The 57,671-nt window shown below is 58.5% G+C and carries 47 protein-coding genes (1 of these 47 running past the window's edge); 27 read left to right on the top strand and 20 right to left on the bottom strand.

The annotated features are described in order from the left end of the window. Both GFB49_RS21030 and GFB49_RS13865 read left to right on the top strand, forming a co-directional pair. Positions 1-3,272: beta strand repeat-containing protein (locus GFB49_RS21030; protein WP_425505224.1), on the top strand; the 3,272-nt coding region annotated here is incomplete at its 5' end. A 202-nt stretch (positions 3,273-3,474) separates the two neighbouring features. Beyond that, positions 3,475-3,696 (top strand): hypothetical protein, encoded by a 222-nt coding sequence (locus GFB49_RS13865; protein ID WP_153216494.1) that lies wholly within the window; start codon positions 3,475-3,477, stop codon positions 3,694-3,696. A 139-nt stretch (positions 3,697-3,835) separates the two neighbouring features. Here GFB49_RS13865 and GFB49_RS13870 read toward each other — a convergent pair whose 3' ends face one another. Next, a complete protein-coding gene (locus GFB49_RS13870) occupies positions 3,836-4,624 on the bottom strand; it encodes a sugar transferase (protein WP_246149730.1) in 789 nt (262 codons plus the stop codon). Between the two features lie 328 nt (positions 4,625-4,952). Between GFB49_RS13870 and rfbC the strand changes: the two genes are divergently transcribed. The 6 genes from rfbC (at position 4,953) to GFB49_RS13900 (ending at position 10,133) form a co-directional block, all read left to right on the top strand. After that, complete coding sequence (gene rfbC, locus GFB49_RS13875) at positions 4,953-5,525, top strand: dTDP-4-dehydrorhamnose 3,5-epimerase (RefSeq protein ID WP_153216495.1); 573 nt, start codon at positions 4,953-4,955, stop codon at positions 5,523-5,525. Next, complete coding sequence (locus tag GFB49_RS13880) at positions 5,522-6,010, top strand: serine O-acetyltransferase (RefSeq protein ID WP_153216500.1); 489 nt, start codon at positions 5,522-5,524, stop codon at positions 6,008-6,010. Before rfbC ends, GFB49_RS13880 begins: the two co-directional genes overlap by 4 nt. After that, positions 6,007-7,059 (top strand): dTDP-glucose 4,6-dehydratase, encoded by a 1,053-nt coding sequence (gene rfbB / locus GFB49_RS13885; RefSeq protein ID WP_153216501.1) that lies wholly within the window; start codon positions 6,007-6,009, stop codon positions 7,057-7,059. The genes GFB49_RS13880 and rfbB overlap by 4 nt, the downstream gene beginning before the upstream one ends. 90 nt (positions 7,060-7,149) lie before the next feature. Beyond that, on the top strand, positions 7,150-8,001 hold the full coding sequence (gene rfbD / locus GFB49_RS13890) for a dTDP-4-dehydrorhamnose reductase (RefSeq protein ID WP_153216503.1): 852 nt from the start codon (positions 7,150-7,152) through the stop codon (positions 7,999-8,001). Further along, positions 7,998-8,873 (top strand): glucose-1-phosphate thymidylyltransferase RfbA, encoded by an 876-nt coding sequence (gene rfbA / locus GFB49_RS13895; RefSeq protein WP_153216505.1) that lies wholly within the window; start codon positions 7,998-8,000, stop codon positions 8,871-8,873. The genes rfbD and rfbA overlap by 4 nt, the downstream gene beginning before the upstream one ends. A gap of 9 nt (positions 8,874-8,882) precedes the next feature. Next, on the top strand, positions 8,883-10,133 hold the full coding sequence (locus GFB49_RS13900; protein WP_153216506.1) for a glycosyltransferase family 4 protein: 1,251 nt from the start codon (positions 8,883-8,885) through the stop codon (positions 10,131-10,133). 52 nt (positions 10,134-10,185) lie between these two features. Here GFB49_RS13900 and GFB49_RS13905 read toward each other — a convergent pair whose 3' ends face one another. Continuing rightward, positions 10,186-11,307, bottom strand: a complete 1,122-nt coding sequence (locus GFB49_RS13905; protein ID WP_153216508.1) for a polysaccharide biosynthesis/export family protein — start codon at positions 11,305-11,307, stop codon at positions 10,186-10,188. Positions 11,308-11,407: 100 nt separating this feature from the next. Between GFB49_RS13905 and GFB49_RS13910 the strand changes: the two genes are divergently transcribed. The 6 genes from GFB49_RS13910 to GFB49_RS13935 all read left to right on the top strand — a co-directional run bounded on the left by GFB49_RS13910 (position 11,408) and on the right by GFB49_RS13935 (position 18,476). Continuing rightward, positions 11,408-12,259, top strand: coding sequence for an NAD-dependent epimerase/dehydratase family protein (locus GFB49_RS13910; RefSeq protein WP_153216510.1), 852 nt, complete (start codon positions 11,408-11,410; stop codon positions 12,257-12,259). 27 nt (positions 12,260-12,286) lie between these two features. After that, positions 12,287-12,898: a sugar transferase gene (locus GFB49_RS13915; RefSeq protein ID WP_153216512.1), complete on the top strand. Its 612-nt coding sequence runs from the start codon at positions 12,287-12,289 to the stop codon at positions 12,896-12,898. Positions 12,899-13,252: 354 nt separating this feature from the next. Next, positions 13,253-15,130 (top strand): nucleoside-diphosphate sugar epimerase/dehydratase, encoded by a 1,878-nt coding sequence (locus tag GFB49_RS13920; RefSeq protein WP_153216514.1) that lies wholly within the window; start codon positions 13,253-13,255, stop codon positions 15,128-15,130. 97 nt (positions 15,131-15,227) lie between these two features. Then, positions 15,228-17,411 (top strand): YjbH domain-containing protein, encoded by a 2,184-nt coding sequence (locus GFB49_RS13925; RefSeq protein ID WP_343032584.1) that lies wholly within the window; start codon positions 15,228-15,230, stop codon positions 17,409-17,411. After that, positions 17,408-18,094, top strand: a complete 687-nt coding sequence (locus GFB49_RS13930; protein WP_153216515.1) for a YjbF family lipoprotein — start codon at positions 17,408-17,410, stop codon at positions 18,092-18,094. Before GFB49_RS13925 ends, GFB49_RS13930 begins: the two co-directional genes overlap by 4 nt. 166 nt (positions 18,095-18,260) lie before the next feature. Continuing rightward, positions 18,261-18,476 (top strand): hypothetical protein, encoded by a 216-nt coding sequence (locus GFB49_RS13935; RefSeq protein ID WP_153216517.1) that lies wholly within the window; start codon positions 18,261-18,263, stop codon positions 18,474-18,476. 114 nt (positions 18,477-18,590) lie between these two features. Here the strand turns inward: GFB49_RS13935 and GFB49_RS13940 are convergent, their stop codons facing one another. Together GFB49_RS13940 and GFB49_RS13945 are read right to left on the bottom strand one after the other, a co-directional pair. Continuing rightward, complete coding sequence (locus GFB49_RS13940) at positions 18,591-19,385, bottom strand: 3-deoxy-manno-octulosonate cytidylyltransferase (protein WP_153216519.1); 795 nt, start codon at positions 19,383-19,385, stop codon at positions 18,591-18,593. Positions 19,386-19,417: 32 nt separating this feature from the next. After that, the gene (locus GFB49_RS13945) at positions 19,418-20,395 is read right to left on the bottom strand and encodes a KpsF/GutQ family sugar-phosphate isomerase (RefSeq protein ID WP_153216521.1); all 978 of its coding nucleotides are present in this window, start codon (positions 20,393-20,395) and stop codon (positions 19,418-19,420) included. 116 nt (positions 20,396-20,511) lie between these two features. On the opposite strand from GFB49_RS13945, the gene GFB49_RS13950 reads away from it, so the two are divergent. The 6 genes from GFB49_RS13950 (at position 20,512) to GFB49_RS13975 (ending at position 25,872) form a co-directional block, all read left to right on the top strand. After that, complete coding sequence (locus tag GFB49_RS13950) at positions 20,512-21,885, top strand: phosphomannomutase (RefSeq protein ID WP_153216523.1); 1,374 nt, start codon at positions 20,512-20,514, stop codon at positions 21,883-21,885. Between the two features lie 87 nt (positions 21,886-21,972). Beyond that, a complete protein-coding gene (locus tag GFB49_RS13955) occupies positions 21,973-23,148 on the top strand; it encodes a nucleotide sugar dehydrogenase (protein ID WP_153216525.1) in 1,176 nt (391 codons plus the stop codon). A 21-nt stretch (positions 23,149-23,169) separates the two neighbouring features. After that, positions 23,170-23,883 (top strand): metallophosphoesterase, encoded by a 714-nt coding sequence (locus tag GFB49_RS13960; protein WP_246149731.1) that lies wholly within the window; start codon positions 23,170-23,172, stop codon positions 23,881-23,883. Positions 23,884-24,025: 142 nt separating this feature from the next. After that, positions 24,026-24,736 (top strand): rhomboid family intramembrane serine protease, encoded by a 711-nt coding sequence (locus GFB49_RS13965; RefSeq protein ID WP_153216527.1) that lies wholly within the window; start codon positions 24,026-24,028, stop codon positions 24,734-24,736. 153 nt (positions 24,737-24,889) lie between these two features. Then, complete coding sequence (locus tag GFB49_RS21420) at positions 24,890-25,366, top strand: UDP-N-acetylglucosamine--LPS N-acetylglucosamine transferase (RefSeq protein ID WP_214644965.1); 477 nt, start codon at positions 24,890-24,892, stop codon at positions 25,364-25,366. Then, entirely contained in the window at positions 25,363-25,872 is a 510-nt protein-coding gene (locus GFB49_RS13975; protein WP_153216529.1) for a glycosyltransferase, read from the top strand. The genes GFB49_RS21420 and GFB49_RS13975 overlap by 4 nt, the downstream gene beginning before the upstream one ends. Positions 25,873-25,931: 59 nt before the next feature. Here the strand turns inward: GFB49_RS13975 and GFB49_RS13980 are convergent, their stop codons facing one another. Genes GFB49_RS13980 through GFB49_RS13990 form a run of 3 tightly spaced genes read right to left on the bottom strand, consistent with a single transcriptional unit; the run spans position 25,932 to position 29,242 of the window. Beyond that, positions 25,932-26,762 (bottom strand): CpsD/CapB family tyrosine-protein kinase, encoded by an 831-nt coding sequence (locus tag GFB49_RS13980; protein WP_153216530.1) that lies wholly within the window; start codon positions 26,760-26,762, stop codon positions 25,932-25,934. 23 nt (positions 26,763-26,785) lie between these two features. Beyond that, positions 26,786-28,384 (bottom strand): GumC family protein, encoded by a 1,599-nt coding sequence (locus tag GFB49_RS13985; protein WP_153216531.1) that lies wholly within the window; start codon positions 28,382-28,384, stop codon positions 26,786-26,788. After that, complete coding sequence (locus GFB49_RS13990; protein WP_153216533.1) at positions 28,385-29,242, bottom strand: ExeA family protein; 858 nt, start codon at positions 29,240-29,242, stop codon at positions 28,385-28,387. It lies immediately after the preceding gene. 364 nt (positions 29,243-29,606) lie between these two features. Between GFB49_RS13990 and GFB49_RS13995 the strand changes: the two genes are divergently transcribed. Both GFB49_RS13995 and GFB49_RS14000 read left to right on the top strand, forming a co-directional pair. Beyond that, the gene (locus tag GFB49_RS13995) at positions 29,607-32,027 is read left to right on the top strand and encodes a tetratricopeptide repeat protein (protein ID WP_194269349.1); all 2,421 of its coding nucleotides are present in this window, start codon (positions 29,607-29,609) and stop codon (positions 32,025-32,027) included. A gap of 183 nt (positions 32,028-32,210) precedes the next feature. After that, positions 32,211-32,972, top strand: coding sequence for a VPLPA-CTERM sorting domain-containing protein (locus GFB49_RS14000; RefSeq protein ID WP_153216537.1), 762 nt, complete (start codon positions 32,211-32,213; stop codon positions 32,970-32,972). Between the two features lie 4 nt (positions 32,973-32,976). On the opposite strand, the gene xrtD is transcribed toward GFB49_RS14000, so the two are convergent. The 3 genes from xrtD to GFB49_RS14015 form a co-directional block, all read right to left on the bottom strand. Then, complete coding sequence (gene xrtD, locus GFB49_RS14005) at positions 32,977-34,572, bottom strand: VPLPA-CTERM-specific exosortase XrtD (protein WP_153216539.1); 1,596 nt, start codon at positions 34,570-34,572, stop codon at positions 32,977-32,979. Between the two features lie 94 nt (positions 34,573-34,666). Continuing rightward, positions 34,667-36,073 carry a porin family protein gene (locus tag GFB49_RS14010; protein WP_153216540.1) on the bottom strand — a complete coding sequence of 469 codons (1,407 nt, stop codon included), beginning with the start codon at positions 36,071-36,073 and terminating at the stop codon, positions 34,667-34,669. A gap of 9 nt (positions 36,074-36,082) precedes the next feature. Beyond that, positions 36,083-36,703, bottom strand: coding sequence for a polysaccharide biosynthesis/export family protein (locus GFB49_RS14015; RefSeq protein WP_153216542.1), 621 nt, complete (start codon positions 36,701-36,703; stop codon positions 36,083-36,085). A gap of 221 nt (positions 36,704-36,924) precedes the next feature. Between GFB49_RS14015 and GFB49_RS14020 the strand changes: the two genes are divergently transcribed. After that, positions 36,925-38,274 carry a right-handed parallel beta-helix repeat-containing protein gene (locus tag GFB49_RS14020; protein WP_194269350.1) on the top strand — a complete coding sequence of 450 codons (1,350 nt, stop codon included), beginning with the start codon at positions 36,925-36,927 and terminating at the stop codon, positions 38,272-38,274. 324 nt (positions 38,275-38,598) lie between these two features. Continuing rightward, positions 38,599-40,911, top strand: a complete 2,313-nt coding sequence (locus tag GFB49_RS14025) for a LamG-like jellyroll fold domain-containing protein (protein ID WP_153216546.1) — start codon at positions 38,599-38,601, stop codon at positions 40,909-40,911. A gap of 3 nt (positions 40,912-40,914) precedes the next feature. Here the strand turns inward: GFB49_RS14025 and GFB49_RS14030 are convergent, their stop codons facing one another. Further along, entirely contained in the window at positions 40,915-42,450 is a 1,536-nt protein-coding gene (locus GFB49_RS14030; RefSeq protein WP_194269351.1) for a lipopolysaccharide biosynthesis protein, read from the bottom strand. 217 nt (positions 42,451-42,667) lie between these two features. Here GFB49_RS14030 and GFB49_RS14035 point away from each other — a divergent pair, with 217 nt between their 5' ends. Continuing rightward, positions 42,668-43,873, top strand: a complete 1,206-nt coding sequence (locus GFB49_RS14035) for a glycosyltransferase family 4 protein (RefSeq protein WP_153216550.1) — start codon at positions 42,668-42,670, stop codon at positions 43,871-43,873. An 8-nt stretch (positions 43,874-43,881) separates the two neighbouring features. On the opposite strand, the gene GFB49_RS14040 is transcribed toward GFB49_RS14035, so the two are convergent. From GFB49_RS14040 to GFB49_RS14070, 7 genes are all read right to left on the bottom strand, one after another. After that, complete coding sequence (locus tag GFB49_RS14040; RefSeq protein WP_153216552.1) at positions 43,882-44,019, bottom strand: hypothetical protein; 138 nt, start codon at positions 44,017-44,019, stop codon at positions 43,882-43,884. 40 nt (positions 44,020-44,059) lie between these two features. Continuing rightward, complete coding sequence (locus GFB49_RS14045; RefSeq protein WP_194269352.1) at positions 44,060-44,953, bottom strand: glycosyltransferase family 2 protein; 894 nt, start codon at positions 44,951-44,953, stop codon at positions 44,060-44,062. After that, a complete protein-coding gene (locus tag GFB49_RS14050; RefSeq protein ID WP_153216556.1) occupies positions 44,943-46,448 on the bottom strand; it encodes a hypothetical protein in 1,506 nt (501 codons plus the stop codon). Before GFB49_RS14050 ends, GFB49_RS14045 begins: the two co-directional genes overlap by 11 nt. A 1-nt stretch (position 46,449) precedes the next feature. After that, positions 46,450-47,364 (bottom strand): glycosyltransferase family 2 protein, encoded by a 915-nt coding sequence (locus GFB49_RS14055; RefSeq protein ID WP_153216557.1) that lies wholly within the window; start codon positions 47,362-47,364, stop codon positions 46,450-46,452. Beyond that, on the bottom strand, positions 47,364-48,341 hold the full coding sequence (locus tag GFB49_RS14060) for a glycosyltransferase (RefSeq protein WP_194269353.1): 978 nt from the start codon (positions 48,339-48,341) through the stop codon (positions 47,364-47,366). Before GFB49_RS14060 ends, GFB49_RS14055 begins: the two co-directional genes overlap by 1 nt. A 207-nt stretch (positions 48,342-48,548) precedes the next feature. Further along, positions 48,549-49,583, bottom strand: coding sequence for an SDR family NAD(P)-dependent oxidoreductase (locus GFB49_RS14065; RefSeq protein ID WP_153216559.1), 1,035 nt, complete (start codon positions 49,581-49,583; stop codon positions 48,549-48,551). A gap of 145 nt (positions 49,584-49,728) precedes the next feature. Then, a complete protein-coding gene (locus tag GFB49_RS14070; protein ID WP_153216560.1) occupies positions 49,729-51,153 on the bottom strand; it encodes a mannose-1-phosphate guanylyltransferase/mannose-6-phosphate isomerase in 1,425 nt (474 codons plus the stop codon). A gap of 210 nt (positions 51,154-51,363) precedes the next feature. Between GFB49_RS14070 and GFB49_RS14075 the strand changes: the two genes are divergently transcribed. Further along, the gene (locus GFB49_RS14075) at positions 51,364-52,956 is read left to right on the top strand and encodes a M10 family metallopeptidase C-terminal domain-containing protein (protein ID WP_153216561.1); all 1,593 of its coding nucleotides are present in this window, start codon (positions 51,364-51,366) and stop codon (positions 52,954-52,956) included. Between the two features lie 20 nt (positions 52,957-52,976). On the opposite strand, the gene GFB49_RS21385 is transcribed toward GFB49_RS14075, so the two are convergent. Beyond that, positions 52,977-55,868, bottom strand: a complete 2,892-nt coding sequence (locus tag GFB49_RS21385; RefSeq protein WP_153216562.1) for a calcium-binding protein — start codon at positions 55,866-55,868, stop codon at positions 52,977-52,979. A 286-nt stretch (positions 55,869-56,154) separates the two neighbouring features. On the opposite strand from GFB49_RS21385, the gene GFB49_RS14085 reads away from it, so the two are divergent. Continuing rightward, positions 56,155-57,306: a peptidase G2 autoproteolytic cleavage domain-containing protein gene (locus GFB49_RS14085; protein WP_153216563.1), complete on the top strand. Its 1,152-nt coding sequence runs from the start codon at positions 56,155-56,157 to the stop codon at positions 57,304-57,306. Between the two features lie 4 nt (positions 57,307-57,310). On the opposite strand, the gene GFB49_RS14090 is transcribed toward GFB49_RS14085, so the two are convergent. Then, positions 57,311-57,671 carry the final stretch of a hypothetical protein gene (locus tag GFB49_RS14090; RefSeq protein ID WP_153216564.1) on the bottom strand. 395 nt of this gene lie beyond the right edge of the window, so the window shows 361 of its 756 coding nt (coding positions 396-756); the start codon falls outside the window, past its right edge; it ends in the stop codon at positions 57,311-57,313.

The raw sequence follows: 57,671 nt of genomic DNA on the forward strand, positions 1-57,671 counted from the left end.
ACACGCTCACCGGAAACATTACCAATACAGGCAGCGCGGATATCGATGCCGCGATCACTGGCAACGTCTCCAACGCCAGCACCCTTGATCTGGCCGGGGACATCACTGGCAGCTTGACACAGAGTGCAGGCACAACCACCGTGTCCGGGGCAAGCACGGTGAACGGCGGCTTGGATATCGACGGTGGTGATCTGATCCTCAACGCGGCCACCACCGGTGATGTCGATATCGCCTCGGCCGCAACCCTGGATCTCAACGACACCCTCACTGGAAATATTACCAATGCAGGTAATTCAGATCTGGCCGGGGACATCACCGGCAGCTTGACCCAGAGCGCGGGTACCACCACCGTATCCGGAACCAGCACGGTGACCGGTGGCTTGGACATCGACGGCGGCGCTTTGATCCTTAACGCGGCCGCCACCGGTGATGTCGATATCGCCTCGGCAGCAACCCTGGATCTCAATGACACGCTCACAGGCAATATTACCAATGCGGGTAGTACAGATCTGGCCGGAAATATCACCGGCGCCCTGACACAGAGTGCGGGCACAACCACCGTGTCCGGAGCAAGCACGGTGACCGGCGGTTTGGACATCGACGGTGGTGATCTGATCCTCAACGCGGCCACCACCGGCGATGTCGATATCGCCTCAAACGCCACCCTGGATCTCAACAACACGCTCACCGGCAATCTGACCAACGCGGGTGATGCGGATATCGCTGCCACAATCGACGGCAATGTCTCAAATACCAGCACCCTTGATCTGGCCGGAGACATCACTGGCAGCCTGACGCAGAGTGCGGGCACTACCACCGTGTCCGGGGCCAGCACGGTGACCGGTGGCTTGGATATCGACGGCGGTGATCTGATCCTCAACGCAGCCACCACCGGTGATGTCGATATCGCCTCAACCGCAACCCTGGATCTCAATGACACGCTCACCGGCAGCTTAATCAATGCGGGTGATGCGGACATCGATGCCACAATCGATGGGAACGTCTCCAACGCCAGCACCCTTGATCTGGCCGGGGACATCACCGGCGCCCTCACACAGAGTGCAGGCACTACCACAGTGTCCGGGGCAAGCACGCTGACCGGCGGCTTGGATATTAACGGTGGTGAACTGATCCTCAACGCGGCCACCACCGGTGATGTCGATATCGCCTCGGCAGCAACCCTGGATCTCAACGACACCCTCACCGGCAATATTACCAATGCGGGTAATACTGACCTGGTCGGCGACATCACCGGCAGCCTGACACAAAGTGCAGGCACCACCACCGTGTCCAGGGCAAGCACGGTGACCGGCGGCTTTGACATCGACGGTGGCAATCTGATCCTCAACGCAGCCACCACCGGCGATGTCGATATCGCCTCAAACGCCACCCTAGATCTCAACGATACGCTCACCGGCAATCTGACCAACGCGGGTGATGCGGATATCGATGCCACAATCGATGGCAACGTCTCCAACGCCAGCTCCCTTGATCTGGCCGGAGACATCACTGGCAGCCTGACACAGAGCGCGGGTACAACTATGGTTTCAGGCGATAATGTTCGCCTTGGATCGCTGCAAATTCAGGCGGGTGCATTTGACGTAACAGCAGATAGTATCGCAACGATCGGCGACCTGGATACGGAACAAAATGAAGCAACGTTTGGAGAGGGTTCTGTTGTAACACTGGGGGAAAATTCAACCCTCGCCCTCGCCCAAACAAATGACAGCGTTACGTTTGGCCAGGGATCTGCTTTGACCTTCGCATCAGGATCCACTGTCTCAGGCGCATCAATTTTGGATGGTTTGGTGATCGCTCAGGCTGACAACATTTCCTTCAATGGTGACGTTCGTCTGGGCTCGAATGCCACATTGCAGCTCAGCAATGGAGTAACCGGTAATGTGCTGACGATTGATGGCGCGCTTACTGGTGAGGGTGGCGTTGTCAGTTTGGATGTGGATCTGACCCAGGATGCTCAATCTGTCGATACACTTGTGGCCACAGGAAGCGGAACATCCAGCGGTACATTGCAAATTGAACTCAACGACCTGACCGAAGATGGCAACTATGGTGCAACGCCAGAAGAAGGGCTCATATTGGTCGACCTTGATGAAGGTAGCACAGTCAGTGCTTCTATCACTGGCGACATCCCTTTGGACAATCTCGGAACGTACACTTATGGGCTCGATACAAATAGCGATGGCGATATTGTTCTCTTCAGCCAGCTCAACAATGCGGCTGCGGGTCTCACCGGTGCGATTGCATCTGCGCAATCGCTGATCGCTTCGGTTATCAATAGGCCCACAAGCCCTTACGTTACAGTGCTCTCTCAATTGAATGAAGGTGAGACCTGCCGGCCAGGCGGCTGGGCAAGAGCAATCGGCGGGAGCGCCAATGCGCGGGGCACAGCCTCGACAGCTACCTCAAGCGTTGAGACAGTCACACAAACGAATTTTGGTGGTTTCCAGATTGGCTTTGACTCGACCTGCTTTAACAGCCTGATTGTTGAAAATGGATGGGACATATCCTACGGGGCTGTTGCCGGATATAACATCGCTAGCGCGACCCAACCTATTCCCGGCACAGGGCCATCTGCCGGAGAAATTGACAGCACCACTGAGTTGGACGTGAGGCAAACGTATCTTGGCGGCTACGTTGTTGCAGCGCGCGGCCGCTTCAGCTTTGATGTTCAGGCTCGTGTTGAACAGACAGACTTTACAGTGAACTCCTTCGGGAATAATGCGCTCCGCGTCGATGATACGACGTTCGATACGCGTGCCTACACACTGTCCACTGCAGCGAGCTATGCGTTCAGCATTCCAAACCACGAAGACCTTTTCTTTGTTCCAACCGGTGGGTTGTCCGTGACGCGGACCTCAGAAGCTTCCCTGACGTTTGAAGACAACAGCATCATTGATCTGGATTCAACCACAACGGCGGTAGGGTTTGTGGGTGGCACACTCGCACGTACTCGATTTAACGAATTAACAGGGGCGAGAAGCGCGTTGTTCGCAACGATGACCCACTACATCAACCTGTCTGATGATGCCACGTCTACATTCACCGACCCAGATGGGACTTCGACAGCGATTTCCTCGTCGGCGCTTCCAGACTACACCGAAATCAGTATTGGCTATACCTACGACAAGGAACTTAGCCGCGGCCGGGGTGGTAAACTTCGAAAACTCTCGGCAACAGTTCGGGCGGATGGGCGCTTTGGTTCAGGGTTTGATAGTTATGGTTTGACCGGGCAGATTAGATTGCAATTCTAACGGACGTTGCGAGACCGCATGAAACGTACCAGGATCGCAGCGCTGAAAGACACCTTAGTCCACCTAGCACTGGCCCGGGCACCAAAAACATCACTGTGTTCCAGGATGCAGCCGGGCTTCTTCCTTTCGCCCAATTCTAATCTTTTTGTCGTCAAATTAACCAAGTTTATTCAGACAAGAAGATTCAAGAGTGGAGGCGTTTATGGACCTTTGGACGATGTTGGCTGCCTGTTACGTTTGCACCGCTGGTTTTGCCGTGATTATGACCCGTCGCGAGCAGATCGCGCATGGGGGCATCTCCCCTTTGAAAGAAGCGGTTGGTCTTGGCTTGTCGGTGCTGTGGCCGCTTGCGGTTGGCCTCATCTTGGGGGCTATCTTGTGGCAAAAGCTGCGGGTTGGCTTAAGCGCAAGGAAGTTGGCCTAATACGCTAGCTTTAATCAATAAATTGTTATTTTTCAAAGCCCTCAGTTATTACGAGGGCTTTCTTGCTGCGTGCACTTTGAACAGTCAGACATTGGCCAGCCCTGCGCCGTCATTTGATCCGCCGGGTTTCTAAGGGCACTTAGTGCCCAGTCGCCTTTAAGATGACCCGCACCGTTGCAGCCAGAATCCAAATATCGACCAACAATGAAAGACCCTGCGCGTAACCGCTGTCGAACCGAGCTCGGTCTGAAAAAGAGCTGCTGTTGCGTGCAGAGACCTGCCATGACCCAGTAACCCCAGGACGCAAAGCGTAATAGTCCTGGCCGGGATAAAACCCTTGTTGGTTCGGCAACATTGGGCGCGGCCCAACCAAGCTCATCTCGCCGCGAAACACATTCCAAAATTGCGGCAGCTCGTCCAGCGATGTCTTGCGCAGCAAATGGCCAAATCGGGTGATGCGGGGATCCTTGCTGAGCTTCTGCTTCTCCTCCCACTCAGCCCGCGCGGCCGGGTTGCACGCCAGATAGGCTTCCAATTTCTTGTCTGCCTCATGCACCATAGTGCGCATTTTCCATATGGTAAAATGGCGTCCGTCCCGGCCTACGCGGGTTTGAGAATAAAAGGGCTTTCCGCCGTCACGTGCCACAATTGTGGCCAAGCCCAGGACCATTGGAACAACGATTGGCGCAGACAAGGTGACCAATGTCACGTCGAGCGCTCGTTTGCCGAAAGAATGGTACAAGGTTGGTGCGCGAAAATGTGCCTGCTCAGTAACCTTGTTTTCCACTGCGGGGTTCCGGCCATTTTTTACGCTTGTACCTTGTGTGAATCGACCCGAACCGATGCCCTTTCGAAACAGCTTTGGGAGTTTGTGAAACAGCGCGTTTGCCACCAGCCGCACTGGCATTTCCGCGAGAACATTAGTCATTCTATTCAACTCTCATACGTACCGTTGTATCCGTCGAAACGACGCAAGGTTTGCTTTTGTGTTAATTTAAAGTGAACGTTAATATTGATTTTTTAGTGTCAAATTTAGGCAAAACGCTGGGTAAATCTTAGCAATTCATTAACGAAGCGTGGCGAAATCGTGACGGAACGAAAGAGCGATAAACCGTATGGAGAGTTTTCTATGCGAAGATCTGGCTAAACGCCTGGGTCAGATCGAAGTCTGATGCCGCTTCCATTGAGACAAACCAGTGGAATCAAAGCAGTTGAGCCCCTAAGGAAGGTGACAAAGAGTGTGAAGGCTTAATGAGATGATTATTGAACAGACTAATTTGCCAGGCGTCGTTATCCTCACTCCGACAAGGTTTGGCGATGCGCGCGGGTTCTTCAGTGAAAGCTGGAACAAACAGCGTATGGCTGAACATGGGTTCGATCTGGACTTTGTGCAGGATAATCATTCCATGTCCGCCGAAGTGGGCACCATCCGGGGTCTGCATTTCCAGTCGCCACCCCATGCCCAAGACAAACTGGTGCGCTGCGGGCAGGGGGCCTTTTTTGATGTGGTTGTGGATATTCGCAAAGGCTCGCCGACCTATGGGAATTGGACAGGTTTGGAACTGAGCGCAGAGAATGGCAAACAGCTGCTGGTACCCAAAGGGTTTCTGCACGGCTTTATCACCCGCGCGCCGATGACCGAGATCATTTATAAATGCACCGATTACTATGCGCCCGACTGTGACGGCGCGGTGCACTGGGACAGCTGTGGCATCGACTGGCAATTTGACGGCACACCGATCCTGTCTGCAAAAGATGCCGCGGCCCAAAGCCTGGCAGAGTTTGACAGCCCCTTCGTTTTTGAGACGGCAGAAGGATCCGCGGGATGAGCATTTCGGCGGTTGAGCCAGATTGGAGCCGGGAGACGGTGACAGGCGGTTGGGAGCCGTCCCGTCGTCTGCTGTGCGCGATCCGGGATTATCAACGCCACCAAGGTCTGCGCCGTAAACTTGCGGTGCTGCGGTATCGGTATTGGTCCGTGGTCACCGGCGCGGATATTCCGCTGAATGCGCGGATTGGCGGCGGGTTGCTGCTGCCCCATCCCAATGGGGTGGTGATCCACCCCGAGGCGGAAATCGGTCCCAATTGCCTGTTGTTTCAGCAAGTCACCCTGGGGGCGGTTGCGGATCGCAAAGGCCTGCCGCGTCTGGGCGGACATGTGGATGTGGGGGCGGGGGCCAAAATCCTGGGCCCTGTGACCATTGGGGATCATGCTGTGATTGGTGCCAATGCCGTTGTGTTAAACGATGTGCCCGCAGGCGGGGTGGCCGTTGGCACGCCCGCGCGGGTGATCGAGCGAAAGGACAAGCAATGAAACTTCTGGTGACCGGCGGGGCCGGCTTTATCGGATCAGCCGTGGTACGTCAGGCCATCGGCCAGGGCCACAGTGTGGTCAATGTGGATGCCCTGACCTATGCCGCCTGTCTGGACAATGTGGCCAGCGTTGCAGACAATCCCAATTACGCCTTTGAACAGGCCGACATTCGCGACCGAGCGGCGCTGGACCGGGTCTTTGCCACCCACAAACCCGATGCGGTGATGCATCTGGCCGCCGAAAGCCATGTGGACCGGTCAATCGACGGCCCCGGCGATTTCATCGAAACCAATATCACCGGCACCTATAATATGCTGGAAGCGGCGCGCAAATACTGGACGGACGCCGGCAAGCCCGCGCGCTTCCGCTTCCATCATATCTCCACCGATGAGGTCTATGGCTCCCTGCCCAAAGACCCCAGCGTGATGTTCACCGAAGACACCGCCTATGATCCGCGCTCGCCCTATTCGGCCTCCAAAGCCTCCAGCGACCATCTGGTGCGCGCCTGGGGAGAGACCTATGGCCTGCCGGTGGTGCTGACCAATTGTTCCAACAACTATGGCCCCTTCCATTTCCCCGAAAAGCTGATCCCCGTGGTGATCCTGAATGCGCTGGCGGGCAAGGACCTGCCGATCTATGGCGATGGGTCCAACATCCGCGACTGGCTTTATGTGGAAGACCACGCCGACGCGCTTTTGCTGGTGGTGCAAAAAGGCGTGTTGGGCCGGGCCTATAATATTGGTGGCGAGAATGAGCGGACCAATCTGGAGCTGGTCAAAACCCTTTGTGCCATTCTGGATGAGAAATGCCCCAAACAGGACGGTGGCTCATATGCGGATCAGATCACCTTTGTGACCGACCGCCCGGGCCATGACGCACGTTACGCCATTGACCCCACCCGCATCCGCGATGAGCTGGGCTGGAGGCCGTCGGTGACCGTGGAAGAGGGGCTGGAGAAAACGGTGCAATGGTATCTGGACAATGAGACCTGGTGGAAACCCTTGCAGGCGCGCCAGGGCGTGGGCCAGCGTCTGGGTGTGAAAACGTAAAAAGGAAAAGGCCCTTTCAGGGCCTGCCTCCGGCGGAAGTATTTGGGAAAAGATGAAAGCAAAGCGCTTTTGATCGCACTGAGGTAAGAGATGGATATTCTGGTCTTTGGCAAAACCGGGCAAGTGGCGCAGGAATTGGCGGCGTTTGATGGGGTCACCTGCGTGGGGCGGGATCAGGCGGATCTGTCGGATCCTGGTGCCTGTGCCGCGCTGATCCGGGAGAAAAAGCCACAAGCTGTGATCAATGCCGCCGCCTATACCGCTGTCGACAAAGCCGAAGAGGAAGAGGATCTGGCCACGGTCATCAATGGCGTCGCGCCGGGGGCCATGGCTGAGGCCTGCGCCCAGCTTGGCATTCCCTTTGTCCATATCTCCACCGATTATGTGTTTGCCGGGGAAGGGGAGACCGCCTGGGGGCCCACAGATCCGGTGGCACCGCCCAATGCCTATGGGCGCTCAAAACTGGCCGGTGAAGATGCGGTGCGCGCCGCAGGTGGTACGTTTGCGATCCTGCGCACTTCTTGGGTGGTCTCGGCTCACGGGCATAATTTTGTTAAAACCATGCTGCGGCTGGGGGCGGACCGCGACAAGCTGACCATTGTGGCCGATCAAATCGGCGCGCCGACACCTGCGCGCGATATTGCGGCGGCCTGTGTGAGCATGGCCAGCCAGCTGCTGGAAGACCCCGCAAAAGCCGGAACCTATCACTTCCAGGGCGCGCCCTTTGCCAGCTGGGCGGATTTTGCCCGGGCGATTTTTGCGCAGAGCGGTACCACTTGCGCGGTGGAGGATATCCCCACCACAGCCTTTCCAACGCCTGCGGTTCGGCCCCTGAATTCGCGGCTGGATTGCAGCACATTAGAGACTGTTTTTGGGATAACCCCGCCTGATTGGCGGCAGGGGCTGAGTGAGATTTTGAAAGATTTGGGAGCAGCGTCATGACGACACAGCGCAAAGGTATCATTTTGGCGGGCGGCTCTGGTACCCGGCTTTATCCCATCACCATGGGGGTCTCCAAACAGCTTCTGCCGATCTATGACAAGCCGATGATCTATTACCCGATCTCGGTGCTGATGCTGGCTGGCATCCGCGAGATCTGCGTGATCACCACGCCGCAGGATCAGGCCCAGTTCAAACGCACGCTTGGTGATGGCAGCCAATGGGGTGTTGACTTTACCTATGTGGAACAGCCCAGCCCCGATGGTCTGGCGCAGGCCTTTATCCTGGCCGAAGAGTTTCTGGCGGGCAGCCCGTCGGCGCTGGTTCTGGGGGACAATATCTTCTTTGGCCACGGTCTGCCGAAACTGTTGGCGGCGGCCGATCAGAAGCCGTCAGGCGGCACCGTCTTTGGCTACCATGTTGCGGATCCGGAGCGGTACGGCGTCGTTGATTTTGACGACCAGGGCCAGGCGCGTGAGATCATTGAAAAGCCGCCGGTGCCGCCGTCCAACTATGCGGTCACCGGGCTTTATTTCCTGGATGGCACCGCGCCGGAACGTGCGCGGGCGGTGAAACCTTCGGCGCGGGGGGAACTGGAAATCACCGATCTGCTGCAGACCTATCTGGACGCAGGCCATTTGAGCGTGGAAACCATGGGGCGCGGCTATGCCTGGCTTGATACCGGCACCCATGCCTCGCTGCTGGATGCGGGGAATTTTGTGCGCACGTTGCAGGAACGTCAGGGTCTGCAGACGGGCTGTTTGGAAGAGATCGCCTTTGATCAGGGTTGGATTACCGCCGAAGCCCTTGCGGATCGCGCTGAAATGCTGAAGAAAAATGCCTATGGCGCCTATCTGGCCAAGCTTTTGGAGTAAACCTCTCTCATGAAGATCCTTTTTGTGCACCAGAATATGCCCGGCCAATACCGGGAAATGATCCAGTGGTTGGCAGCACAAAAGGAGCATCAACTGGTGTTTCTGACCCAGCGCCATCCGGCGCCGCAGTTTGAGGGTTTGAAGACGGTCCAATACCGGCCACACCAGCGCGCGGCCGAAGACGCCTATGGTCTGTCCAAGGTCTGGGAGGATGCAACGGGATCCGGCTTTGGCGCGGCCATGGCAGCCCGCAAGCTGGAGCGCGAAGAAGGGTTCAAGCCGGATATTATTCTGGGCCATACCGGTTGGGGTGAACTTCTGTTTATGAAAGACATCTGGCCGGATGTGCCGGTTCTGGGCTTCTTTGAATATTATTATCTGAACGAAGGCGGCCCGGTGGGGTTTGACCCCGAAGATCCGCCCAGCGAACACAGCCGGTTTCTGCTGCGCGCGCGCAATGCGGTGCCCAATGCCAATCTGGATGCGGTGGATCTGGGCACCGTGCCGACGCGCTGGCAAATGGAGAGTTTTCCAAAACGCTTCCACGATCATTTCTACTGCTGCCACGACGGCATTCGCACCGATCTGTTAAAACCCAACCCTGATGTCAGCCTGTCGCTGGGGCGACTGGACCGCCCGATCACCCGAGATGATGAGGTTCTGACCTTTATGGCGCGCAATCTGGAGCGCACGCGGGGCTTTCACGTCTTTATGCGCGCGCTGCCCGAGATCCTGGACGCGCGCCCCGATGCGCGGGTGCTGGTGATTGGCGGTAATGGCACCTCATATGGTAAGGCCAGCACCCACAAGGGTGGTCTGCGCGGAGAGATGGAAGAGGAACTGGGCCACCGGGTGGATTGGAGCCGGGTGCATTTCCTCGGCCAGGTGCCTTATGAGGCCTATCAGCAGGTCATTCAGATCAGTCGCTGTCATTTGTATCTGACGATGCCCTTTGTGCTCAGCTGGTCCTGCCTTGAGGCGATGGCGATGGGGGCCACGATGGTGGCGACCGATGTGGCACCCGTGCGTGAGGCGATCACCCATGGGGAGACCGGTCTGTTGGTGGATTTCTTTGATCCTCACACTTTGGCCAAACAGGTGGTTGAAGTGCTGGCGCGGCCAGGGGATTACGCTCACCTTGGACCCAATGCACGCGCGCACGTGGTGGAACACTATGATTTCCTGACCCGCTGCCTGCCGGAACACCTGACGCGGATGAACGGACTGGTGCCCTCTGCAGCGCAGATCAAGTTGCCCTAAGGCCGACACCTAAACCGGGGAAAGCCCCCGGTTTAGGGTCACAACACAAGGATCAGTTACCGATGTTGGCAGTGGTGTTGAAGACGCCGACAAAATTGCCAAAGATCGAGGATACGGTGAGCACATCGGTGATAGGTGCCTCGGTTGCGATCACCAGATCTTGGGGCTGAATTTCGAATTGGCGCGCGGAAAACAGACCATCTGCTGTGGTCAGATCAAGCGAGAAGACCACTCGTTTTTTACGCGGGCCACGGGTGCCAGGCGCGACAGCCGAATCCGGATACTCACGCAGGATCAGGATACCCTGGGGATCTGCATTGCGATCTGACAGACCGCCGGCGACGGAAATCGCATCCATGGCGGACATGCTGTCTTGGCTAAAGGTATGCTGTGCTTCGGTGCCGGTGGCCCCAAAGGAGAGGAAGTAACGTTCGTCTTCCTCGACAAAAACCCGGTCACCGCCGCGCAAGAGAGTGTCCAGCTGTGGGTTGTTCAGCAGGTTTTCCACGGATGTGCCATAGATCTGGCTACCGCGGACCAGACGGATCTGCGGGTTATTGAGGTTGAGCCCGATTCCGCCACCCGCTGAAATCAGACCCAGAACCGTATAATTGCGATCCGGCATCGGATAGGTGCCGGGCCGCGCCACGCCGGACACGAGATCGACGGAATTGTTACGCCCTTCCTGCAGGCTCAGCTGTAGTTGCGCGTTGGGTACAATCTCTTCCAGCGCTTCCTGCAGCTTTTCACGCGCCAGATCCGGGGTGAGACCGCGCACCGAAACTTTGCCCACATACGGCATGAAGACGGTGCCATCACCTGCAACTTTCATATCCTGCAGCTGCGCCACCTTTTGCAAGGGCGCGGTCAGCAGCGAGTTTTCGCCACTGTCCCAGACCTGCATGGTCAAAAGATCACCGGGTTGGATGAATTGGGTTTTGGCCCCCTGGCTGCGGCTGAGCCAATTCAGATGTTCTTGACGCCCTGTTTCAGGCCAATGGGCGACGCTGGGCAAAAACGCACGGGTCACCGAGTAAAGTGCAAAGTCCGCATCGACCTCTTGGGCCTCGCGCAGAATTTCACGGCTGGCAGGTGCCCCACCGGGCAGACGGCTGCAGGCAGCGGGAAGAAGGACCACGCTCGAAATAAGGGCGGCGGACAGGAGGCGGAGCATTGTGAATCCAGTCGAAATTCTTAATTTTTAGTAGTCGCAAGATACTCTGCGTGGCACATCCGTCAATATACGCAATGATCACAAGGACAGACGCGGCACAATGGTCACGCAATCGGGACAGCCTGAGACCCTTATTCTAGGCGCAAGTGGACGGATCGGGCAAAGCCTGTGTCGCTTTGCGCACCCTGCGTGGCGCAACCGGTTTCGCCTGCAAATCCGGAAGACTCGCGGCAAAGCGGGCCCATGGCATGTGTTTTCGCCGCTGTCGGAACCGGCAGAATTGGACCGCGCAGCGCAAGGGTGCAAGCAGATCCTGTGCCTTGCCGGAGCAGTGCCGGGTCGCGGCGCTGATCTGGCAGACAACGGCCGATTGGCATTAGCGGCGGTGGACGCTGCCGCGCGGACCGGGTGCCGCCGGGTGTTGCTGACGTCATCAGCGGCGGTCTATGGCCGAAGCGCTGGTCCTCTGCAAGAGGATCAATTGTTGGAGCCTGCCAACCCCTATGGAGAGGCCAAGGCTGCGATGGAAGAAGCCGCACAGGCGCGCGGGGCCGAACTGGGCGTGGCGGTTTGCGCGCTGAGAATTGGAAATGTGGCGGGGTTTGATGCGATTTTGGGCGGCTGGTCGCCTGGATTTGTTTTGGATCAATTTGTCGATGGTCGCACGCCTCGGCGCAGCTATGTTGGTGTGGAAACGCTTGCCCATCTGTTGTGTGATCTGATGGAGGCGCCGGATTTGCCACGGGCTGTCAATGTTGCGCAACCCGGACCGGTTGCGATGGGGGATTTGCTGCAAGCGTCAGATCTGGCCTTTGCCACCCGCCCCGCGCCTGAAGCGGCCATTGCCGAGGTGGCTTTTGACCTCAGCCTCTTACAATCCAGCGTGAAAGCGCCCGTTGCCCCGGCCGATCCCATAAGCCTGGTGGCGCAATGGCGCGCATTCTGCCAATAAGAGCAACAAACGATGTGAGGGACATAGATGACCTGGAGCAAACGGCTGTTTGATCTGTTTTTTGTCACGCTTTTGATTGTGATTCTGGGGCCAGTGCTTGTGCTGCTGTGCCTGTGGGTGCTTATCAAAGAAGGCCGCCCCTTGTTTTACGTGGCCGAGCGGATGAAATCCCCGACCGAGCCTTTTGCCCTGTGGAAACTGCGGACCATGACGGTGGTGGATGAGGACAGCGGTGTGTCCGGTGGCGATAAATCGGCCCGCATCACCAAGACCGGTGCCTGGTTGCGGGCCAAACGGCTGGATGAATTTCCGCAGCTGTGGAACATTTTGCGCGGGGATCTGTCCTTTGTCGGGCCACGCCCGCCCTTGCGCCAATACGTCGAAGCCTATCCTGAGATCTATAACGAGGTCTTGAAATCCCGGCCTGGTGTCACGGGCCTTGCGTCGATTGTATACCACAAGCATGAAACCAAGCTGTTGGATCGCTGCCACAGCCGAGATGAGACCGACTCGGTTTATTCTCGGGTTTGCGTGCCCACAAAAGCGCGGCTGGATCTGATATATCAACGCCACCAAAGCATGTGGTTTGATTTTGACCTTGTGTTTCAGACCATCGGAAACCTGCTGCGACGCGGATAAGTTGTGCTGTTTCGATTAAATTTCCCTTAGTTTTTGCTCAGAGAGTGCATATATTAGCAAATTCTTATAGGTTGTGTGTTGCCCGTCGGGAACAAGCGTGCGTAATCTATCAGCAAAGTTTTGCCGGATTGGTTGCTTGTTTCGCTGCAGCGCAAATAAAGACTAACAGGGACGCGCTAAACTGTGATTTGACTGGGGCTGCAAGTTGCGCAGTGCACATTTTGTGCAGTTTTCAAGAGTTGGAAGATTCCTCTGAGAATGTGCGCCCTTGTAAAATAAGAATTGATGTTTTTGGCGCAAGAACCAAAGGCAGAGGAATTGATTGCCGCTCATCTTGGGGCGGATGGTACGCAAATGTTTCGACTACTCAGTGCTCTAACGCGGGCTCAAAAAACCTATATTTTCCTGGGCATTGACCTGTGCCTTCTGCCACTTGTTCTTCTGTTCACCTTTGCGGTTCAGAATCTGGCCACTCCGGCTGGACAATTGTTTGCGGCCAGTCTTGCAGTTCTGCCTTATGTCGTTGCTTTTACGGGTGTTACCTCTCTGTGGTTAGGGCTACCGCATGTACAGCTCAATGCCTATGAGCGTCACGCGGTTGCGCTGACATCGTTGGTTGCGGTTATCTCGGCCAGTGCTTTGGGGCTTGCGATGATGCTGTTTGGCCCGGCCTTGCCCGTGGGCACCTATGTGGTGTTCGCGCTGTCTTATTTTATCGCCATGGTGGCTGTTCGGGCGATTCTCTTTCAGGTGGTGATGTCAATTTACCGCCGGGCGCAGCCGCGTTGCCGCGTCCTGATCTATGGGGCAGGGGCCACCGGCACCCAATTGGCCCAAGCTCTGCGCAGCCATGACTGGATTGATCCCGTGGCTTTTGTGGATGACAATAAATCCCTGCAGGGCATGACGTTGGTAGGGCTGCCGGTCTATGCGCCGGCCCGGATCGAAGAGCTGGTGAAAACCCGCCAGATTGCCCGGGTGCTGCTGGCGATGCCGTCGCAAAGCCAGCCGAAACAGGCGCAGATCATTCAACGGTTGCAGGCCTTGAAGCTGGATGTGCAGGCGCTGCCGTCTTTTGCCCAGCTGGTTGGCACCGAAGCCTTGGTTGAGAAACTGACGCCTGTGGCACCCAAGAATTTCCTGGGCCGTCGTGCCCATGACGTGCCGCTGGCGGAAGCGGCGGAGGCTTATTGCGGCAAAGTGGTTCTGGTCTCTGGTGCAGGGGGCTCTATCGGGTCCGAACTCTGCCGTCAGGTCATGGCCTGTCGCCCCAAGAAACTGGTGCTTTATGAGCTGTCGGAACTGGCGCTTTATACCATTCACCAAGAGCTGTGCGCACAGGCGCAAGCGGAAGGGATCGAACTGGTTCCTGTTCTGGGCTCTGTCACCGACCCGCGTCAGGTGCGTGAGGTCTTGGGCTGTCACCAGATCCAAGTGGTTTTGCATGCGGCCGCCTATAAACACGTGCCGCTGGTCGAAGCCAACCCTTTGGCGGGTCTGGCCAACAATGTCTTTGGCACCCGCACGCTGGCGCGCGCGGCCGGGGATTTTGGAGTGGATCGCTTTATCCTGATTTCCTCGGACAAAGCAGTGCGCCCGACCAATGTCATGGGTGCCTCCAAACGCATGGCCGAACTGGTGGTGCAGGATCTGGCGAGCCGCAGCACCAGCACCGTGTTCACCATGGTGCGATTTGGCAATGTGCTGGGGTCGTCGGGTTCGGTGATTCCGCTGTTTCAGGAGCAGGTGGCGCGTGGTGGTCCGGTCACCGTGACCGACCCCAATGTGCGCCGGTTCTTTATGACCATTCAGGAAGCGGTGCAGCTGGTGCTGACCGCTGGTGCGGACGCCAAGGGGGGTGAGGTTTTTGTCCTGGATATGGGCAAGCCGGTGCCGATCATTCAGCTGGCCCGTCAGGTCATCGAAAGCGCCGGTTATACAGTGCGTGATGCAGACACCCCCGAAGGGGATATCGCGATTGAGATCATCGGCCTGCGACCCGGCGAAAAGATGGAAGAAGAGCTGACCATCACGGACGAGTTGATGTTGACGCGCAACCCCAAGATCTTTTGCGCCCACGAAGGGGACCTGTCGGAGATCGAAGTGGCCTCCTTTGTGCGGTCGTTGCGTCAGGTTGTGGCGGCCAATGATGCAGAGGCGGCGCGGAACTTGATCGCGCGCTGGGTCGAAGGGGATGGCCTGCCGCCTGAGAACACGCGCGCGACATCCTGATCTGGCGATGATGCGCAGGACAGTTGATCGCGGCATCGCTTTCATGGTCTAAGGCAGAAACAGAGGCAGAAGCCGAGACGACAAAGGCGGGGCAGACGTGACCGGTTCCAAGACAGCCGCAAAACATGCGGGTATTTCAGCCGGGGTGCTGACGGTGATCGCCCTTGCGATACCCTATTCCCCGGCCCAGGCGCAAACCGTTGAGGCGGCTCCTAACTTTGATCGCCCAGCCCAACCAAGCCTCAACTTTTACGGCTCGCCCGGCATCATTGACCTGCCCTCGGCAGAGCATTTGCCCGAAGGCCAGTTCACCACCACCTATTCCTGGTTTGGCGGCACCAGCCGGTACAATCTGACCTTTCAGGCACTGCCCTGGCTGTCGACGTCGTTTCGTTACAACGGCATCCAAAACCTGAACCTCTTTGGGTTTGATACCTATTATGACCGAGGTTTTGATGTGCGGGTGCGCCTATGGCAAGAAGGTCAATACCGCCCGGCGGTCACCGTGGGCCTGCAGGATTTTGCGGGCACCGGGATTTATGCCGGCGAATATATCGCCGCCACCAAAAACTTTGATGTGCCCGGTCTGGGCGGCAGCACCGGCAATCTAAAGGTGACGGCAGGTCTGGGCTGGGGGCGGCTGGGCTCAAACGGGGCCATTGGCTCGATCGGCACCCGTGGCTCGTTTGACGGCGGCGATACCGGCGGCGAATTGTCGGTGGATCAATGGTTCCGCGGTGATTTCGCGCCTTTTGCAGGTCTGGAATGGGAACTGGATGACCGCTGGGGCGTCAAAGCGGAATATTCAACCGACGCCTATGAGCTGGAAACTCAGCAATCCGATGTGTTTGAGCGGAAGTCCTCGCTAAACTTTGGCGTGGAATATCAGAAAAGCCCGCAACTGCGTCTGGGGGCTTATTACCTTTATGGGTCGGAAATTGGCGTCAACGCGCAGATCCAGCTGAACCCGCGTCACCCGCCACAACAGCTGCGTATTCCGGCCCCGCTGCCGGTGGTGCCGCGCAGCCAGTGGGCCACCGAGCCGGAGCATTGGACCACGGATTGGACCGCCAGCGAAAGCAAACGCACCCAGATTCGCGATTTGCTGGCCGAAGCTTTGAAAGCGGACGGTTTGGTGCTGGAAGCTGTGACCCTCAAGGGCAATGTGGCCGAGGTGCGCTATCGCAACAACCGCTACCGGTCGTTTACACTGACAATTGGTCGGGTGGCGCGGGCGATGGCCCGGACCTTGCCGCCGTCGGTTGAGACCTTCCAGATTGTCCCAGTGCGTCGGGGGTTGGGCCTGTCGACAACTGTGATCCGTCGCAGTGATCTGGAAGCGCTGGAATTTGCGCCAGATGCAACCGATGCGCTGGTTGCGGTCACGGGCTTCCAAAATGCGGGCCCGCTGCCAGAGACTGCGGATTTCTCGGATGAGCTGTACCCGGCCTTTGCCACGTCGGTGTCGCCTTATACTGCACCGGCTTATTTTGACCCGGACCAACCGTTCCGGTTGGATTTGGGTGTGGATTTCTCAGCCTCTTATGCGCCCGCGCCGGGGTGGCGTGTGGCGGGGACGATCCGTCAGCGGGTGTGGGGCAATGTTGCGGATGGGCGCGCCTCGAACTCGGTTCTGCCACGGGTGCGCACCGATCAGGTGGAATATGCGCAGTTTGATACGACGCTGGAAAACCTGTACGTGTCGCGCAATTGGAAGCCTGGATCTGATCTCTATGCGCGCGCGACCTTTGGTCTTTTGGAGAGCAATTTTGGCGGCATCTCCGGGGAGGTGCTGTGGAAGCCGGTGAATTCCCGCCTCGCACTGGGGGTTGAGGCCAACTATGTGAAACAGCGTGACTTTGATCAGCGCTTTTCCTTCCGCGACTACAGCGTCGCCACGGGCCATGCCTCGGCCTATTACGAGGCCGGAAACGGGTTCCTGGCGCAGGTCGATGTTGGTCGATATCTGGCTGGCGATATCGGTGCCACCTTCAGCCTGGACAAGACATTTAACAACGGTTGGTCCTTTGGCGGGTTCTTCACCCTGACCGATGTGTCGGCCGAAGATTTCGGCGAGGGTTCCTTTGACAAGGGCATCCGCTTCCGAATTCCGCTAGACTGGCTGCTCGCCAAACCCTCCCGCAACGCCTTTGGCCTAACGATCCGCCCAACGCAGCGCGACGGTGGACAACGTCTGTCGGTGCCGGGACGCCTTTATGGGCAGATCCGCGAAGGTCACCGCAAGAGCCTGTTGGATCAGAAGGCAAGGATCTGGGAATGACACGTTTAACACATGTGATGGCCGCCTTGCTTGCGTTGGCCACTTTAACGGCCTGCGCCAAAGGGCCGGAACGGTCGCCGTTGGAAGTCGAGCTGATCACCACCATTCGCGAACAGATCGCATTACGTCGCGCGCCCAAACAGGAGCGGCCGCCGCTGACCCGTGCGCTGTTGGACACCATCGAAAGCCCCTATATCGAAGTGACGCTGGAGGCGAATGATGTCTTTGCTTATCTGCAGCCACAACTGGTGCTGGAGGACGACACGCCGGGGGAGCTGGTCAACTGGGTGACCGAGGATCAGGTCAGCGTTGCCTTGCGCGATGGTATTCTGGTGGCGACTCGGGGCTTGCGGGGCGACTTGCTTTCGTCGTCAACCTTGGCGCAACCTGGTGGGTTGCAGGGCCCCGAGGGACAGGGCCCGCGCAGCTTTGATCTGCGTCTGGGGGATCACGAATCCAAAACTCTGGAACTGGCCTGTTCAGTGACCGATCTGGGACCAGAGGCGCTGGAGATCGTCGAGATCACCTATGCGACGCGGCACTTGCAAGAGACCTGCGAGAGCGAGAGTGGTCGCGTGGTAAATGACTTCTGGGTTGATTCTCGATCCGGCCGTGTCTGGCAGTCGCGGCAATGGGCGGGGCCTTTGAACGGCTATATTCGCATCCGTCAGCTGACGCTTTGAGCGGATCCATGCCGCTTTTTGCTGCAGATGCGTGGCATCTCTGCACTGGTTCCAAAGCAAACTGATTTTTAAGAGTTTTGCCCGCATAAGCGACGTTGAAATGCCAAACGATCTTGCCTAGTGTCCGAGCAGGATATCCTAAACGCACTCCATGGAGTTTTTGACTATGAAACAGATTTTCGCAGCCGCTTTCGTGACCGTTCTGGCCGCTGGTTCCGCATTCGCACAAGGTGCTGAAACCGGTGGTGCAGCCACTCTGGGTGGCACAGGCCTGGCAACTGGTGTTGTTGCAGGCGGTGTGATCGCCGGCGCGATCGTTGTTGGTGTTGTTGTGTCTGACGACGACGAATCCGGCACCACCACCACCACTTCCACCAACTAAGGTTGGTTCTCTCGGACGCGGGAGATCTGGTAAAGATATCAAAGCGGACCCAGATGTGGGTCCGCTTTTTTGTTTGCCAATTGGAAGGACGGCGGGGAGCGCCCGCCTTGGAGGTCACACTTGTTTGGCCAGAACGCTTTCGATGCGCGCCACATCCTCGGGGTTGTTCAACTCCCAGAACACGCGACCGCGCCCCTCCACCTCGACACAGGCTACGGGCGTGTCGTTGAACAAAAACCGCAGCTGTTCCAGCCCTTCGCGGTTTTCCAGATCACATTCCCCCCAGCTGCCATAGGCGCGCAAAGCCGCCGGGCGATAGGCGTAAACCCCCACATGGTGATAGACCGGGATATCCGCATCCGGCACTTTGCCCGGATCGATATAGGGCAGCACTTCTTTTGAGAAATAAAGCGCGTGGCCTTTGGCGTTGAACACCGCCGTGGTGCCGCCCACACGGCCGGCTTTGCGGTCTTCGACAAAATGGCCATAGGTGAGCGGGTCACATTGCAGCACCGGCGTGGCCACCTGGGCCTCGGTGTCGGCTTTCATGGCGGCAATCAGATCTTCGACAAACCAGGTCGGCGTCAGGGGGGCGTCGCCCTGCAGGTTGACCACCAGATCCGCGTCAATCGCGCCGGCGTCCAGCGCCGCCGCACAGCGGGCGGTGCCGTTTTCACATGTGGTGGGCGTCATAATGACCGAGGCGCCAAACCCTTCGGCGGTCTCTTTGATCCGGTCATCATCCGTCACCACATGCACCGCATCGACGCCTTGAACGCCCATTGCCGCCTCCCAGCTCATCTGGATCAGGCTTTTGCGGCTGCCGTCAGGCTGTGTCAGTTCGACCAGAGGCTTGCCCGGATAGCGGGTCGAGGCATAGCGGGCAGGGATCAGGATCACGGTTTTCATGGGAATGCCTCTTGTTTTGAGCCGAATATCTATCAGGCGACGCCGGCGCGCAGCAGGTCGTGGATATGCAGGATGCCCACAGGGGCACCGGTCGTATCCACCACCATCAGCACCGAGATCTTGCGTGCATTCATGATGGCCAGCGCCGATGCGGCCAGTTCGTCCGGGGCGACGGTGATCGGGTCTTTGCTCGCGATATCACCGGCGGTGGCGCGCATCAGCTGCGCCATATTGCGCCGCAAATCCCCGTCCGAGATGACGCCGGACAGGCGGTCCGCCTCAACCACGGCGGCAATGCCAAAGCCTTTGGAGGTCATGGTCAACAGGCAATCCTGCATCGGGGTATCTGCGGTGACCAGGGGCAGGTCGTCGCCTGTGTGCATCAATTGCGCCACGGTGGCCAGCTGTGCCCCCAGTTTGCCGCCGGGATGAAAGACGCGGAAATCCTCGGGCAAAAAGCCACGCTGATCCATCAGCGCCACCGCCAGCGCATCCCCCAGTGCCAGTGTCAGCGTAGTGGATGTGGTGGGGGCCATGCCGATCGAACAGGCCTCAGGCGCAGGCGGCAGGCACAGGCGGTAATCGGCGGCCTTCATCAGCGTGCTGTCGGGTTTGGAGGAAATCGCCACGGTGGGGATCGAAAAGCGCCGGGTATGGGCCAGAATATCCTGCAGCTCGGTGGTTTCACCTGAATTGGAGATCAACAGACAGATGTCAGCGGGCGTTACCATGCCCAGATCACCATGGCTGGCTTCGGCGCAGTGGACAAAATAAGACGGCGTGCCGGTGGAGGCCAAAGTGGCGGCGATTTTGCGCCCGATATGGCCGGATTTGCCAATACCCGAGACGATAACACGGCCTTTGGCGCCCAGGATCAGCTCCACCACAGGGGCGAAATCGGCGGGCAATTCGGCGGCCATTTGGGCCAAGGCTGCAGATTCCGTCGCCAGAACTTTTTGACCAGAGGCGATAACGGCCTGGGGTGAAACCTTGGACGGCTCTTGCGACATGGGGGACCCTCGATTGGACGCATTTGATTTAGCCTTCCTAGGCCTGCGATCCGCCCTAGGCAAGGGGGGTGGGGGTGGATATGGTCCGCGCAACGATAGGATCAAGGGGCAAAGAGATGGCACCGAAATTTGGCACAAGCGGGCTGCGCGGCCTGGTGGTGGAGTTGACAGCAGATCTGGTGGCGGATCATGTGCGCGCCTTTATTGCGGCCTGTGATACCGGAAACGGTATCTGTCTGGGCTGGGATCTGCGCCCCTCGTCTCCCGACATTGCGCGCGCCGTGACCGAAGCGGTTGTGGGTGAGGGCCTCACTCTGATCGACTGTGGCGCGGTGCCAACACCGGCGCTGGCGCTGGCCGCACAGGCGCGGGGCGCGGCGGCGATTATGATCACCGGCAGCCATATCCCGGCAGACCGCAACGGGCTGAAGTTCTATTCCAAAACCGGTGAGATCACTAAGGATGATGAAGCCGCGATCAAGGCCAATTTAGGCCGTGCGCCGGGGTCGGGGGGCGGCACGGTTGAGAAGGACAAAACCGTCAACGCAGCCTTTGTGGCCCGTTATTCTACGGCGTGCGGTCCGGACGCGCTGAAAGGCAAGCGGATCGGGCTCTACAGCCATTCGGCGGTGGGACGGAACGTGATGGCCGAGATCCTGGAAAAACTGGGCGCCTTTGTGCTGGAGCTGGGCCGGTCGCGGGTGTTTATTCCTGTGGATACCGAGGCGGTGGACGCCGAAACCCGCGCGCAGGTGGCGACTTGGGTCCAAGAACACGAACTGGACGCGCTGGTTTCCACCGATGGGGACAGCGACCGGCCTTTGCTGGTGGATGAACGGGGCCAGATCGTGCCCGGCGATGTGATGGGGCAGATCACCTCCCAAGCCTTGGGAGCCGAGGTGGTGGTGACGCCCATTTCCTCCAATTCCGGTGTTTCGGAAAAAGACTTTGGTCAGGTCACGCTCACCCGGATCGGTTCACCTTATGTGATTGCGGGTATGGAGGCTGCGTCGGGCAAGGTGGTCGGCTATGAGGCCAATGGCGGTTATCTCCTGGGCTTTGAGGCCGAAGGCCCCACTGGATCGCTGGCACCTTTGAAAACCCGCGACTGTGTGCTGCCCTTGCTGATGGCGTTGATCGCCGCCGGTGACGCGCCGCTGTCGGCGCGGGTTGCCCAAGAACCCGCAGTGGTGACCCTGGCAGACCGGTTGCAAGAGATCCCACAAGAGGCATCGCAGCCCTTTGTGGCCACATTGGCGCAGGATCACACGGCACGCGCGGCGTTTCTGAGCGCCTTGGATGTCGAAGAGGCAGGGCTAGATCTGACGGACGGGGTGCGGATGCGCCTGACCGGCGGCGGTGTGGTGCATATCCGCCCTTCGGGCAACGCGCCGGAACTGCGCCTGTATGTCGAGGCCGCGGATCCGACCCGTGCAGCAAGCCTTTTGGCGGCGGGTCTTTTGGAACTTAAATCCCGGCTACAGGGGTAATCGTCGGTCCCTATACTCTTGGCGGAAAGCTGATTATAAAATCAGATACCATTTAATCTTTTGAACTCCAGGGGTTGGACGTTAGTGATGACTGAAACAAAGATTGCGGTGGCCGGCATCGGCTATGTTGGCCTGTCCAACGCGGTGCTCCTGGCGCAAAACAGCCATGTTGTTGCTCTGGATATCGACGAAGGGCGTGTGGCTCAGTTGAATCAGCGTCAATCCCCGATTGTTGACGCTGAGCTGGCAGAATACCTTGCCGAAAAAGAGCTAAATTTGTCGGCGACCACCAATGTTACGGATGCGTTTCAAGAGGCCTCTTACATTATTGTAGCGACGCCGACGAACTATGATCCCAAGACCAATTTCTTTGATACCTCCAGTGTTGAGACGGTCGTCAAACAGGCGCGTGCGATCAACCCGGATGCGATGATTGTGATCAAATCGACGATCCCGGTTGGCTTTACCGAAGGGCTGCGGGCCGAGCTGGACACCGACAAGGTGATCTTTAGCCCTGAGTTTCTGCGTGAGGGGCGTGCACTTTATGACAACCTTTATCCATCGCGGATTATCGTGGGCGATGACAGTGCAGCCGCCAAGGGTTTTGCAGCACTTTTGCAGGAGGCCGCGCTCAAAGAAGATGTGGACGTTCTAATCACCGGCTCCACCGAGGCAGAGGCGATCAAGCTGTTTGCCAATACCTATCTGGCGATGCGGGTTGCGTTTTTTAATGAGCTGGACAGCTATGCGATGTCGCGTCATCTGGATGCGCGCCAGATCATCCAGGGTGTGGGGCTGGATCCGCGTATCGGCAGCCATTACAACAACCCGTCGTTTGGCTATGGCGGCTATTGCCTGCCCAAGGATACCAAACAGCTGCTGGCGAATTACTCAGAGGTGCCGCAAAATATCATCCGCGCCATCGTTGACGCCAACCGCACTCGCAAGGATTACCTGGCCGAGGCGGTCATCGCAAAAGCACCAAACTGTGTCGGGATCCACCGACTGGTGATGAAGGCAGGCTCTGACAATTTCCGCCAATCTTCGGTTCAGGGCATCATGAAACGGATCAAAGCCAAAGGCATTCCGGTCATCGTTTATGAGCCAAGTTTGGAGGATGACGCCTTTTATGGTTCGGAAGTTGTCCGGGATTTAGCAGATTTTAAGACCCGAGCGGATGTAATCGTTGCAAACCGTCAGACAGCAGAGCTGGCGGATGTCGTGGAGAAAGTGTTCACCCGCGATCTGTTTGGCAACGATTAACGCACAGGGGATGCGGCTTTCATGGGAATGTTTGACCAATTGCGGCCGCATCCGCGTTTGACCCCGGCTGAACCGTTTTATGCCATTGGCGATATCCACGGCTGTTTTGAGCTGTTGGCGGATCTGTTGCGCAAGCTTGACCCCGGCGTGCCGATTGTCTGCCTTGGAGATTACATCGACCGCGGCCCCAACAGTGCTGCGGTTCTGCATCTGTTACAGGCCTTGCCTGAGATCACCTGCCTTCGGGGCAACCACGAAGAGATGATGTTGCGGTTTCTGGCGGATCCCACAGGCGCTGGAGCCGGTTGGCTGCGGCATGGTGGTCTGGAAACGCTGCAGAGCTTTGGCGTGCCGGTGCAGGGCGATCCCGTTGAAATGCGCGACTTGCTGGAGACCGCGCTTGGTGCGCAGACGATCGATTGGCTCGGCGCGTTGCCGCGGTTTTACCAATCGGGGAATGTGGTTGCCACACATGCAGGCGGCGACCCGAGCAATCCGATTGAGGCGCAGGATCCTGATTTCATGGTCTGGGGCCATCCAGATTTTGCCCGCCGCAGACGGCGCGACGGGTTGTGGATGGTGCATGGCCACGTCATTGTGCCCGAACCCTCAATCGAAGCCGGGCGGATCGCCGTGGACACCGGTGCGTATGCGTCGGGGCGTTTGACCGCCGCCCGAATTGTCCCGGGCGGAGTGCAGTTTGTGTCTGTCCAAAGCACTGCAGCCACCGTTTGAGCGCCGATCAACTAGGATCTCTCCGGCCCTGTCGCGCATGCACAGGGCGCTGGGAATCTAGCCCCGTGACACCCTTGAGCGTTGCGCAGCTTTACGCCGGGAGGGGCTAGGATCCGGTTTGGCGCTATGTTCATATGTCGCTATGGCTCAAATTGATCCCTTTCGCGCCTTTGATTTCGCCGCTCTTAAGGTGCCCGCCAATACCGCAAAACCGATGCCACTGGTCTGGATCCTTCTGGCCATATGCTGTGGGGTCGAGGCGCTGTTTCAGATGCAGGATCTGTTTGACCCAAAAGGCGGACTTGTCTGGCTCACAAACCGCAGCCTGGCGGTGCAATATGGAGGGTTCTGGCCGGGGCTTTTGGGCAATTGGCAGCCAAACTATCCAGGTCAGCCCATATTGATGTTTCTCTCTTATGGGCTGTTGCATGCGGATTTTTGGCACCTTTTGGGAAATGCGATTCTGCTGGTGGTTTTGGGCCGCAGAACAGTGAGCGCAGTCGGGCAGGGGGGGCTGCTGTTGTTGCTTGTGGCTTCGGTTGTGGCAGGTGGGTTTGGCTATGGGATTATGGCGACATCGACACAGCCCATGGTGGGTCTGTCCGGCGGGCTGTTTGGCCTGATCGCGGCCTGTCAGATCTGGCAAGCCCGTCGTATGCGGCACGAGGGCCGCCCGCGCCGTGGCGTATTTATGTTCACCATATGGTTGATTGTCTTACATTTTGTCTTTTTTGTCCTCCAAGACGGTGGCCTGGCCTGGCAGGCTCATTTTGGCGGCTACATTGGAGGTGGGGTTGTGGTTTTCCTGCTTCCGACACCCGCCACCGCACCGAGGTCTTCACATCACAACTGAGGATAATCGCTGCGCGTTTTGCCGCTGGTTCACAAAAAAGGATTTCAAGACAGGAAAAACGGCTGTAACTGTTACTTAATCGGACGTCAGATTCCGGAAAAAGAGCAGTATGTCGACCAAAGTGTCGATGGATGAAAAAACAGGACGTTAATCGTGACACAGCCTCCACATGTCCTTGCGATTGCATCTGCTGGCGGCCATTGGGTACAACTTAGACGGTTGTCGCCTGCCTGGGCCGGATGCCGGGTGACCTATGTTTCCACGGATCCGCAATTGCGCAGCGGCGTGCTTGGCGACAAGCGGGATGCGGCTGAGGTTCGGTTTTTTGCGGTGAAAGATGCCAATCGTTGGCAAAAGCTCCGCTTGATGGTGTCGCTGGTGCAGATCATCTGGATCTTGCTGCGCACACGCCCGGATGTGGTGATCACAACCGGTGCAGCACCAGGGTTGTTTGCCCTGCATCTGGCGGCAATTATGGGAAAACGGACCGCCTGGATCGACAGTATCGCCAATGCCGAAACCTTGTCCCTGTCGGGGCAGATGGCGGGCGGGCGTTGTGATCTGTGGCTCACCCAATGGGAAAACCTGGCTGAACCAGACGGGCCATCCTACAGCGGGTCGGTGATATGATTTTTCTCACCGTTGGGACCCAGCTGCCATTTGATCGTCTGGCACATGCGCTGGATGATTGGTGTGCGCGGGCGGCGCATAAGATCCCGGTTTTTGGCCAAGTGGGACATTTGGGGCCGGACAGCTACAGGCCACAACATTTCGAATGGGCGGAAAAGATCAGCCCTGATACGTTCTCAGAACATGTCAAAGACGCGCGTGTGATTGTGGGACATGCTGGCATGGGTTCGATCATCACGGCGATGAGCTTTCGCAAGCCGACGGTAATCATGGCGCGCCGTGCCCATCTCGGAGAGCATCGCAACGATCACCAAAATGCGACCCTTGCCCGGTTTCAGTCCCGCAGCGGCATTTTTGCGGTTGAGAACGGCGCAGATCTGGCGGAGCGGCTCAACCATCTTTTGACCGTGCAGGACACAACACGGGTGGAGGACGGAAACGGCGTGTCACCCTATGCAGAAGAGCGACTGATTGAACGCATCAGCGCCTTTATTCATCAGAAATGAAACGCCACGGCAAGGCCGTGCAGCGCTGACGCCTGTGCCAAGATTTTGCTCAGACCCGTTTAATAGAGGTCGTAGGCATGGCCAAATGCGCCTGAGGAATAGCGGCATTTGTTTAAAACCACGCCCATGACATTGGTCAATTCAGCCACCTGACGTTCGGCCACGTCGATCTGCGCCATGGTGGTTTCTTCGGCAGCCACCAGGATAAGCGCGCAGTCGACATTCTGCAAAAAGCCAAAATTATCGTCGGTGCTCATCAAGGGCGGCATGTCAAACAGCATCAGATCAGGGCTATACCGGGTTTCCAACCGGCTTAGGACGGATACCGTGCGGTTGCTTTGCAGCATCTCAGACGGAGTAGAGACGCGGGTCTCGCCCGACAGGCCAAAAGCCAGGTTGGGACCATGGCGCAAGCCGACGTCTTCAAAGCCTGCCTGTTCCCCAAGGACTTCGCCGATGCCCATCGGGGCTTTGTGGCCCAAAAGACGGCTGAGACCCGTGCGGCGCAGGTCAAAGTCCAAGACAATGCTGCGCAGTTCGGATTGACGCGCCAGGCTAAAGGCGAGATTGGCCGTGGTTGTCGATTTCCCGCAGCCCGCGTGGGGGGACACAACCGCCACGCGGGTCCAGTTGTTCTGCTTACATTGCTGCAGCATGCGGGTGCGCAGCAGGTCGAACGGGGCGCTGTCCCGGCCGCCCTGTGGGGGGCTGATCCGCCCCTGACGCAACCGTTTTTCATTGAGCGTCAGCGGTGTCAGCGCCTGCCAGTCTTCGTCCATGTCCGGGCCGCGACCCACCGCCGCTGATGCGCCTTGGGGGCGGATGAACTGATCCGCCGACAGATTGCGTTGTGCCCGCGCCTTTTCAATTGCTGCCTGAAGCCGTTCCATATCTGCTTCTCCTCGTGAGGCGCTTACCAGCGCACGCCCAGCTTGTTCATGATTTTATCGGCAATCAAATCTAGCGGCAGGTAATAGAGATGCACCGCATAAACGGCCGCCGGGATGCCGACCACAATCGCCAAAGCCAGTATCACGCGCCCGCCACGACGACGCAGCTGTTGGCCGCGGCTTTGCATATAGGGGATGGTGGTCAGTGGGGTGATGCCCAGTTTTGCAACAATATCTTCAGGCCTGCGGGGCGAGCTGTTCATCATCTCTAACAAGACAATCAGCGCCAGCCCCAGCAACATGCCAAAGGCGGTGCCGCCCCCTGCAATCAGCGTGCGGTTTGGCTTGGTCGGTTGTGTGGGGATAGCGGGCTGTTCAATGACCACAATGCGTTGCCCCCGTGAGCGGGTTTCGATCTGATCGCCGGTTTGCGCTTTGGACAGGCGGGTTTCGGCCTGTTCATATTGGGTTTCGAGCGCGTTGTATTTGCGCGTCATCTCTTCCAGCGCGATGGTGACTTCGGGTGTGCGATCGATACCCTCGTTGAGGGCGGCCAAGCGCTCTTCGGCCTGACTGCGTTGCAGGCCAAGCGCTTGGATCCGGCTGTCGACCTCGCTGAGCTGTACCACCAAAACGGCTGGCAGCTCGACTTGGGCTTCCTGTTCGGCGCTTGCGTCCTCTGCATTTGTGTCGGGCGTGGGTGGCGTCAGCACGGCGGCGGATGTGCTGACATCCTTCTCCAACTGCGCCACACGGGCTTCCAGCACTTTGACCCGTGGGTTTTCGCGCGAATAGACGGTCAGCGCCTGGGCCAGATCGGCCTGCGCGGCCTCCAGCCTGCGTTCTTGTGGTGTTGGCGCGCGGGGGCGCGTGGATTGGGTTGGCGTTTCGGAGGCTTCGCCCGTCAGCTCATAAAGCTGGACCAGACGAGCCCGCTGGCTGCGCAAATCAGCCACGTCCCGGTCGATCTGAATCAGGCGATCCTGGAACACGGCCTGCTGGTTGAGCCGAAACCGCAAGCTGTCGGGCAGGGTCTCGCTGTTGGCTTGTTTAAACGCCAGTATACGCTGGCTTTGGCTGTCCAGCTCTTGGCTGAGCCGCTCCACTTCGCGGACGAAAAAATTCAGCGTCTCGCCCGAGCGTCCTTGCCGGAATTCGGCATCCTGAGTCTGGATCAGCACAAGATATTCGTTCAGCACCTCTGCCGTGGTCTGGGCTTTGCCCGCCTCAAAGGTCAGCGACATAACCGGCGCTTCGTTGCGTTTGCCGCCCGAAATCCCAATTGATGTCCGCCCCCGCATGGCCGAGACGATCTCATCTGGGTTCATTTGGTCGATGTCGTCGAACACATCCAGTTTGCGCGCGATCTTCAACATATTGTTACGGGTGACCAGGCGCTGTTGCACCACCTGCAACTGCTCTAACGCCGAGGCGCGCACGGTCGAAGCTGCCAACTCTTCGGGGATCTGCGGGCTTTCGACCAGCAAAACAGCCCGGCTTTCATAGGCGGGCGGCAATGAAAGCGCGGCGATAATGGAAACGGCGGCCATAACAGTGGCGATGATCAGGAAGTAGTGAAACCGTCGGCGGAATATCGACAGGTAATACCAGAAATTATCCATCTAAGTCGTCTCCCGGTCGACACGGCGTTGGCGGCGCATATATACGCCATCGTCCAGAATCTGTTGGATTGTATCGGCGCTGACCTGGGTCTCTTCAGAACTCCAGGCATAGAGCATGGCAAAATCGCAAAGCTGATTGACCAGCCGCGGAGTGCCATGGGTCTCTTGAAAAATCATATCAAAGGCGTCGGGTTGAAATTCGTCACCGCGCCCGCCGGCCACCTTGAGCCGATGTTCAATATAGCCCCGCATGACCTCGGGCTCCATGTCCCGCAGGTGATAGTTGGAGGCAATGCGTTGTAGCAGCTGTTCCAGACGCGGGTCCTGCACCATGTCGCGCAGCTCGGGCTGGCCGACCAAAACCAGTTGAACCAACACGTCTTTGTTGGAATTGATGTTGGTCAGCATGCGCAGCTCTTCCAGCCCTTCCATGGACAGGTTCTGCGCCTCATCAAAGACAAGGATCACCCGTCGCCCGGCCGCGTATTCCGCCAACAGGTGGTCCTGCAACGTCTGGAACATCTGCACATAAGAGGCCGTGGGGTACAGCGGGATCTGCAAAGCGTTCAAGATCCACTGGATCAGTTCGCCCCGTCCCCCTTGAGCATTGGAAATCAAACCAACGGTCACATCCTCTTGCAGGCGGGACAACAACTCCTGCAACAGAGTTGTTTTGCCCGTGCCGATTTCACCGGTAATCAGGGTGATCGGCGCCTTGGTGTAGATGGCGTATTCCAGCACCGCAAAGGCACGTTGATGGGCTTTGGACCAGAACAGGAAGCCAGGGTCAGGAACCAGCGAGAAGGGACGTTCAGTGAGACCAAAGTGGCCTGCATAAAGGAGATCAGAGCGCGTCATAATATAGCTTTTGGCTCACGGGGTGCTCCGTGTAAACTTCCGAATTTGCAAAGGATTTTGCATCACACTCCTGTTGCGCAGGTTTATGCGCTTTTAATATAAGTGAGACGTTGACACTTTGCATCTGAATTTCGACCCGCCTGGAGGAGTGTTGCGGGAAGACAATTGACCATTTCGGCTGCTCGGTTGAATGGCTCAAAACAATTCATTTGTTCATGGCATAAAACGGCACATTATCGACAGCCAAGACCAAAGGATGCGCCTGTGGAAATAGATGCGAAATGGTTGTCTAATCCATGAACAGATTCGCACTGCCCCTCACAAAGATTTATCGGGACCACTTGGGTCCAGAGGAAGATTTCAAATGCTAAAGCGTTTTATTATTTTGATTGCCTTGATTTTACCCCTCTTTCTTGCGGCTTGTGACACCGCCGAGGAACGTGCACAGAAACACTTTGAAAAAAGTCTGGCTCTGTTGGAAGAGGGGGAGGTGGACCGGGCGCTGGTCGAGCTGCGCAATGTTTTCCAACTGAACGGCTATCACATCAAAGCCCGGCTGACCTATGCGCAGATTAGCGAAGATCGGGGCAATGTGGCAGAGGCCTACAGCCAGTATCTGCGCCTGGTGGAGCAAGAGCCTGAACATCTGGCCGCCCGCAGCGCTTTGGCGCGATTGGCCGCAACCTCCAACAATTGGGAAGAGGCCGAGCGCCATTTGGCGGTGGCGGAACCGCAGGATCCTAAAAATCTGGACCTGCAGTCGATCCGTTTGGGCCTGACCTATCGTACGGCGGTGCAGGAACAAGAGACGGCAACAGCCGTCGCAACCGTTGCGGCTGCAAATGCGCTGTTGGAACAGGATTTGAACCTGCCGGTGGCCCAGCAAATTGCCGTGGATGCGCTGTTGCGGGCGCAGGATTGGGAGGCAGCGCTGACCCTGACGGATCGCTTGTTGAGTGCAGCGCCGCAGAACCTGCCGCTGCATAGCCTGCGCTTGGGCGTGTTGGAGCAACTGGGGGATCGCGACGCGGTGATCTCACATTTGCATATTATGGTGTCGCGGTTTCCCGAAGCCGATTTGCATCGCACCCTTGTGTCGCGCCTGATCGAAGATCACCGTTTGGCTGAGGCCGAAACCTATTTGCGTGACCGTATTCAAGTGCCGTCCGATGACCCCAGTGTGGCGCGGCTGGAACTCCTGAGCTTTTTGCGCACCCATCAGGGCATCGAGGCGGCCATCGCTGAGTTGGATCTGATGCTGGACGCCGCGCCCGAAGACGCCAATCAGCTGCGGGCGTTGCGCGCCAATCTCGAGTTCGGCCGTGGCAATCGAGAGGTGGCCATGGCTGAATTGGAAGAGATCCTGACCGCCGCCGGGGACAGTGCTGAAACGGATACCATCAAGGTGCTGCAGGCGCGGATGTTCCAGCAGTCCGGCAACAGCGTCGGCGCGCGGGCGCGGGTGGAAGAGGTTCTGGAGCATGACGCAGGCCACCTTGGCGCTTTGAAAATGAAGGCGGGCTGGTTGATCCAGGACGACCAGCCGGGCGATGCGCTGGTGGAGCTGCGCAATGCGCTGGACACTGCGCCGCGTGATCCTGAATTGCTGACTTTGATGGCCCAGGCCCATCAGCGCTCTGGTGACCTTGGCCTGATGCGCGAGATGCTGGCTTTGGCGACCGAAGCGTCGGGCAACCGTCCGGCCGAAGTGCTGCGGTATGCCAATCACCTGATCGAAAGCGAGAAATTCTTTGCCGCCGAGGATGTATTGCAGGCGGCCTTGCGCAATCAACCCGATCATCTGGGCCTGTTGGGGCGCTTGGGCACGCTTTATATTCAGATCGAAGATTGGCCACGGTCGCAGCAGGTGATCACGCGTCTGAGCACGTTTGAGGGTCCAGCAGCGCGCAATCTGGCCCGCGAATTGACCGCGCGCCTGTTGTCTGCGCAAAACCGGGCACAGGATCTGGAAGCGTTTTTGGGCCAATTGGTCGAAAGCGAAGACAGCCTGCAGGCCTCGGCTGCGCTGATCCGGCTGCGTCTGGCCAATGGCGATGTGGCGGGGGCTTTGCAGTATTCAACCGATCTGTTGAACCAAGATCCGGACAACCCGACATTGAGGTTCTTGCAATCCGGCGTTCTGGCGACGCAGGGGCGGCTGGAACCTGCGGCTGAGATCCTTGAGACCTTGGTTGTCGATTTTCCGCAAAGCGAGCAAAGCTGGGTGTCGCTGTACCGGTTGCGGCGCAGCCAGGGGTCTGAAGACCAGGCGGCTGCGATCTTGGCCCGCGCGGCTGCGGCGCTGCCGCAAAGTGCCAACATCAAATGGATCCAGGCCAGTGAGGCCGAGGCCAAGGGTGACATTGACCAGGCGATTGAGATCTATGAAGGGCTTTATGCGCAAAACAGCACATCTCTGGTGGTGGCCAACAATCTGGCGAGCCTGATCGCCAGCTATCGCAGCGATGACGCCAGCCTTGAACGTGCATTTGTCATCGCACGTCGACTGCGGGGCAGCGAGGTGCCAGCGTTTCAAGACACCTATGGCTGGATTGCAACCCGGCTTGGCAATCTGGAAGAGGCTGAACCCTATCTGGAAGCCGCCGCAACTGCCCTGCCGCAGGATCCGGTGGTGCGGTTTCACTTGGCTGAGCTTTATCGCAGGTCCAACCGGACCGAGGAGGCACGGCCGCATTATCAGGCTGTTGTCGATCTGGTGGCAGCGGGCGCAACGCCACCGCCGTTTCTGGGTGAGGTGCAGGCGCAATTGGCGGCACAGAACTGACGACACACGCACTGACACCCGCGTTCAAACGGGCGCTGATCTGGGCGGCTGTGGAAAAATCCCACAGCCGCCGCAATGCGGGCTCATTTCGGGCTAAATCCTCCGTAATTTATTAATCAAATGTTAACACAACCGCTCCGCGTGCTCCGATTACGAGGTGAGCCGGAGCATTTGGAGGCTTTGATGAGACGTGTCAGATTTCAGACCGCATTGGCCCAAATCGCTTTTTGCAGCGCGGTCTTTGCTGCGCCCTGTGCCCTGGCGGCGACCCTGTCGTTGGATGCCGTGGACCAAGGGTGGTACCGCGATGACGGGCGGCACATAACCGACAATCAGAACACGCTGACCGGTCGTCTCAGCAATGGGCAAGAGTATCGCAGCTGGTACGCCTTTGACCTGTCGTCGGATCCGCAGGATGATGATGATCAGCCCGAAGCACTGAGCCAGAGCGACGCTGGACGGATCACCGGGGCAACAGTGGTGTTTACGGGCAGCAACGGTCTGGCGGGATCGGATGATCAAAGCGAGACCCTGCAGCTTTATGATGTGACCACCGACGCAGATGTGTTGAGCTCAGGGCGTGCGGGGCGCGATGGGTTTGCGGATTTGGGCACGGGCGAGACCTATGGCAGCGCCGAATATGCCACGCCGGGGCGTGCCTTGCGCCGCACAGAGGAGCTGCGGTTGACACTGAACGAGGCCGCATTGGCGGACTTAAACGCGGCCTTGGAAACCGGCGAGTTTGAGTTCCTGATTGGCGCGGTCCTCAGCACCCTGTCGAATGAGAACCGCAGCGAGTTCCTGTGGGCCTTTTCAAGGATAGCCCCAGCCGCGCGGCTGGATCTGGAAGTTGCCCCAATCCCGCTTCCGGCCGGTCTGCCGCTCTTGGCGGGTGCGCTTGGCGGTCTGTGGCTGTTGCGCCGCCGCCAGACCAAAACCGCCTAATGGCTTAACCGGGTACAAACTCCGGCAGCCGTATCAGGCTGTCGCGCATAAAACCCTGAAGCCGTTCATCCGCGGCCTCGACTGTTTCACCAGCACGGATGGGCGTTACATACCGCACCAAAGCGCCATCGGTCCGTCCCAGCGTCAGGCTGTCATAGACAACGCTGGCCTTGGCTTTGAAGTCATTGGTCATCCGCTTGCCGCGCTGTTCAAACCAGTAATACACCAATTGGTGGCTGGTGCCCTTTTGGATCACCGCCCGGTTCACATCAAAACGACCATAACCGGTGCCTGACATATCAACGCTGTAGGGATCTAACGAGAACACCTCCCAGCCGCCGGTTGGCAGGCAAACCTCAGGCGAGTGGATGCCAGATCCTTCGGTCTGTTTGTTGTAAAAGGCGACAAAGAAATGGACCAGATTGCCACCTGGTGCCAGATAGGTGGCGTTCAGATAATCATCCGCACCCAAAACGCCTTCGATTTCAGGCTCTAGCCGGGACATAGTGCCGGACCAGTCCCCAATTTGTCGGGGAAACAGCAGAAAAGGTCTGCGGTCCAGATGCGCGGTTTCAATCTCGCCAAAGGCCAGCCAGGCGGCGGAGACGCTGGTGGTCAGCATCGCACCTGCAGCCAGCGCGGCCGAGGCGCGCACCGCCAGCGCCCGCAGCGCGATGGGGCCGAGGCCCGCGACGTCCAGATCCACCGCCTCGGACAGCGGCAAAGGGTTTGGCGTCAGCCGCTGCAGGGCCACGGCCATGCCAAACAGAATGGCAATACAGCAGATGAAAATCACCCAACCTTCAAAGAAATGCAAAAACCCTTCGGCCTGTTCGATCCCATGGCTGTCGACCAGGACACCGATGATGCCGATCCGCACCGAATTCATCAAAACCGTAATAGGCGCTGCCGACAGCAACAGCACGGCTTTGTGCCAGACGGGTCCGCGATACAGGATCGCAAAGAGGTAAGAGAACGACAGGATTGGAAATAGATAGCGCAAGCCCGAACAGGCCTCGGCCACCTGCAGCTTGTAAATGCCAAGGTCGATCACATTGCCTTCCAGAAAGACCGAAACCCCGGCCTGGCGCACAATCCAGACGCCGATCTCGGAGGAGATCCCTTGTAGGAAGATGGTCATTTTCCAATACACAAACTGCGGCAGTGGCAGCATGAAAATCAGGTGGAACACGGGCAATTGGTGGCGAATACCGCGTTTCCAGCCAAAGACGGTCAAGACCAATCCGCCGCACCAGATGATCAGCGCATAGGTGACAATATCAGGAATACGGGTCAGATTGCCAAAGATGGCAATCACCAGGGCAAAGCCCATGACCACCACACCGGGCCACCGGTCTTTGATCTGGTCGGGGAGGGGCGGTGCGCCACGCAATTCGCGCAGAAACAGATAAAGCGAGATCACAGGGATCAGTGGGCCGTGGCTGTATTCCGGGGTCATCCAAGCCTTGGCCAAAGAAACCAGCCCGATCCAAAACACGGGAACGGCGCCGCAGACAACCAGGGTCAGCCACCACAGTCCAACGGGATTTACACCGCTGGATGTGCCAAACAACACCGTGGATTTATGCGATGGGGTCATCTGATCCCTCCAAAAAACCGTAACGCCACGGGCCGCAACGCCCGCAAGGCGCATTTCAGCATAGATCACCCCTTTGGCCCAAGCCTTGCGACTGTTAATTTGCCGCGCCGAACTCACGTTTCAGTGTAAAGAACACGGCGTTGGAATGGGCGGAGCCGGTGTCGTCCTGGTCTGATCGACGGAACGCATAACCGGTTACAAAATTCCAGTCATTGCCAAGGTCGCGGGTCAGCGACACATCCAGGCTGGACCGTTGGCGATCGGGATCAGCGGCCAGTCCGGTTTCATGGATATTGGCATGGCGCAGGTCAACGGACAGGCGCGATATCGGGTTCAGTTCAAGATCATAGCCGATGTTCAACCGGGTGGTTTCGGTGACGGTTGAATTGGTCTCGCTGACGGATCCCGTGCGGCGCAGCACCGCGCGGAAGCTCGAACGTCGCCAGTCTTGGCGGTAGTTAATGCTGCCGATGGCGCGTGGGTCTGTGGTGCTGCCGTCAATCACACCCAGGCTCAGCGACAGGGCACCGGTGGGCAGGACAAACCGTCGGCTCACCTCGAACGTATTGCGTCGCCCGGCCTGGGTGACATTGCTGTCGAGCCGGGCGCTGACCACCCCGTTGCGGCGTTCCCGCGAGAGCTGCAGGGTTGTCACCACGCCGCTTTCGCGGTTTTCCAGTCCAGGTATCGCGTCAAACCGCTCTTCGACGTCGGCGTGGCCCAGATCAAACTCCAGCGTTGTGATCTCGGAAAACGCATGGGTCAGCCCCAGGACCACGCGGCGCGTGTCCCGAACGGTGCGCGCCGTATTCTGGGCTTCATAGCGCGACTGCAGGATGTTCAGCTCAAGAACTGAAGTTTGTCCAAACCGAAACAGGCCGGCCACTTCGCCGGTGGTAGTGTCGGTGTCAAACAGATCGCTGTCTGTGGTGTCGCTATAACGGCGTTCGCGCTGGCTGAGGTTCGCGCGCAGGCCAAAAGGGTCATTGAGACCGGTCTCAAAGCCCAGCAGATGGGTCACATCCGCGCGGGTTCCGGTGCTGGTCGACAGATCCTGATCCGTCAGCCCATCCCCGTTGAGCGGATTATCAAAGGCAAGATCGCGGCGGGCATATCGGCTTTGAACCTCAAACCGTGCGTTGGCCCCTTCGCGCAGGTAATCCAGCGCCAGATCGGCGTCGCTCAATTTGCTGTCGTTGCCTTCAACCGGATCATCCAAAAGACGAAAGACGCCGCCTGCTTCCAGATCCAGCGTCTGGATACCATCGCTGAACCGATAGCCGAGCCGCCCGGTGGTTTCCAAGGCCGTGGTTGTGCCCTGCGATTGCCGATTGAGGCGGATATTATCCGTGACCCGAAGGCTTTGGCCGATTTCAAACCGAAACGGGAGCTGGGGACTGGTCTGGTCTTGGGCCTGCGCCACAGAGACATCCAGGCCCAGGACAGCCAGAGCAGCCCAGATCAGAGTTGACCCGGACCGTATCATTGTCGCGCGTGTCATCGCCGCCTCTTATTCAAACAGGCGTTTTTGCGGGACTTTGATCACATCGCCAGCCTGCAGGCGCGTGCCGCCGTTTATGGTGGCGCCGTCGCCCTGTGGTACGCGATAGTTAAACAGAAAAGTTGTAACTCGGCCGGTGCTTGGGTCGGTGCGGTGCAGTTCGATCCGCTTGTCCGCTGCAAAACGGCTCAGTCCGCCTGCTTCAGCCAGAAACTGCAACAGGGTGATGCCCGGCTCGACTTCTTTGCGGCCAGGTACTGCAACTTCGCCCAAGGCAAAGATGTCAAACCGCGGGCCCGCCAGATCTTCCTTTGGGTCACGCAACGCTGCAACCGAGACATGAACCGTCGGAGGTGTGGCAAAATTGGGCGCCAACTGGCCGCGCAGAACGTTCTGCACCTGGTTTACGGTGCGCCCTGACGGGCGGATCACACCCGCCAAAGGAAAAGAGATGGTGCCATCAGGCAGAACCAGCGCATTGCGGTTCAGGCTTTCGTCTTCCAGAACCTCAATCCGCAGTGTGTCGCCCGGTTTGATGATATAAGATCCGGCCTGCGCCGCGGTGGGTCCCACCCCAAAAACCGCGCCAAAGGCCGCCATTGTGATCACAATGGCCGTCAACCAGGCCATTACGCTTCCCCACACTCGCGCAAACATGTGCATCCTCAATAATTCATAGGCTTTTTTGTGCGAAACAATGCGTTTTTAGCAAATTCGCAATTCTCAGGATGAATGTTTAATAGAACTGAGGCAATCTTGCACGGACTGATTTGAGACGTCGCAATTTTGCGCCTGATTCCACCTGCTGCCGGATTATTATGTTGTATTTTTGTTCTTGTTACGCTCGCTTAATGCGTCAGTTGACGTTCGCTTTGCTCTCATTTGCGCGGATTACACCGCAGGCCGCGCTGCTGGTCTGGGCTTTGACCCCTGCGGCCCAAGCCGCCACGCCGGTTTATTTGGCTCCGGCTGCGCAACAAAACAGCGACGCGCCGCAAAAGCCCCAATCAAACGATGCAGGGATCATGTCACGCAGAGATGGCAGCCGTGATGCGCCATTTCTACATCTTGCTGATGCGATTTCCGCGGTTTCCAGCGGGCAGGGGGATCATGTGGCCCTGTTGCCCGGTGCATATGGCAGCGTGATCTGGAAGAACATTGCGCCCCTGCGGACCATTGATGTGCGCGCGGAGACCACGGGGCAGGTGCATTTCGACCGGTTGGTGTTGGACAACGTACATAATCTGACCTTCTCGGGATTTTCGGTTTGGCCCCGTAAGCCAGTGGATGAGCCAGGCACTTTGGTCACGGTTCATGCCAGCAGTTCGCATCTGACCTTTGACCGGTTTGACCTGCGTGGTCGGGCGGATGCGCCCCAGACCTATATGCGGTGGCGGGCCAAGGACTGGCTGCGCCGGTGGCGCAACAATGGATTCCGGCTGGCGGGTCCAGACATGCGGGTGCAAAACAGCGCCATCACCGGGGTCGCCTTTGGGATTACCAGCCACGGTACCAATGCGCGGTTGGAACATAATCTGATACGCGGGTTTTCCGGCGATGCGCTGCGCGCTGTGGGCAATCACAGCTATGTGGCGCACAACCGGGTGCAGGATTGTTTTGCGGTGGACAAGAACCACGATGACGGGTTCCAAGCCTGGGCACCTCGCCATGGCGGTGCGCGCACGTCATTGGTGGGGCTGCGACTGGAACACAATCAGATCTGGGAATGGACGGGGCGGCGCGGACATCCGCTGAGGTGTCAATTGCAGGGGGTCGGATTGTTTGATGGGCAGTATCGCGACATCGAAATCCGCAACAATCTGGTTGTGGTCGACCACCATCACGGCATCTCGATCTATGGTGCGATCAATGGGGTGATTGCCAATAACACCGTGGTGCATCCTTCTGGTAACCCGGCCAAACTGCCGTGGATCAGTGTGAACCCCCATAAAAATGGAACACCCAGCCGGAATATCGAAGTCTCGCATAATCTTGCCATGGCATACAAAAGCGTGCCAGACGCCTTGGCGCAGAACACGGTGGCGCGGTTCCCGGCGCAATTGTTTGAAAACCCTGCAGCGGGGGATTTCCGCCCGCGCCCTGATGGCCCGTTGCGTGTTGGCCAAGAAGGGGCAAACCTGCCTGCACCGCTGCGGGATCAGCCTGATCTGACCGGCCTGCCACAGCAACGCAGCCCATAATCGCCCCACACCCAAAGTCTCCTTGAGATGAAGAACGGCCTGCCTGGAATGCGGGCCGTTTTGCGTTTCGTTTTTGGCAAATTTGAGGTCTTTCAGGAGAGATTGCGCGCGAAAGCCATACTTCCGACATAGAATGGGCGACGCAGCAGCGCGCTGGTTCACATATGTCTAAATGACGAACGCAGGATGCGGCCGGTTCCGAATGCATCTTGCGGGTTTTTTTGAGAGCCCAGTCGCGTGTTTCGGCGCGCTTCGCTTTGGTCAAAGTACATTTTTTAACGTTCCAAGACTTTGAAATTCTCGAACCACTTTTGGGGAACAACTATGCAAACTGCCACGTCTTCCGCGGCTCAAGACAATTTGGTCCTGACCGTTTCTTCCAGTGCCGAACTGAGCGCGGCGCTTGCCACACTGCAAGACACCGGCGGCACCATCCAAGTGACCGCATCCGACACCCCTTATGTGCTTACGGCTTACCAAGCCGGGCATGCGGATCACCGTATTACGATTCAGGCTGCCGATCCCGAGACCCCGCCACTGTTTGATCAGATCAAACTGACGTCCTCTCACAACATTACTTTTGACGGGATCTCATTTGACGCGAGCCTGGCCAATGACGTGGCAGGCCGGGATCTGCAGCTGTACAGCAGCTGGGGCATCACCTTTGCCAACAGCAGTTTCAAAGGCACTGCCACGGGGTATTATTCTGGTGCGGCGGGTGAACAGGCGGGCGGCTCGTTTGCCTATGTGCGGGGCGGCGGTGATGTGGTGTTTGAAAACAATGCATTCACCCATCTTCAACATGCTTTGACCTTGTCAGACGTGACCGGCGCCACCGTGCGCAACAATGATATCTCTCATATCACCGGCGACGGTGTCCGCCTGTCGGGGGTGGTGGACACAACGGTGGAAGGGAACAATTTCCACTCTTGGTTTGGGTCCAGCCACAGCATCAACCATGATGACATGATCCAGTTGTGGTCTTCTGCCAACAACGCTTTGCTGACGCAAAATCTGATCATTCGCGACAATATCCTGAACGCATCCGGCCCGGTTGCAACCCAGTCTATTTTCCTGCGCAACGAAGAGCTGAGCTCCGGCGGCGCTTTTCAGGGCATCACTGTGGAAAACAACGTGATTTACAATGGTCACCCGCATGGGGTGACCATCGACGGGGCCGATGATGTTCGGGTGGCGCAGAATACATTGGTTTGGAACCCAGAGGCCGCGCTGTCAGGCCAGTCCAACGCGCCCACGATCCGACTGAACGCGGTCAACGGGGCAGAAGTTCTGAATAATGTCACCACGGGTGTGGTGTTGGACGGCGTCACAGGCCTAGAGGAAAGCGGCACATTGGCCGTGGTTTATGACGACCCAAATGAAGAAACCGCGGTTCAGGCGTTGTTTGCAAATGCGGCAACGGGTGGTGCGCTGGATTTGGTCGATCTTCGGGCGCGTCCCGGTTCCCTGCTTGAGACCAGCGGGGCCGGATCCGATTTGATTGCGACGGCGACCGAGACACCAGGCGTTCATGCGGTGCTGAGCCAGGATGTTGCCATCCAAAACAGTTTTTTGGTTCACTATGACGCGACCCTGTCGTTTCAGAACGCAGGCCTCCCCCTGCCCGAGACGGCAAGTTTCCTTTGGACCTTTGCAGATGGCTCCACCTCAACTGAGCCAACAGTCAGCCATCTTTATGATGCAACGGGTGATTTTGCGGTGACCTTGGCTGTGACGGCCAATGGCGAAACCAACAGCATCACCCGCACCACACGTGTCGAAACGGATGTGCTGTTAGACTGGGACAGCGAAAATCCCTTTCAAGACACATCGACCTTTGACACGGCTTTAACAGTTGTTGTCGCCGAAGAGCCCAATACACAGCCCCAAGACGACATAGGTTCAGAGTCCGGCACATATGACACAGGCTTCCGTCTGGATGGTGACAGCAAGATCAAGACCCAGCGGTTGGGTGAAGATCATCTAGTCTCCTTTGACCGGTTGACGCTTGATCTGATGTTGAACCCGGACGCAGGCGATGACGGCGTTTTTGTGCACCGTCACGGTGGATTTCAAGCCCAAGTGAAAAAGTCCGGCAGCCTTGAGTTCCGAGTCGAAACCGAAGATGGCCTGTTTGTGGTGGAAACCGCTGACAACGCAGTGCGCGGTGATCAATGGCAGCGTATCACCCTGGTGTTTGACGGCGCGGATGAGACCGGTCATCTGTCAGTTTATCTGGACAGCGAACTGGCCGCGACCGGCGCGGCCTCGGGAAATATCCACACGGATGTGCGCCACAGTATCACCATTGGCAACACCTGGAACAAGAGCTTAACCGGCTCGGTGGATGACGTCACGCTTTATGGCTCCGCCAAAACCGAAGGCTGGGTAAACGCCACCGCTGACACCTCTGTGCCGGATGATCTGTTTACGCGTTTTGCGCCCGAAGAGGACAGTTTTATCCTCCAGCCCCTGACTCAAACACCCCCCGCAGAAGAGGATGTTTTGATCGATGTGACACCCGATCCGGATGTGGGCTCGGGTGTTGTGTCAAACATTGTGGAACAGGCTGCTGAAATTTCTGTGGCGATTTACCAGGACTTTTTGTTGTCCGAGCCTGAGGAAATTCTTGTCTGATCCTCAGGCTTTGCGGGAGCTGGCGACCAATGCCATGGCTTTGATCACATCCTGACGCAACCCTGCGTCAGGTAGGATACGCACAGCCATGGTCGCCAGAACCAGACCGATGACCAGCAACAGTTCAATGCCGATCGCTGGATCTGGCCATAGGTTTGCCACTCCCAGCCGGACGCTCCAAATGACCGCAATGGCGGCCGCTGCCAGGCAGATATCGGGACCAAAGGTTACCCATAAAATCCGCCGTGTCAGGGGCGTGTATCTGACACATAACGCCCACAGGGCGGGGATGACACCAATCAGCAGGGACAGCATGTAGACCGCAACCATAACCTTTAACCCGTATTGCGCACCGACGAACAACGCAAGCAGGACCACGGCCGCCGCAAACAGACGGTGCCACAGCAACGCCCGGCTTTGCCCCATGGCCGTCAACGCCCAGGTACCGGTGTGCATGGCATTGGCTTGCAACGTCAAAATCCCCATCCAAGCCAGAATTGGCCCGCTGCTGAGCCATTGCGGTCCCAGCAGAACAGCCACCACCAGATCAGCCCCGGTGCACAGACCCACGCCAATGGGAACGGTGATCAATGCAACCCGTGTCGCAGCCCGCTGGAACAAGGCACAGAACGCCTCTGGATCATGTGCGGCACGGCTGAAACTGGGTAAAAACGCACCGGCCAGCGGCGAGACGGCGCGCAGAGCAGGCAGGTTGGCCAGGTTCCAGGACCGGTAATAAAGCCCTGCATCGGCCGTGCTGAACATCCGCCCAACCAGAACAATGGCCGCGCTTTGACTGGCCGTAAAGATGAGCCGCGACAACGCCAGTGACCCGCCAAAGGAGAGGTAGGATCCGGTTGCCCGAAACCCGGCAATCGAGGGGCGCGAGGGGAGCCAACCACTGGCCAGGGCCAGCAGGATCAACCCAGCCAAAGGCTGCGCGACCACCTGCGCCACAATGGCCCAATAGCTTCCACCCAGCAGCGCCACACAGACCGCCAGGGCAATCGACACAACCATGGCCGCAAACAAAATAGTCTCTGCCTGACGGAGCCGCATCTGACGGCGCAGCAGCGCCACAAATTGCGCCAACATCCCGCCAAATAGAATGGTCGGCGCCAGGGCTGCAAACACGGCTGCGACCCGCGGTTCGCCATAAAATTGGGCGGCGGGGACGGCCAAGCCTGCCACAACCATTGCCAGTCCCAAGCCAATGAATGTGTTGGTCCAGAACAAGGCGCTGGCGGCGCGGTGCGTGACCTTGTCACGCTGGACCAGCGCATCTGCCAGACCAAATTCCGAAAGCCCCGTGGCAATCAGGATCACCGGCATCGCCATAGCGACAATCCCGTGATCCTGGGGGGCGATCAACCGCGCGAGAATTGCGGTGCTGCCCAATTGCACGATAACTTTGAGCAGTGAGAACAGTAAAACCACAATCGATCCACGTCCGGCGCGTTTGCCCAGATCACGGTTGAGGTGACGGGTGTCAAACACCGCGTCACGGGGATCTTCATAGTCTGGGGAGGGTGGGGTCATATTGCTCTCTTGGGTGGGACATTGACGAAAGGCCGACGCAGGGCCTTCCTGTCGCCGCAGCATATGCAATCAACGGATGATGCGCTGTGGTAACGTATGATGAAATAGCTTTGTGTACAGCAGCCAAACCTTGTGTGCGTCTTGGGCGTTGGCTTATGGCAGTAACAGCACCCGGCACGGTATTCTTTGGCTGGGACTGCCATTTTTTGATCTGGACATGCCCCTGATGCCATTTGAGCCAATATCCGATATCGACCCAAACGCGCAATTGCCAAAGCTTGCGATTGTCACAACTGAAATCGGCATCCCGTCCGAAATCTGGATGCTGCGTCAGGCCCATGCGCTGCGCGCTTTTGATCGCAGCCTCTGGGGTTGGTCGCGCCACGCGGATGCCAGCGATCAACCGCTCAGAGAGGTGCGGATCCCAGGCGGCTTTCCAACACCCAAAGGGATCCTTGCACGGGGGTTGCGCAAGATCGGCCACCCGGCCGCGTTGCGGATGACAGCCGCGGAACGCGCCGCTGTGCAAGGGGTTCTGGCCAAAGAGCGCCCAGATATCGTGTTGGCCCATTTTGGGTGGAACGCAATTTTGATGGCGCAGGTGCTGCCCAAAGATGTGCCCTTGGTCGTTCACGTCCATGGGCGTGACGCATCGGCCATGCTGGAAGAACGGTCCTATCGTCAGGCACTGGCGCAAACGTTGGAGCGGGCGGATGCCTTGGTTGCGGTGGGGCAGCATCAGATCAAAAGACTGCGCCCGTTGGGCTTGCCGGACCGGGTGGCGTTGATCCCTTGTGGCGCACCGCTGGATCTTTTTGCGGCACAGGAACTGCCGACGCAGCCGGACATCGGGGATCATCAGCCCATTCGCTTCGCCACTTTGGGGCGTCTGTCCCATGAAAAGGGCATGATAGAGACACTTTCTGCCTTTGAAACCTGTTTGCGCAAGCTGGGCGAAGGGGAGCTGGTAATCATCGGCTTTGGGCCTTTGCAGGACACGCTGCAGCGCGAAATTGCGCAGCGGGGCATGGGGGATCACGTGCGGCTGACCGGGCGATTGTCGCCGCCGGAGATTGCCCAGGAATTGGCGCAAGCGCATGTCTATCTGCAGCATTCGCAAATATACAACGGCTGGACCGAAGGCTTTGGTGTCACTTTGACCGAAGCCGGTGCCGTTGGATTGCCCCTGTTGGCTTCGGCGTCGGGTGGTTTGATCGACCAGATTGAAGAGGGCGAAAACGGTTTTCTGTTCCCACCCGGCGACGTCGCGGCCCAGGCTGAATTGATGTTGAAACTGGCCAGGGATGCGGCGTTGCGCCGGTCCCTTGGTGAAGGCGCGCGCCGCTTGGCTGCGCGGTTTGATGCAGCCCACATGTCGGTCCAGTTGGAACATTTGCTGCAGGAGGTTCTGGCGCAACACTGACACCGGTTTCACACTGCCAGAACCTCGGTCTCCACCTCTTGGATCATCGCGTAATCGGTAAAACCGTTTGCTCGGCGGCACTCTGGTCCGACAAGATCAGTGCGGGCGCGAAATTCATCTGCGGTAAACCGTGGAAAATATGCCATCACTCAAAAGCCTCCGAGGTGTGGAAACACAGGACACACATCATCCCAATCGGGCGCGCCCCTGCAAATAAAGTGTGTTCAAAAGGTACTTCAGATTGGCGGGCGCTTGACCCAAAGCCGAACGCGCATGGGTGGCCGCCGTCGCAAATTCACCCGCCATGCGATAGGCACCCGCCAATCGGTGGTGGTGATGGGCCAGCACGCCCGGATACTGCGCGATCAATGCATGGTGCTTGTCCAGGATATAGGCCTGCGCCGCCAAACGTTTCGCAGCGTTGCGTGTGATAGAGTTGTCAGACATGCGCTGCACCACCAGATCCTGATCCACAAAATCCACGGCACCCTGCCCAGCCACGCGCAGCATCAGCTCCCAATCGACCAGGGCCTGCAGCGCCGTGTCAAAACCGCCCACCGCGTCAAAGACGTCGCGCCGGATAACCAGCATCTGGGTCGACAGAAAGCTGCGCCGCGCAAGGCTTGGCAGGATGTCCCCGTCCAAAGGCGAAATGGCGGGATCGGGAAATCGGTCTTGGACGGGGGTTTCAGGGTCGGCGTCCGCTTTGACCTGCATTCCGCAATAAGAGGCCACAAAGTCTGCACGGGCCAGGCGCGCCATCTGCTGTTCCAGCTTTTGCGGCAACCAGATGTCATCGCTGTCTTGGAACGCGATCCAAGGGGCCCCGTTGGACAACGAAACCCCGTGATTGCGTGCTGTACAGACGCCCTTGTTGGGGTTGCGTGCGCACCGCAAACGCGGATCGTCGATCTGCTGCAGCATATCCCAGGTGCCATCGGTTGAGCCATCGTCCACCGCAACAACCTCAAGATCGCGAAAGCTTTGCGCCAGCACGCTGTTTACGGCCTCTTGGACCGTGTCTTCACGGTTGTAACACGGGATCACCACGCTGACGCGCGGGGTTGGGTTATGGCTCATCAGAAGGAGACTCCGGTTCGGGGCTCTGGGCGGCGGACCGGGCAGGGCGAGCATAGGTCAGGGGGCTCCGCTTGGGCTCGGGTTTGGAGATTTCTGCTGCGGGCGGTTGGGGATCAGCGACGTGACGGTTGCGTAAATTGCGCGGGGCAAAGCGGCTGTAGACCAGCGCGCCTGTTTTGGCGTGGGTGGAAGTGTCCTGCGTATTGTCCGTGGTGCCCTTTTCGGACCGGCGCTCAAAGATCCAGGCCCCGGCCCCAAGGTAGAACATCACAAACACCGCAACGGTGCCCCAGATATGGACGGTCACAAGGGTCATCATCAAACCGACCAAACCAATCAAATGACCGCGCCTGAGGCGGTTCAGGTCACGATCATCGATCTTGATCCGGGCGGTACGCCACAGGTGCCACACAAAGGCGCCCAACATCAGTCCCAGACCCACCAGACCATAACGGATCGCGTTCAAGAGCCAGAAGTTATCAATCGAGGCCGTCAACCAGCTGGGTCTTGGGTAATCATTGAAGCCCAGTCCGAAAATGGGCGCGCGCATCACCGCCGCCGAGCCGTATTCAAAGATGATCAACCGGGTCCAGCTGTTGTGGGCGCTGAAGGTGACCGAGGTGATCAGGATCTCGATCGGGGTGCGGTTTGAGGCCAGATCCAGCAGGACATAGCCGCCCACCGTCAAGGCCAGCAACAGTTTCCAGCGCCCGTTGGTCATCCAGCCCCAAATCAACAGCATGGCCTGCAGTGCAATGCCCAGTAACGGGGCCGAGGACAGCGCCGAGAAGGTCGAATAAAACATAACCGACAACGTCAACAGCAAACTCCAGCGGCTGCGGGCCAGCATCCACAGATTGGCAAAGGTCATCGCACAGAACAGACCCCACAGAATGGGATGTTCAAAGACGCTATAAACCCGCTCTAGTCCCAGGCGCCCATGCGCGCTGCGGTTGCGTTCGATCGATTGCACGCCAAACGTGTCACGCAGGAAGTCAGGGATCACCAATTTTGCTGTCAGGTTTTCGATGACGGTGAACGGCAACAGGAACACAACCGCAGCCACAACCAATGCAAACACCAAACGGTAATCACGCGCATTGCGCACCAAGGCGCGCCCCACCAGATAGCCGCCAACCGTTTCCACGGCCGTAATACCTGCAAAAGGAATGCGCGCGGTGCCATGTACTTTGACCAGGGCCACAATCACCCACAGGCCTGTCATCAGGATCAACCAGTCCACCGGGGTTGCTGATCCAAATCGTCCGGCCAACAAAAGCCCGGTCAAAGGCAAAACCGCCAACAACAAAAACGCCCGGTTGGGCGAGATCAGAAAACCACCGATTTCCTGCCCGGCCGGGATAAAGATTGTCAGAATGAATAACACCAAAACCGGCACATTGGTCAGCGTGTCGCCGGTATTGACCTTCTGGCGTTGCAGGCCCTTTTTCATCCTTTCGACGCGGGATGACATATGAAGACCGGCTTCGGCCATCTTAACCGCGTCCCTTGGCCGAAGGGGCAGAAAACCCTGCATTAGGCTCTGTCTTGGGTGCAACCGATAGGGTTTGCTTCACCATCCAAATCATTCTCATCAGCCGCAATCGCCACAGGATCCACAAGGCGCGCCCGCGTTCCTGGGGTGTTAATTGCGGGGCCCGCAGCACCCGAAGACTGTGCACCAATGCGCTTGGCCCCATCAAAAGCGCCCGAAGCCCCCATTTCAGCCGCGCGCCTGGGGTGTTACCATTCACGCCAAAGCCCTCATCCGTCAACCGCCGCCATTTCTTTGCCAGCGCCGCCCAGTCGGACCGGGTTGGATGCGCCACATGTAACCCCTCTGCATAGACCAAACTGTATCCCGCAGCGGTGGCGCGATGACACCAGTCCAGATCCTCCGAAAGCCCGGCCACCAGCGGCCCCGTCGCCGTGAACACATCGCGCCGGGTCAAAAGATTGGCCGTCACGGAAAAGCCTTTGCGCGTGACATAGGCGCGATTGTCAAAGGCAAACACCGCCTCAAAACTCTCGGCACCCGAACGCGGCGCGGGGGTTTCGTCAAACACGGTGATCCGCCCGCCCACAACATCACCGGATGCACTGGCCGCAAGCGCCTGTTGCAACCAGTCGGGCTGGGGCACGCAATCGCAATCCAGGAAAAACAACAACGGCGCGGTGGTTTCGGCCACACCGCGATTGCGCGCCTCGGCGGCGCCTGGTTTCTCTTCTACGATCAGTCGCAGATCGGGATAGGCCGCATAAAGCGGTGCCAGATCAATAGTCGAGTTGTTGTCGACCACCACCAGCTCTCCGTTTTGTCCAGCCATCTGCGGGACCAGCGCGGCAAGGCAGCGCATCAGCCGGTCCAAATCATTGTAATGGGGGATAATGACAGCGAACTGTGGGAACATCAGACATTCACCGTATTGGTGCCGATTTTGGCCCGCAACGTGCTGGGCACGGGCAGCCCCAAAAGGCCCCGCAAACAGGCCATTGCTGCACCGGGATTGCGCTGTACCAGCAGCTGCACCACCTTGGCCGCCGTATAGGCAAAGGCAAAAGGCAGGGCGCGCGGATGGTAGCGGCGCATGAACCGCATCCGCGAACGCGCCATAAAATAGGAGGACAAGGGCGACACCGCCTGTGTGGTGGTTTTCGACCCAATGGACGCGCCGCCTACGTGATGCACCACCGCGTCAGGGGCCAGATACAGTCGCAATTCCGGGTCATCGCCACGCCGCAGACACCAATCGGTTTCCTCGTAATACAGGAAATACTCCTCGGGCATGTACCCGACCTTTTGGATGAATTTTTTGGAGACAAACATATGCGCCCCAAAGACAAAATCCACGTCACCTTCATCCGGAAAGGCGGTTTGATCTGCCTGCTTTCGATTGTTCAAAAGCGAGCAGATACCAGTCCAGCGATTGACCCGTCCGCCGTCGCTTTGAATGATATTCTGATCCGCGCCATAGCACACCCGCCCGCCGATGATCCCAAACGATCCCAGCTGCCGCGCGCGCGTCTCAAGGGCTGCGGCAGTATCGGGCAGGGCCACGGCATCCGGGTTTAAAATCCAGATGTAGTCCACATCCGCCATACCCATAAAACTGCGCAACCCGTGATTTACGCCGCCTGCAAAACCATGGTTCACGCCAAGCGACCATAAAGCGACCGTGCCCGGATCGATATTGTCCGGCTGGACGTCATAACGTGCCAACCGATCCGACAGGCCACCCGCTGCCAGCACCGCTGCGGTATCCTCGCTTGACCCATTATCAACCACCAAAATCCGCAAATCTGCGCCCCGGCTGGACAATAGGCTGTGGATACAGTCCACCAACAGTGGACCGGTGTTAAAGGCAACCAGCACAACCCCTGTTGTCACGTTAACGGTTCCTAAAGTCGAAAAAAAACATGAGCTCCATATACTTGGTGTACAAAGCCCCTGCACCCAGTCAAGAGAAGCCAATGTGCTTCATACTGAATTCCTTAAACCGTCGTTAAAACACACATCAAAAAAACCGTGGCGTAGTTTGAGAGATGTGCGGTCTATAATTTAACATAATCATGATTACGCAAGACGCGACCTGCGTTAGACACCGTAATACGCGCGGTACCACTGCACAAACCGTGCAACGCCGGTGCGTAAATCTGTGTGCTGCTGCGGCCCGGTCAGTGCTTCCAGCAATGTGGTATCGGCCCAGGTGGCAGGCAGATCGCCCGCCTGCATCGGCAACAGGTTTTGTTGCGCCACGCGGCCCGTGGCCGCCTCAATCGCTGCGATAAACTCGGTCAAGGCCACAGGTTTCGAATTGCCCAGATTCACGATCCGCCAAGGGGCCGCAGGCGACAGGCTGTCCTGCGCGGACACCGGCTTGTCGATCTCAGGCACTTGATCGATCAGCGCAGTAATCCCCGCAACCAGATCGTCGATATAGGTAAAGTCCCGCTTCATATCGCCGTGATTGTACACATCGATGGGCTGGCCGTTCAAAATGGCACGGGTGAATTTGAACAGCGCCATATCCGGTCGCCCCCAGGGGCCATAGACGGTGAAAAACCGGAACAGGGTGATCGGCAGATTGTAAAGATGTGCATAGGAATGCGCCATCGCCTCACCGGCCTTTTTGGTGGCGGCATAAAAGGACAGCGGGTGGTCTGACGGGGCGCTCTCCCCATAGGGCATCTGGGTGTTGGCCCCATAGGCCGAAGAGCTGGAGGCCAGAAGCATATGCCGGGGTGGATAGGCACGCGCGGCTTCCAGCAATTCAAAGGTGCCGCTGATATTGCTGTCCAGATAGGCGCGCGGATTGTCGATAGAATAGCGCACCCCGGCCTGCGCCGCCAAGTGAATGACCACGTCAAACTTGTGGCTGGCAAAAAGATCCAGCAACAGACCAGGCGCTTCGACCGCGCCTTCGACAAATTGGAAATCCCCCTCAAGCTGGGTCAGGCGGTCCCGCTTGAGCGCCACATCATAGTAATCACTCAGCGCGTCCAGACCAACCACGCGATAGCCCGCAGCCATCAGGGCCTGACAGCAATGAAACCCGATAAAGCCGGCGGCACCGGTGACCAAAGCCGTTTTTGCCGCTGATCCAGGCACCGATTGTGAGCCGCGTGTCATTTGGGACGTCCTTTAAGGCCAAGATCGCCCAGATTTTGGCGATCCTTTGATTAAGGCCTGCTTGAACACCGCTGATGCGCGGAAGGCAAGCCCCCTTTCACGGGGCTTGCAGTGCCGTGATCTGACGCGCCCAGATCAGCGCGCCTTAGGATCGCGCATAGACATCCTCATAGCGGATGATGTCGTCTTCGCCCAAATAGCTGCCGGTCTGCACTTCGATCAGGACCATCGGCACCTTGCCTGGATTCTCCATCCGGTGCACCGCACCCAAGGGGATATAGACGGATTGGTTTTCCGTCACCAGTTTCACCGTATCGTCAACGGTCACCTTGGCGGTGCCTTCGACCACGATCCAATGTTCCGAGCGGTGGTGATGGCTTTGCAACGAAAGCGCCGCACCCGGGTGCACATGGATGCGTTTCACCTGGAAACGTTCGCCGATGACCAGGCTTTCAAACCAGCCCCAGGGGCGGTGATCCTTGGGGAATTGCACTGCCTGTTTGGCGGATTTTTCCTTCAGCGCGGCCACGGCCTTTTTCACGTCCTGGGCGCGGTTGGCATCGGCCACCAGAACCGCATCAGGCATCGCCACAGTGATGATGTCTTTTAGTCCGATGCCGACCACTTCCAGGCCCGCGTCTTCGGATCGCAACAGGCTGTTTTCACAATCAATCGCGGTGGCATTGTCTGAGGTCACAACCCCATCTGCGTCGGGCGCGCTTTCGCGCCAGACCGCATCCCAGCCGCCCAGATCGGACCAACCGGCCGCAAAGGGCACCACTGTGAGGTTCTCTGCCCGTTCCATCACCGCATAGTCGATGGAAATGTCATCTGCGCCCGCCCAGGCCGCAGGGTCCAGACGCAAAAAGCCCAGATCGGTCTGCCCCTCATCCACCGCCGCCTGAACCGGCGCGATCAGCGCGGGCGCATGGGCGCGGAAGGCCGCCAGGATGGCTTTGACCGAAAACAGAAAGATACCTGCATTCCACAGATATTGCCCGGACGCCAACATCTCCTCGGCGGTTTGCAGATCCGGCTTTTCGACAAAGCGTTTCAGCGCCAGCGGGTTGGGCGAAAAATCACCGGGATCTCCATCCAGCTCAAGATAGCCATAACCGGTCTCCGCATGGGTGGGTTTGATACCAAAGGTCACCAATTGCCCGGAACGCGCCGCCGCTTCGCCCGCAGCAACTGCCGCGCGGAAGGCGTCTGGATCCGGCACCACATGGTCTGATGGTGCAACCAGCATCAGACAATCGGGGTCGGTTTTCTCCAGCCACAGGGCGGCGGCCAGCACCGCAGGCGCGGTATTGCGCCCCTCGGGCTCAATCAGGATGGCGCCTGGGTCAATGCCGACCTCTTGCAGTTGTTCCGCAACGATAAACCGGAAATCTGAATTTGTGAGCACCAGGGGCGCCGCATAACCGTCCCCTGTCAGGCGCTGACTGGAGGCCTGAAACAGCGTGGTGTCTCCGACCAAAGGCGCAAACTGCTTTGGATAGCTCTTGCGCGACAAGGGCCAAAGCCGGGTGCCTGAGCCACCACATAACAAAACAGGGGTAATTGTCATTTCGTTCTTCCTGCCAAACAACTTGCCACTCATTCCTAAATCACCGAGGCCAACGGCTCAAGCGCGCATTCAAAGTATTCTTACCAGCTTTTGAATACACGCATAGCGGTCAGATTTTGCGGTGTGTTTCTCTTCTGCCTGTCTTTCTTTGGAGCGCCTTAACCCAGGCATGAAAAAAGAACAAAAGGGAAACAAACGAGGCGCTGTGTGATGCCACAAGAGGTCCATGATTATCGATCCTTACTGACGAAGGGAGAACTGTCCTGGCATGCTGGCGACGGAATTCTGCGATATGATTTTGTGAATTCAACCCCACCGGCCTATTATCGGTCCGGGGGACAATGGGAAATTGCCGGGACGGTTTTTGGCAATGCGGACCGCTTTGCCATGGATGCGCGGGAACGGGGGATGATGGATCTGGCCGTTGCGCGCTGGAATGAGGTGGCCGATATCAATCTGGTCCGCGGCGGCGGGGATTCCGCGGATATCGTCATCGGCAGCGCCGCGTTTCGCCCGGGGCTGTTTGGCCTGGCTTATTATCCCGACAGCGCCGCCCTGGGGCGATTTCCCACGCGCCATGGCGATATCTGGCTCAACCACGCGTCAGATCAGCAATACATCCCCGGCGTCGGGCCGGTTTTGGGCCACACCAGCTGGTACACCTATTTACATGAATTGGGCCACGCATTGGGGCTGAGCCACCCGAATGATCGCCCCAATGATCCAGACAGCAATGCAAAATACACGGTGATGTCCTATGTGGACCACCCCTCGCAACGCGCCCACAGCCCCTCTGACGCGGCTTTTCCGCTGACACCGATGGTATGGGATATTCAGGCCGTTCAGGCGCTTTATGGTTTCAACACAGACACCCGCGACGGGACCACCGTGTATCTGGGCAGCGGCGCGGGTTTTGATCCGCAGGCTGAACGCGCCTTTCAATATGGGTCCGACGGTTTGACCCTTCGGGGGGCAGACGGGCGCATCCGGGATGTGATCCTGACGATCTGGGATGGCGGCGGCGAGGATCTGCTGGATGCCTCTGATTTTTCCCAAGATGGCAAGATCGATCTGCGCCCCGGACAGTTCTCCTCATTGGCGGGAAAGGTCGACAATATCGCCGTGGCGGCCAGCCAGCGGGTGGACGGGCACGTGGTGAATTTTATTGAGCAGGCCTGGGGCGGCGTTGGGCAGGATTGGATCTCAGGCAACGCCACCCACAATACGTTGCGTGGCGGGGCCGGCGATGATGAGCTGCGCGGTTGGGCCGGGCGGGATACATTGGATGGCGGTGCAGGTCAGGATTGGCTGATCGGGCACCGGGGGCGCGACCTGTTGCGCGGCGAGGACGGGAATGATCGGTTGGAAGGGGGCGCGCATCGGGACCGGTTGGTCGGCGGCCAAGGTCAAGACAGGCTGGCGGGCGGTCAGGGGCATGATCGGCTGCGCGGCCAAAGCGGAGACGATCGATTGTGGGGAGACACCGGCAATGACCGCCTGTGGGGGGGACCCGGACAGGACACGCTGAACGGTGGACAAGGTCAGGACCGGCTGGTGGGTGGCAGCGGCAGTGATGTCTTTGTGTTTGTTGGCGGCGCTGATGAGGTCATAGATTTTTCCGTCGGCCAGGGTGACGTCATCGATCTCACACGGGCCGATGGGATTGACGATTTCTCGGCGCTGAACAATGGCCCGCTTGCAGAGACCGGGGCGGGTTTGCTGATTACCGATGCTGATGGCGACAGCCTTTTGCTGCATGGGATAACCCGCGCAGACATCAGCGCCGAACAGTTTCTGTTTTAGAGACAATGCGCGTGTTTGGCTTAGAATAGGAAATCATCCTCCTCCAATGACAGCCCGGCCAGGCCGTCCAATATAATCTGACCGGTGCCAATATCGACGATCAGGTCATTGCCTTGGTGGCGCATTTCCAAATCCTCAAATCTTTGGGCGCCTTTGCGACCCAAAAACCGCAGGTGCAACAGATCCTGACCCTGGACAAAATCCAACACGCGGTCGCGCCCATTGCCATTGTCAAAAATGAAGACATCGGCCCCCAGCCCGCCGCGCAGACGGTCGTTGCCATTATTGCCGCGCAACGTATCGTTGCCCTGCTGACCTTCCAGAAAATCATGGCCGGCCTGCCCAAACAGCTGATCGCGCCCATTTCCGCCGCGCAGGTGATCCCCATGTCCTCCCCCTTCCAGCCGATCATGTCCAGGCCCACCCCAGACATCATCGCGGCCGCCATGGGCTTTCAACGTGTCGCGCCCGGCACCGCCGTGAATGGAATCGCGCCCCCGATGTGACAGCACCAGATCGTGACCGCCATTGCCCTGGATCGAATCGGCCCCGGCTTTGCCTTGGATGGTGTCATGACCCGCTCCGCCCCAGATGCGGTCATTGCCTCCGTCGCCCCAGATCCGGTCAGAGCCGCTGCCACCGCGCAGTGTGTCCGCGCCGCTTCCGCCGCGCAATGTGTCCTGACCTGCCTCTCCCCACAGCCGGTCGAGCCCTGCGCCCCCCAGCAGACTATCATTGCCGGTTCCGCCCCACAGGAAATCATCGTCCCCGTCCCCCCACAGGCTGTCCGCACCAGCATCGCCAAACAGGGAATCCTGCCCCGCCCCACCGACCAGCCGGTCGTGGTCGCCGCCACCGCGCAGGGTATCCGCGCCGCTGCCGCCGTCCAGTTGGTCGGCGGCACTTCCCCCTTGCAACAGGTCCTGCCCCGCCTCTCCCAGCAGCTGCCCGCCACCCTCGCCGCTCTCAAGGTGGTCATTGCCATCACCACCGTTGAGGCTGTCAAAACCCGCACCCCCGCGCAGGTGATCGTGCCCATTGCCCCCGTCCAGCCGGTCATCGCCCGCGCCGCCGTCCAATTGATCATCGCCCAGACCGCCAAACAGCGCATCCTGGTCGATGCCCCCAAACAATTGGTCCGCCCCGGCACCGCCTTCCAGCCGGTCGGAACCGGATCCGCCTTGCAAACGGTCATTGTTCTCTCCCCCCAGCAACGTGTCTGCACCATGTCCACCCAACAGAAGATCGCGCCCCGTGCCCCCGTCCAGAACATCCGCACCGGACTGACCATCCAGCGTGTCATTACCTGCGCCGCCCGCGATCGACTCGTCAGCGTCATCTCCGAGCAGGGAGTCTGCCCCTGCCCCACCGCCCAAGGTCGAGGCTGGCAGGGTCTCTCCGATGGGCAAATGATGGGCATGGTGCCACCCGGTTGGCCACAGATCCGCAAGGGACAGCCTTCGACCGTCTTGGCTCAGAACGCGGATCTCAAGCCCGTTCCAGGCCAGATCGATCCCATTGCTCCGTTCCGAGACATGCAGCTGCGCAAGGCCCCGCAGCCCGTCCAATAGGCTCAGATCCAGCTGATCGACACGGGGATCAAAATCGGTGATGGTGATCCGGTTGCCCCCTTGGGCGACGATACCGGACTGGGCGACAAAGATGTCCGCCCCTGCCCCGCCCGTCAGCCGGTCACCCGCCGCGCCCATCACCAGCATGTCATCACCCGCGCGCCCCTGGATATGGGTTGCGGTGCCATTGCCCAACAGCACATCATCCCCTCCCGTGCCCGCCACGGAGCCCCCGGTGGCCGTCACAACCTGCCCCAATTCCGCGCGGCTCAGACCATATTGGGCGATGCCTTCCCCATCCTCATTCAACCCACCTTCAGAGGCGACAAAGATCACAACCTCATCCGCCGTCACATAGGTTTCAAGTGCGGTGACGTTATCCAACCCCTGCCCTGTGGCATGCACCGCCTGTGCCGCTTGTACCAATTGCCCGGTGGGCAACAGCCGAAACAGCTCCATCCCGCCATCCCCACCGGCGGCCAGCACAAAGGCGTGACCATCCACAACAAAGCTTTCGACCGCGCTGACGTGGCCAAACCGGCTGCCGCGACTGTCGATCAAATGATCCACAAGGGTCAGGTCACCGCCGCGCCCAACCTGCAGCAGGCTGAGACTGCTGGTGCCTGCAGCGCCCAAAACGGCCCAGGTGTCCCCATAGGTAGTCAACGTCGTCAACGCGGTTGGGGTGGCAACGCCCAAGCCATCGGCCGTTCCCAGTTGATCCGACGGGGTTAATCCACCCGTGCCAGCCGCAATGCGAAAGCTGCGCAGCCCACCCAGTTCAGGATCCGCCGCCAACAGGACCTGCGCGCCCAGGATGTCTGCTACGTGCAAATCTGTCACCTGATCCAGCGCATAAGAGGTGGCCGCGCCGCCGCGTGAAACAGCCGTTGCACCGCCGGTTTCATCAATCCGCCAGCCCCGTAAACTGCCGTCCGCCAGCGCATAAACCAGATCTTGGCCCTGGCTGGTGGTGCTGGCCAAAACCCCAACCTGCCCCCCAGATGCAAGCCCGGGCAAGGTCCAGCTGTTGCGCGCTCCGATCTCTCCGGTTTCATCCACCAGATGGCTGTCCAGGCGGTTGTGCAGACTGTTTGCGAGCAGAATGCGCCCGCCCTCAGCGCCCAGCACAACCGCAGAACCGGTGCCCAAATGTGCACCCTGATGCGGTCGGTAATCCCGTTCGGTCAAATCATCGACACCAAACACCCGCAGACCGCCGCCAACCCGTTCAACCGCCACAAGTAACGGCGCAGTCGCGCCTGGCCCTGGGTCAGCCACCAGCACCAAATCTGCGACCCCCTGCGCACTACTAAACCCGTCCAAAAACCTCAGATCCATCCAGACGTCCACCTGCCACAAAATTGCCCACCTTCAGCAACTTGCAGCTGTGTTGAGGCTGGAAGCGGAACTGAATTGCGGCGAGACCGTGGACATTGTCCTTAATCTTAAAACAATCCGCCCCATCTGGGCCGCGGTTTGATCCCGGTTTGTCCCCGCAATGCTTGTGTGTGGCAAAGGGGCGTTGCAGGGGCAGCGCACGCCCCTTTAGCGGGCTGTTGATCTGGCTCTGGCACATTGGACGCCCATCACAGACTTGTCCCTGATCCCAGCCGGAGCGCGTCTCATGCCTGATCTCTCTGCCCGCCTTGACCTGCCATTTATTCTGCCAGCGCAGGCCCAGAAACATGTCACTCATAATGAGGCGCTACAGCGTTTGGATGGGTTGGTTCAACTGGTCGCGCAGGAAGTCGAAGCCGAGACACCGCCGGTCGATCCCACATTGGGAATAACCTTTGCACTGGGGTCCAACCCCATTGGGATCTGGGCCGGGAAGGCCGCGCATATTGCCATCTGGCAGGGCACCGAAGCCGGCGGTGGCTGGCTGTTTCTTGTGCCACAACAAGGCTGGCAGCTGTGGGACATCAGCAGCAGCCAAATGCGCGTGTGGGACGGCACGGGCTGGGTACCCCTGCCCTGTCATGCAACGCCGCAAATTGGTGTGAACACCACTGCGGATGATACCAATCGTTTGGCAGTCTCCGCCCCCGCGACATTGTTCACCCATGCAGGCGCGGGCCATCAGGTCAAACTGAACAAGGCCAGCGCCCCGGATACAGCCAGCCTTCTGATGCAGACCGCCTACAGCGGCCGGGCGGAGATTGGGCTTGCCGGCAATGATGATCTCAGCGTCAAGCTCAGCGCCAATGGTGCGTCTTTTGACGAGGCGCTGGTGCTGTCCGCCACTTCCGACACCCGCCTTCGCATCAGCCAGCCGGGCACTGCTGGGGATCTTGTGGTGGCCCAAGCCGGCGGTTCAGATCAGTTCCGCCTCACGGCAAGCGGGGATGGCATGGCCCAGGGCAGCTGGCAATCGGGCGGTGCCGACTATGCGGAATTTCTTGAATGGGAGGACGGCAACCCCATGGGCGCAGACCGCCGCGGCCTATCAGTGACCTTGGTGGGTGAGAAAATCCGCCCCGCCAAACCCGGCGATGTGCCCATCGGCGTCATCTCTGCCACGCCAGCCATTCTGGGGGACGCCGATCTGCAGCACTGGCACGGCAAATTCATGCGCGACGCCTTTGGCTGCCCCACACAAGACATCGCACCGGATTTTGATCCCACGCAGGTTTACATTCCGCGCGCGCAGCGCCCGGAATGGGCAATGGTAGGCTTGCTTGGCAAGCTCACCCTGCGCAGCGACCAACCCACCGACCCCCGCTGGCGTCGCCTGAAACCACTGCAAAACGGGCTGGAACGCTGGCTTCTGCGGTGACAGTTCAGGTGAACTTCAGATGCAGATCATCATCCCAGGCGGCCAGCCGCAGTTGATCGCCCGGTTTGATGGCCACAGCTGGGCACAAACCACCCGTCGCCACCCATTGCCCAGACGCCACAGGAAGACTGTGCCGTTTCGCAATCTCCAGAAACTCATGCGCTGCGCCCAAAGGGCCGCCAATAACATTGGCGCTGCTGGCGTCCGCAGGTTCACCGTTGTTGAGCGCAAACTGCGCCGCAAAGGTGGTGCTCAACCTATGTGCGTCAAATGGCTGCACTGCAGCAATCCACAGATGCCCGGCCCCGGCGCGGTCACAGATCTGCCCCATCAACTCGGGTTTCAATGTTTCCGGTAAAACCGAG

The sequence above is a fragment of the Tritonibacter litoralis genome (assembly GCF_009496005.1).
In the GTDB taxonomy this organism is placed as follows: Bacteria; Pseudomonadota; Alphaproteobacteria; order Rhodobacterales; family Rhodobacteraceae; genus Epibacterium; species Epibacterium litoralis.

Coding starts and splice junctions, on each gene's coding strand:
- GFB49_RS13985 (WP_153216531.1), bottom strand. CDS start 28,384: ATGGATAATTTCTGGTATTACCTGTCGATATTCCGCCGACGGTTTCAC.
- GFB49_RS13945 (WP_153216521.1), bottom strand. CDS start 20,395: ATGTCGCAAGAGCCGTCCAAGGTTTCACCCCAGGCCGTTATCGCCTCT.
- GFB49_RS14050 (WP_153216556.1), bottom strand. CDS start 46,448: ATGGCCGAAGCCGGTCTTCATATGTCATCCCGCGTCGAAAGGATGAAA.
- GFB49_RS13930 (WP_153216515.1), top strand. CDS start 17,408: ATGACACGTTTAACACATGTGATGGCCGCCTTGCTTGCGTTGGCCACT.
- GFB49_RS13965 (WP_153216527.1), top strand. CDS start 24,026: ATGGCTCAAATTGATCCCTTTCGCGCCTTTGATTTCGCCGCTCTTAAG.
- GFB49_RS14070 (WP_153216560.1), bottom strand. CDS start 51,153: ATGACAATTACCCCTGTTTTGTTATGTGGTGGCTCAGGCACCCGGCTT.
- GFB49_RS14055 (WP_153216557.1), bottom strand. CDS start 47,364: ATGTTCCCACAGTTCGCTGTCATTATCCCCCATTACAATGATTTGGAC.
- GFB49_RS13865 (WP_153216494.1), top strand. CDS start 3,475: ATGGACCTTTGGACGATGTTGGCTGCCTGTTACGTTTGCACCGCTGGT.
- GFB49_RS14025 (WP_153216546.1), top strand. CDS start 38,599: ATGCAAACTGCCACGTCTTCCGCGGCTCAAGACAATTTGGTCCTGACC.
- GFB49_RS21385 (WP_153216562.1), bottom strand. CDS start 55,868: ATGGATCTGAGGTTTTTGGACGGGTTTAGTAGTGCGCAGGGGGTCGCA.
- GFB49_RS14010 (WP_153216540.1), bottom strand. CDS start 36,073: ATGACACGCGCGACAATGATACGGTCCGGGTCAACTCTGATCTGGGCT.
- GFB49_RS14030 (WP_194269351.1), bottom strand. CDS start 42,450: ATGACCCCACCCTCCCCAGACTATGAAGATCCCCGTGACGCGGTGTTT.
- GFB49_RS14015 (WP_153216542.1), bottom strand. CDS start 36,703: ATGGCCTGGTTGACGGCCATTGTGATCACAATGGCGGCCTTTGGCGCG.
- GFB49_RS13955 (WP_153216525.1), top strand. CDS start 21,973: ATGACTGAAACAAAGATTGCGGTGGCCGGCATCGGCTATGTTGGCCTG.
- GFB49_RS13915 (WP_153216512.1), top strand. CDS start 12,287: ATGACCTGGAGCAAACGGCTGTTTGATCTGTTTTTTGTCACGCTTTTG.
- GFB49_RS13940 (WP_153216519.1), bottom strand. CDS start 19,385: ATGAAAACCGTGATCCTGATCCCTGCCCGCTATGCCTCGACCCGCTAT.
- GFB49_RS13980 (WP_153216530.1), bottom strand. CDS start 26,762: ATGGAACGGCTTCAGGCAGCAATTGAAAAGGCGCGGGCACAACGCAAT.
- GFB49_RS13990 (WP_153216533.1), bottom strand. CDS start 29,242: ATGACGCGCTCTGATCTCCTTTATGCAGGCCACTTTGGTCTCACTGAA.
- GFB49_RS13900 (WP_153216506.1), top strand. CDS start 8,883: ATGAAGATCCTTTTTGTGCACCAGAATATGCCCGGCCAATACCGGGAA.
- rfbA (WP_153216505.1), top strand. CDS start 7,998: ATGACGACACAGCGCAAAGGTATCATTTTGGCGGGCGGCTCTGGTACC.
- GFB49_RS13975 (WP_153216529.1), top strand. CDS start 25,363: ATGATTTTTCTCACCGTTGGGACCCAGCTGCCATTTGATCGTCTGGCA.
- GFB49_RS13950 (WP_153216523.1), top strand. CDS start 20,512: ATGGCACCGAAATTTGGCACAAGCGGGCTGCGCGGCCTGGTGGTGGAG.
- xrtD (WP_153216539.1), bottom strand. CDS start 34,572: ATGACCCCATCGCATAAATCCACGGTGTTGTTTGGCACATCCAGCGGT.
- GFB49_RS14075 (WP_153216561.1), top strand. CDS start 51,364: ATGCCACAAGAGGTCCATGATTATCGATCCTTACTGACGAAGGGAGAA.
- GFB49_RS14040 (WP_153216552.1), bottom strand. CDS start 44,019: ATGGCATATTTTCCACGGTTTACCGCAGATGAATTTCGCGCCCGCACT.
- GFB49_RS13935 (WP_153216517.1), top strand. CDS start 18,261: ATGAAACAGATTTTCGCAGCCGCTTTCGTGACCGTTCTGGCCGCTGGT.
- GFB49_RS14065 (WP_153216559.1), bottom strand. CDS start 49,583: ATGACACGCGGCTCACAATCGGTGCCTGGATCAGCGGCAAAAACGGCT.
- GFB49_RS13995 (WP_194269349.1), top strand. CDS start 29,607: ATGCTAAAGCGTTTTATTATTTTGATTGCCTTGATTTTACCCCTCTTT.
- GFB49_RS13880 (WP_153216500.1), top strand. CDS start 5,522: ATGAGCATTTCGGCGGTTGAGCCAGATTGGAGCCGGGAGACGGTGACA.
- rfbB (WP_153216501.1), top strand. CDS start 6,007: ATGAAACTTCTGGTGACCGGCGGGGCCGGCTTTATCGGATCAGCCGTG.
- rfbC (WP_153216495.1), top strand. CDS start 4,953: ATGATTATTGAACAGACTAATTTGCCAGGCGTCGTTATCCTCACTCCG.
- GFB49_RS13960 (WP_246149731.1), top strand. CDS start 23,170: ATGGGAATGTTTGACCAATTGCGGCCGCATCCGCGTTTGACCCCGGCT.
- GFB49_RS14035 (WP_153216550.1), top strand. CDS start 42,668: ATGCCCCTGATGCCATTTGAGCCAATATCCGATATCGACCCAAACGCG.
- GFB49_RS14085 (WP_153216563.1), top strand. CDS start 56,155: ATGCCTGATCTCTCTGCCCGCCTTGACCTGCCATTTATTCTGCCAGCG.
- rfbD (WP_153216503.1), top strand. CDS start 7,150: ATGGATATTCTGGTCTTTGGCAAAACCGGGCAAGTGGCGCAGGAATTG.
- GFB49_RS13905 (WP_153216508.1), bottom strand. CDS start 11,307: ATGCTCCGCCTCCTGTCCGCCGCCCTTATTTCGAGCGTGGTCCTTCTT.
- GFB49_RS14000 (WP_153216537.1), top strand. CDS start 32,211: ATGAGACGTGTCAGATTTCAGACCGCATTGGCCCAAATCGCTTTTTGC.
- GFB49_RS13870 (WP_246149730.1), bottom strand. CDS start 4,624: ATGACTAATGTTCTCGCGGAAATGCCAGTGCGGCTGGTGGCAAACGCG.
- GFB49_RS13910 (WP_153216510.1), top strand. CDS start 11,408: ATGGTCACGCAATCGGGACAGCCTGAGACCCTTATTCTAGGCGCAAGT.
- GFB49_RS14020 (WP_194269350.1), top strand. CDS start 36,925: ATGCGTCAGTTGACGTTCGCTTTGCTCTCATTTGCGCGGATTACACCG.
- GFB49_RS14045 (WP_194269352.1), bottom strand. CDS start 44,953: ATGAGCCATAACCCAACCCCGCGCGTCAGCGTGGTGATCCCGTGTTAC.
- GFB49_RS13920 (WP_153216514.1), top strand. CDS start 13,253: ATGTTTCGACTACTCAGTGCTCTAACGCGGGCTCAAAAAACCTATATT.